Annotated in this window: 58 protein-coding genes (2 of these 58 only partly in view); 31 read left to right on the top strand and 27 right to left on the bottom strand. The window is 69.3% G+C overall.

The genetic code is table 11. The features are described 5' to 3' along the window. A protein-coding gene (gene cobT / locus ABN401_RS12205) for a cobaltochelatase subunit CobT (protein WP_349685130.1) crosses the window boundary here: on the bottom strand, positions 1-729 show its beginning. It extends 1,164 nt beyond the left edge of the window; 729 of the gene's 1,893 nt are visible here — the first part of the coding sequence; it begins with the start codon at positions 727-729; its stop codon lies beyond the left edge, outside the window. Positions 730-870: 141 nt separating this feature from the next. Here cobT and ABN401_RS12210 point away from each other — a divergent pair, with 141 nt between their 5' ends. Further along, a complete protein-coding gene (locus ABN401_RS12210) occupies positions 871-1,020 on the top strand; it encodes a hypothetical protein (protein ID WP_349685131.1) in 150 nt (49 codons plus the stop codon). Between the two features lie 5 nt (positions 1,021-1,025). Here the strand turns inward: ABN401_RS12210 and ABN401_RS12215 are convergent, their stop codons facing one another. Continuing rightward, positions 1,026-1,970 (bottom strand): glycosyltransferase family 9 protein, encoded by a 945-nt coding sequence (locus tag ABN401_RS12215; RefSeq protein ID WP_349685132.1) that lies wholly within the window; start codon positions 1,968-1,970, stop codon positions 1,026-1,028. Between the two features lie 150 nt (positions 1,971-2,120). On the opposite strand from ABN401_RS12215, the gene ABN401_RS12220 reads away from it, so the two are divergent. After that, positions 2,121-2,909 carry an alpha/beta fold hydrolase gene (locus tag ABN401_RS12220; protein ID WP_349685133.1) on the top strand — a complete coding sequence of 263 codons (789 nt, stop codon included), beginning with the start codon at positions 2,121-2,123 and terminating at the stop codon, positions 2,907-2,909. Here the strand turns inward: ABN401_RS12220 and ABN401_RS12225 are convergent. Beyond that, positions 2,906-4,276, bottom strand: a complete 1,371-nt coding sequence (locus tag ABN401_RS12225) for a M23 family metallopeptidase (RefSeq protein ID WP_349685134.1) — start codon at positions 4,274-4,276, stop codon at positions 2,906-2,908. The genes ABN401_RS12220 and ABN401_RS12225 overlap by 4 nt on opposite strands. 388 nt (positions 4,277-4,664) lie before the next feature. On the opposite strand from ABN401_RS12225, the gene ABN401_RS12230 reads away from it, so the two are divergent. The 4 genes from ABN401_RS12230 (at position 4,665) to ABN401_RS12245 (ending at position 8,852) form a co-directional block, all read left to right on the top strand. Further along, on the top strand, positions 4,665-7,814 hold the full coding sequence (locus tag ABN401_RS12230; protein WP_349685135.1) for an intermembrane phospholipid transport protein YdbH family protein: 3,150 nt from the start codon (positions 4,665-4,667) through the stop codon (positions 7,812-7,814). A 103-nt stretch (positions 7,815-7,917) separates the two neighbouring features. Further along, positions 7,918-8,112: a YnbE family lipoprotein gene (locus ABN401_RS12235; RefSeq protein ID WP_349685136.1), complete on the top strand. Its 195-nt coding sequence runs from the start codon at positions 7,918-7,920 to the stop codon at positions 8,110-8,112. Then, a complete protein-coding gene (locus ABN401_RS12240) occupies positions 8,112-8,525 on the top strand; it encodes a YdbL family probable chaperone protein (RefSeq protein WP_349685137.1) in 414 nt (137 codons plus the stop codon). Before ABN401_RS12235 ends, ABN401_RS12240 begins: the two co-directional genes overlap by 1 nt. Before the next feature lie 54 nt (positions 8,526-8,579). Next, positions 8,580-8,852: a hypothetical protein gene (locus tag ABN401_RS12245; RefSeq protein WP_349685138.1), complete on the top strand. Its 273-nt coding sequence runs from the start codon at positions 8,580-8,582 to the stop codon at positions 8,850-8,852. Here the strand turns inward: ABN401_RS12245 and ABN401_RS12250 are convergent. Further along, positions 8,849-9,979 carry a DNA cytosine methyltransferase gene (locus ABN401_RS12250; RefSeq protein ID WP_349685139.1) on the bottom strand — a complete coding sequence of 377 codons (1,131 nt, stop codon included), beginning with the start codon at positions 9,977-9,979 and terminating at the stop codon, positions 8,849-8,851. The genes ABN401_RS12245 and ABN401_RS12250 overlap by 4 nt on opposite strands. Before the next feature lie 97 nt (positions 9,980-10,076). Between ABN401_RS12250 and ABN401_RS12255 the strand changes: the two genes are divergently transcribed. Both ABN401_RS12255 and ABN401_RS12260 read left to right on the top strand, forming a co-directional pair. Next, positions 10,077-10,544 carry a hypothetical protein gene (locus ABN401_RS12255; protein WP_349685140.1) on the top strand — a complete coding sequence of 156 codons (468 nt, stop codon included), beginning with the start codon at positions 10,077-10,079 and terminating at the stop codon, positions 10,542-10,544. After that, positions 10,544-10,981 carry a COG3650 family protein gene (locus tag ABN401_RS12260; RefSeq protein ID WP_349685141.1) on the top strand — a complete coding sequence of 146 codons (438 nt, stop codon included), beginning with the start codon at positions 10,544-10,546 and terminating at the stop codon, positions 10,979-10,981. Before ABN401_RS12255 ends, ABN401_RS12260 begins: the two co-directional genes overlap by 1 nt. A 4-nt stretch (positions 10,982-10,985) precedes the next feature. Here the strand turns inward: ABN401_RS12260 and ABN401_RS12265 are convergent, their stop codons facing one another. Further along, entirely contained in the window at positions 10,986-11,444 is a 459-nt protein-coding gene (locus ABN401_RS12265; RefSeq protein WP_349685142.1) for a hypothetical protein, read from the bottom strand. A gap of 48 nt (positions 11,445-11,492) precedes the next feature. Between ABN401_RS12265 and ABN401_RS12270 the strand changes: the two genes are divergently transcribed. The 3 genes from ABN401_RS12270 (at position 11,493) to ABN401_RS12280 (ending at position 14,191) form a co-directional block, all read left to right on the top strand. Next, complete coding sequence (locus tag ABN401_RS12270) at positions 11,493-12,602, top strand: acyltransferase family protein (protein ID WP_349685143.1); 1,110 nt, start codon at positions 11,493-11,495, stop codon at positions 12,600-12,602. Between the two features lie 71 nt (positions 12,603-12,673). Then, on the top strand, positions 12,674-13,201 hold the full coding sequence (locus tag ABN401_RS12275; RefSeq protein WP_349685144.1) for a CHAP domain-containing protein: 528 nt from the start codon (positions 12,674-12,676) through the stop codon (positions 13,199-13,201). Between the two features lie 24 nt (positions 13,202-13,225). Then, positions 13,226-14,191 carry a magnesium transporter CorA family protein gene (locus ABN401_RS12280; RefSeq protein WP_349685145.1) on the top strand — a complete coding sequence of 322 codons (966 nt, stop codon included), beginning with the start codon at positions 13,226-13,228 and terminating at the stop codon, positions 14,189-14,191. A 9-nt stretch (positions 14,192-14,200) separates the two neighbouring features. Here ABN401_RS12280 and ABN401_RS12285 read toward each other — a convergent pair whose 3' ends face one another. The 6 genes from ABN401_RS12285 to nepR all read right to left on the bottom strand — a co-directional run bounded on the left by ABN401_RS12285 (position 14,201) and on the right by nepR (position 19,130). Beyond that, positions 14,201-15,061 carry a lipid A-modifier LpxR family protein gene (locus ABN401_RS12285; RefSeq protein WP_349685146.1) on the bottom strand — a complete coding sequence of 287 codons (861 nt, stop codon included), beginning with the start codon at positions 15,059-15,061 and terminating at the stop codon, positions 14,201-14,203. A gap of 146 nt (positions 15,062-15,207) precedes the next feature. After that, a complete protein-coding gene (locus tag ABN401_RS12290; RefSeq protein WP_349685147.1) occupies positions 15,208-16,881 on the bottom strand; it encodes an MFS transporter in 1,674 nt (557 codons plus the stop codon). A 124-nt stretch (positions 16,882-17,005) separates the two neighbouring features. Continuing rightward, positions 17,006-17,143 carry an entericidin A/B family lipoprotein gene (locus tag ABN401_RS12295; RefSeq protein WP_349685148.1) on the bottom strand — a complete coding sequence of 46 codons (138 nt, stop codon included), beginning with the start codon at positions 17,141-17,143 and terminating at the stop codon, positions 17,006-17,008. Positions 17,144-17,195: 52 nt separating this feature from the next. Further along, positions 17,196-18,269 (bottom strand): sensor histidine kinase, encoded by a 1,074-nt coding sequence (locus ABN401_RS12300; RefSeq protein ID WP_349685149.1) that lies wholly within the window; start codon positions 18,267-18,269, stop codon positions 17,196-17,198. Positions 18,270-18,327: 58 nt separating this feature from the next. Next, positions 18,328-18,927: a sigma-70 family RNA polymerase sigma factor gene (locus ABN401_RS12305; protein WP_349685150.1), complete on the bottom strand. Its 600-nt coding sequence runs from the start codon at positions 18,925-18,927 to the stop codon at positions 18,328-18,330. Further along, a complete protein-coding gene (nepR, locus tag ABN401_RS12310) occupies positions 18,924-19,130 on the bottom strand; it encodes an anti-sigma T factor NepR (protein ID WP_349685226.1) in 207 nt (68 codons plus the stop codon). Before nepR ends, ABN401_RS12305 begins: the two co-directional genes overlap by 4 nt. Before the next feature lie 237 nt (positions 19,131-19,367). Between nepR and phyR the strand changes: the two genes are divergently transcribed. Then, positions 19,368-20,162, top strand: a complete 795-nt coding sequence (phyR, locus tag ABN401_RS12315; protein ID WP_349685151.1) for an anti-anti sigma factor/receiver protein PhyR — start codon at positions 19,368-19,370, stop codon at positions 20,160-20,162. Positions 20,163-20,238: 76 nt separating this feature from the next. Here the strand turns inward: phyR and ABN401_RS12320 are convergent, their stop codons facing one another. From ABN401_RS12320 to ABN401_RS12335, 4 genes are all read right to left on the bottom strand, one after another. After that, a complete protein-coding gene (locus ABN401_RS12320; protein ID WP_349685152.1) occupies positions 20,239-20,598 on the bottom strand; it encodes a hypothetical protein in 360 nt (119 codons plus the stop codon). 316 nt (positions 20,599-20,914) lie between these two features. Then, complete coding sequence (gene rplT / locus ABN401_RS12325) at positions 20,915-21,268, bottom strand: 50S ribosomal protein L20 (RefSeq protein WP_349685153.1); 354 nt, start codon at positions 21,266-21,268, stop codon at positions 20,915-20,917. 121 nt (positions 21,269-21,389) lie between these two features. Next, positions 21,390-21,587, bottom strand: coding sequence for a 50S ribosomal protein L35 (gene rpmI / locus ABN401_RS12330; protein ID WP_003166435.1), 198 nt, complete (start codon positions 21,585-21,587; stop codon positions 21,390-21,392). A 154-nt stretch (positions 21,588-21,741) separates the two neighbouring features. Beyond that, on the bottom strand, positions 21,742-22,983 hold the full coding sequence (locus tag ABN401_RS12335; protein WP_349685154.1) for an MFS transporter: 1,242 nt from the start codon (positions 22,981-22,983) through the stop codon (positions 21,742-21,744). 166 nt (positions 22,984-23,149) lie between these two features. Between ABN401_RS12335 and ABN401_RS12340 the strand changes: the two genes are divergently transcribed. After that, positions 23,150-24,751: an ATP-binding protein gene (locus ABN401_RS12340; RefSeq protein WP_349685155.1), complete on the top strand. Its 1,602-nt coding sequence runs from the start codon at positions 23,150-23,152 to the stop codon at positions 24,749-24,751. An 89-nt stretch (positions 24,752-24,840) separates the two neighbouring features. On the opposite strand, the gene infC is transcribed toward ABN401_RS12340, so the two are convergent. Continuing rightward, positions 24,841-25,362 carry a translation initiation factor IF-3 gene (gene infC / locus ABN401_RS12345; protein WP_349685156.1) on the bottom strand — a complete coding sequence of 174 codons (522 nt, stop codon included), beginning with the start codon at positions 25,360-25,362 and terminating at the stop codon, positions 24,841-24,843. Positions 25,363-25,476: 114 nt separating this feature from the next. Continuing rightward, entirely contained in the window at positions 25,477-26,679 is a 1,203-nt protein-coding gene (gene dapE, locus ABN401_RS12350; protein ID WP_349685157.1) for a succinyl-diaminopimelate desuccinylase, read from the bottom strand. Positions 26,680-26,768: 89 nt separating this feature from the next. Between dapE and ABN401_RS12355 the strand changes: the two genes are divergently transcribed. Further along, the gene (locus tag ABN401_RS12355; RefSeq protein WP_349685158.1) at positions 26,769-28,058 is read left to right on the top strand and encodes an MFS transporter; all 1,290 of its coding nucleotides are present in this window, start codon (positions 26,769-26,771) and stop codon (positions 28,056-28,058) included. 166 nt (positions 28,059-28,224) lie between these two features. Here ABN401_RS12355 and ABN401_RS12360 read toward each other — a convergent pair whose 3' ends face one another. Then, positions 28,225-29,247 (bottom strand): 2'-deoxycytidine 5'-triphosphate deaminase, encoded by a 1,023-nt coding sequence (locus ABN401_RS12360; RefSeq protein WP_349685159.1) that lies wholly within the window; start codon positions 29,245-29,247, stop codon positions 28,225-28,227. 76 nt (positions 29,248-29,323) lie between these two features. Between ABN401_RS12360 and apaG the strand changes: the two genes are divergently transcribed. Beyond that, on the top strand, positions 29,324-29,728 hold the full coding sequence (gene apaG / locus ABN401_RS12365) for a Co2+/Mg2+ efflux protein ApaG (protein WP_349685160.1): 405 nt from the start codon (positions 29,324-29,326) through the stop codon (positions 29,726-29,728). A 360-nt stretch (positions 29,729-30,088) separates the two neighbouring features. Here the strand turns inward: apaG and gcrA are convergent, their stop codons facing one another. After that, positions 30,089-30,601 carry a cell cycle sigma 70 cofactor GcrA gene (gene gcrA / locus ABN401_RS12370; protein WP_349685161.1) on the bottom strand — a complete coding sequence of 171 codons (513 nt, stop codon included), beginning with the start codon at positions 30,599-30,601 and terminating at the stop codon, positions 30,089-30,091. A gap of 391 nt (positions 30,602-30,992) precedes the next feature. On the opposite strand from gcrA, the gene ABN401_RS12375 reads away from it, so the two are divergent. From ABN401_RS12375 to ABN401_RS12400, 6 genes are all read left to right on the top strand, one after another. Next, complete coding sequence (locus tag ABN401_RS12375; protein ID WP_349685162.1) at positions 30,993-31,814, top strand: ABC transporter permease; 822 nt, start codon at positions 30,993-30,995, stop codon at positions 31,812-31,814. Between the two features lie 291 nt (positions 31,815-32,105). After that, the gene (locus ABN401_RS12380; RefSeq protein WP_432763559.1) at positions 32,106-33,281 is read left to right on the top strand and encodes an aspartate aminotransferase family protein; all 1,176 of its coding nucleotides are present in this window, start codon (positions 32,106-32,108) and stop codon (positions 33,279-33,281) included. A gap of 34 nt (positions 33,282-33,315) precedes the next feature. Continuing rightward, complete coding sequence (locus ABN401_RS12385) at positions 33,316-33,723, top strand: GxxExxY protein (RefSeq protein WP_349685164.1); 408 nt, start codon at positions 33,316-33,318, stop codon at positions 33,721-33,723. Positions 33,724-33,831: 108 nt separating this feature from the next. Next, on the top strand, positions 33,832-34,746 hold the full coding sequence (argF, locus tag ABN401_RS12390) for an ornithine carbamoyltransferase (protein WP_349685165.1): 915 nt from the start codon (positions 33,832-33,834) through the stop codon (positions 34,744-34,746). 39 nt (positions 34,747-34,785) lie between these two features. Then, complete coding sequence (locus ABN401_RS12395) at positions 34,786-35,052, top strand: type II toxin-antitoxin system ParD family antitoxin (RefSeq protein WP_349685166.1); 267 nt, start codon at positions 34,786-34,788, stop codon at positions 35,050-35,052. After that, positions 35,049-35,348 (top strand): type II toxin-antitoxin system RelE/ParE family toxin, encoded by a 300-nt coding sequence (locus ABN401_RS12400; protein WP_349685167.1) that lies wholly within the window; start codon positions 35,049-35,051, stop codon positions 35,346-35,348. Before ABN401_RS12395 ends, ABN401_RS12400 begins: the two co-directional genes overlap by 4 nt. Positions 35,349-35,394: 46 nt before the next feature. Here the strand turns inward: ABN401_RS12400 and ABN401_RS12405 are convergent, their stop codons facing one another. Beyond that, the gene (locus ABN401_RS12405) at positions 35,395-35,901 is read right to left on the bottom strand and encodes a pyridoxamine 5'-phosphate oxidase family protein (RefSeq protein WP_349685168.1); all 507 of its coding nucleotides are present in this window, start codon (positions 35,899-35,901) and stop codon (positions 35,395-35,397) included. A 75-nt stretch (positions 35,902-35,976) separates the two neighbouring features. Next, entirely contained in the window at positions 35,977-36,171 is a 195-nt protein-coding gene (locus tag ABN401_RS12410; protein ID WP_349685169.1) for a hypothetical protein, read from the bottom strand. 222 nt (positions 36,172-36,393) lie between these two features. Between ABN401_RS12410 and ABN401_RS12415 the strand changes: the two genes are divergently transcribed. The 4 genes from ABN401_RS12415 to ABN401_RS12430 all read left to right on the top strand — a co-directional run bounded on the left by ABN401_RS12415 (position 36,394) and on the right by ABN401_RS12430 (position 41,604). Continuing rightward, the gene (locus ABN401_RS12415; RefSeq protein ID WP_349685170.1) at positions 36,394-39,351 is read left to right on the top strand and encodes a hypothetical protein; all 2,958 of its coding nucleotides are present in this window, start codon (positions 36,394-36,396) and stop codon (positions 39,349-39,351) included. Positions 39,352-39,449: 98 nt separating this feature from the next. Beyond that, complete coding sequence (locus tag ABN401_RS12420) at positions 39,450-40,376, top strand: sulfite exporter TauE/SafE family protein (RefSeq protein ID WP_349685171.1); 927 nt, start codon at positions 39,450-39,452, stop codon at positions 40,374-40,376. Then, positions 40,373-41,182, top strand: a complete 810-nt coding sequence (locus ABN401_RS12425; protein ID WP_349685172.1) for a TIGR02186 family protein — start codon at positions 40,373-40,375, stop codon at positions 41,180-41,182. Before ABN401_RS12420 ends, ABN401_RS12425 begins: the two co-directional genes overlap by 4 nt. Further along, complete coding sequence (locus ABN401_RS12430) at positions 41,182-41,604, top strand: DUF3429 domain-containing protein (RefSeq protein ID WP_349685173.1); 423 nt, start codon at positions 41,182-41,184, stop codon at positions 41,602-41,604. Before ABN401_RS12425 ends, ABN401_RS12430 begins: the two co-directional genes overlap by 1 nt. A 294-nt stretch (positions 41,605-41,898) precedes the next feature. Here ABN401_RS12430 and pdeM read toward each other — a convergent pair whose 3' ends face one another. From pdeM to ABN401_RS12455, 5 genes are all read right to left on the bottom strand, one after another. Beyond that, positions 41,899-42,642, bottom strand: coding sequence for a ligase-associated DNA damage response endonuclease PdeM (gene pdeM / locus ABN401_RS12435; RefSeq protein WP_349685174.1), 744 nt, complete (start codon positions 42,640-42,642; stop codon positions 41,899-41,901). Further along, complete coding sequence (locus tag ABN401_RS12440) at positions 42,639-45,218, bottom strand: ligase-associated DNA damage response DEXH box helicase (RefSeq protein ID WP_432763560.1); 2,580 nt, start codon at positions 45,216-45,218, stop codon at positions 42,639-42,641. The genes pdeM and ABN401_RS12440 overlap by 4 nt, the downstream gene beginning before the upstream one ends. A gap of 68 nt (positions 45,219-45,286) precedes the next feature. Continuing rightward, on the bottom strand, positions 45,287-45,418 hold the full coding sequence (locus ABN401_RS12445) for a hypothetical protein (protein ID WP_349685176.1): 132 nt from the start codon (positions 45,416-45,418) through the stop codon (positions 45,287-45,289). 38 nt (positions 45,419-45,456) lie between these two features. Continuing rightward, a complete protein-coding gene (locus ABN401_RS12450; protein WP_349685177.1) occupies positions 45,457-45,876 on the bottom strand; it encodes a type II toxin-antitoxin system VapC family toxin in 420 nt (139 codons plus the stop codon). Then, on the bottom strand, positions 45,876-46,127 hold the full coding sequence (locus ABN401_RS12455; protein WP_349685178.1) for a type II toxin-antitoxin system Phd/YefM family antitoxin: 252 nt from the start codon (positions 46,125-46,127) through the stop codon (positions 45,876-45,878). The genes ABN401_RS12450 and ABN401_RS12455 overlap by 1 nt, the downstream gene beginning before the upstream one ends. Before the next feature lie 107 nt (positions 46,128-46,234). Here ABN401_RS12455 and ABN401_RS12460 point away from each other — a divergent pair, with 107 nt between their 5' ends. The 6 genes from ABN401_RS12460 (at position 46,235) to hisC (ending at position 54,093) form a co-directional block, all read left to right on the top strand. Beyond that, positions 46,235-49,090: an ATP-dependent DNA helicase gene (locus tag ABN401_RS12460; RefSeq protein WP_349685179.1), complete on the top strand. Its 2,856-nt coding sequence runs from the start codon at positions 46,235-46,237 to the stop codon at positions 49,088-49,090. A gap of 244 nt (positions 49,091-49,334) precedes the next feature. After that, on the top strand, positions 49,335-50,231 hold the full coding sequence (locus ABN401_RS12465) for a hypothetical protein (RefSeq protein ID WP_349685180.1): 897 nt from the start codon (positions 49,335-49,337) through the stop codon (positions 50,229-50,231). A gap of 215 nt (positions 50,232-50,446) precedes the next feature. After that, positions 50,447-50,881: a hypothetical protein gene (locus ABN401_RS12470; protein ID WP_349685181.1), complete on the top strand. Its 435-nt coding sequence runs from the start codon at positions 50,447-50,449 to the stop codon at positions 50,879-50,881. A 382-nt stretch (positions 50,882-51,263) separates the two neighbouring features. Further along, positions 51,264-52,310, top strand: a complete 1,047-nt coding sequence (locus tag ABN401_RS12475; RefSeq protein ID WP_349685182.1) for a DUF2125 domain-containing protein — start codon at positions 51,264-51,266, stop codon at positions 52,308-52,310. Beyond that, positions 52,310-52,987, top strand: coding sequence for a hypothetical protein (locus ABN401_RS12480; RefSeq protein WP_349685183.1), 678 nt, complete (start codon positions 52,310-52,312; stop codon positions 52,985-52,987). The genes ABN401_RS12475 and ABN401_RS12480 overlap by 1 nt, the downstream gene beginning before the upstream one ends. 11 nt (positions 52,988-52,998) lie before the next feature. Further along, positions 52,999-54,093, top strand: a complete 1,095-nt coding sequence (gene hisC / locus ABN401_RS12485) for a histidinol-phosphate transaminase (protein WP_349685184.1) — start codon at positions 52,999-53,001, stop codon at positions 54,091-54,093. Here hisC and ABN401_RS12490 read toward each other — a convergent pair. Further along, positions 54,090-54,187, bottom strand: the final stretch of a protein-coding gene (locus ABN401_RS12490) for a lysophospholipid acyltransferase family protein (RefSeq protein ID WP_349685185.1). It continues 622 nt past the right edge of the window; only the last 98 of its 720 coding nucleotides appear in the window; its start codon lies off the right edge, out of view; it ends in the stop codon at positions 54,090-54,092. The two genes, hisC and ABN401_RS12490, sit on opposite strands and share 4 nt — an antisense overlap.

A 54,187-nucleotide genomic window follows, 5' to 3' on the forward strand; every position in this document is an offset into this window, starting at 1 on the left:
GTCGTCCTGTTCGTCCTCCTCGTCCTCGGAGGGTTCGGGGGACTGTGGCTCGGGCTCGTCCTCTCCGGCGTCGTCGGAGGCCTCGTCGCCCCGCCCGTCGCCCGGATCGAGATCCAGCGCGCGCAGCACGTCCTTCAGGGCTGAGCCGAAAGCCGTCTGATCCTCGGCCTTGTCCGCCAGGGCATCCAGCTCAGCGCCGGCCTTGTCTTCCAGCCCCTCGCGCACAAGGTCCAGCATGGTCCCGGCCCCGTCCGGGCTGCGCCGCCCTGTGACGCGTTCTCGCAACAGCAGGGCCACGGCCTCGGCCACCGGCACGCGATCGGCGTCGGCGATGCGAAGCGCCCCGGATTTCTCCAGCCGGGTCAGAAGCGCCGCGTCCATGTTGGCCCGCACCCCCGCCAAAGAGGCCGAGCCGTGCGCCTCGACGCGGGCCTGTTCGACCGCCTCGAACACCTCTGCCGCGCGGCTGTCGGTGGGGCGCAGGCGGGCGTGGACGGTCTCGTCGTGATTGGCCAGGCGCAGGGCCAGCCGGTCTGCCTGCCCCCTCAGGGTCGCGCTTTCGCCGGCGGAGGCCACGCGCGGCGGGTGCGGCAGGGTCAGAACGCCGTTCGACAGACGCGGCCCATCGGAGCCGAACACGACCTCCAGCTCGGCCTGTTCGGCCAGGGCCCGCGCGGCATGGGCCAGCGCGCGCTTGAAGACGTCCTGGGGGCTGTCGGCGGGAGGCATGGCGAAACCCCTAATCGGTCCCGAACCCGGGGGCCAGAGCGTCGGATGGCCGCGAACATGGCGAACGTGCGTTCACCGCGTCTATTCACGCCCGGGCAGGGTCTGGCGTGCATTCTTCCGTGTCACGTTCCGGAGCGCGTCATGAGGGAACTGCCCGTTCGCCTGGCCCAGATGGAGGCCCGCCCCCGTCGCCAGCTGTGGCGTGACGGCCTGTTCTTCGCCGCCTCCTTCGTGGGCACCTTCTACGCCTCGGTCCTGATGCTGGAACACGCCGCCGCCCTGATGGCGTGAGGACTTCACCCGGCGTGGGCGTCGTGCAGCGCCAGAACCGCCTCGAACACCCGGTCCACCGTCAGATCCTCGATCGGGGCGAACCCGCCCCGGACCGGATTCGACGCCGCGATCGCCGTGCGCGGCCCGCGCGGGCCGTACAGCCACCACTCCGTCGGACCGAACAGGCCGAGCGTCGGCCGCCCCAGCGCCGCCGCCACATGCATCAGGCCTGAATCGTTCCCGACGAACAGCGTCGCCCGGTCGATGGCCGCCGCCGAGGCCAGGATGTCGCCCTTGCCGACGAAGTCGATGGCCCGATCCCCCGCCACCGCCAGGGCCGGGGCCGCCGGTGGATGGTCGCCGGGCCCGCCCACCGGCATGAAGCGCCAACCGGCGAAGCGCGGCTCGGCCATCAGACGCCGCACCAGTTCGCCCCATCGATCCGCCGGCCAGCTCTTGCCCGGCTGATGGGCGATGGGAGCCAGGGCCAGGATCGGGCCGGGACCGGCGCCGTCGGCCAACTGCGGATCGATCACGGCGGTGGCCTCGGCCCGGGCGCGGTCGTCGAGGAATATCGCCGGCTCCAGCGGCGCGGACGCCCCCATCATCGCCGTGACCATCTCGACCTTGGGCAGGCCGGTCTCCCACGTCCTCGAATAGACGATCCGCCGGTCCGCCCGGAGCAGCCAGGCCAGGGCCGAGCCGCGAATGTCGACGACGAGGGCCCATCGTTCGCCCGACGCCTGTTTCCAAAGATCCAGCCAGTGTCCGGCGGCCTTCTTCTTGTCCAGCACGATGACCCGTTCGACGCCGGGGGCCGAACGGAAGAAGGGGGCGGGCGGCCGTCCGCAGGCGACGGTGATCCGGGCCCCCGGAACCTGGCGCGCGATCTCGCGGATCACCCCAGAGGAGATGACGCAGTCGCCGATGCGGTTGGAGGAGACGAACAGGACCTGGTTGGAGGACACTCAATCTTTCCTGGCTACCCCTCCCCGTGCACCCCGGCGAAGGCCGGGGTCCAGATAACAGACTGGTGCGGCCGAGCCATCCCCGTGTGCCCGTCCGGGCATCTCATGCGCCTCTGGACCCCGGCCTTCGCCGGGGTGCACGGTAGGTGGATGACCGACCACCACACCCTGACCCGCTCCGACGGCGAGACCCTGGCGTTCAAGCGCGTCGAGGGCACCGGCTACACCGTCCTCTGGATCGGTGGCTTCCGCTCGGACATGGAGGGGACCAAGGCCCTGGCACTGGACGCCGCCGCCCGCGAACGCGGCTGGTCGTTCGTCCGCTACGACCACTTCGCGCACGGCCGGTCCTCGGGCGACTGGCGTCAGGCCACCATCGGGCGCTGGCGCGGGGACGCCATCGGCCTGATCGACAGTCTGGAGGGCCCGATCATTCCGGTCGGCTCATCCATGGGCGGCTGGGTCGCCCTGCTGGCGGCGCTGGCGCGGCCGGAGCGGATGGCGGGCCTCGTTCTGGTCAACCCGGCACAGGACTTCACCGAGCGGCTGATGTGGCCCTCGCTGGACGACCCTGTCCGCCAGGCCATCCTGCGCGACGGCGAGGCGACGATCGTCGAGGAAGGACTGGGCGAGTACGTCCTGACGCGGCGGATGTTCGAGGAGGCGCGGGACTGGCTGCTGCTGGACCGGCCGATCCCGATCGCCGCCTCGATCCATGTGCTGCAGGGTCGGGCGGATGAGACCGTGCCCTGGGCCCACGCGGTGACGCTGGCCGAGCGCCTGACGGGCGGCGACGTCCGGTTGGATCTGATCGAGGACGGGGACCACCGACTGTCGACCCCGCGCGATCTGGAGCGGCTGATCGAGGCGGTCGAGAGGATGCGCTCGCTCAACTCGCGGGCGGCCGGGCCGCGAACGATAGCGGTGGAAAGGGCTTAGGACCGCGTCGCGGCCGGAGCGGCCGGGCGCAGGCCGGGGGCCGAGGCCTGCATCACGACCGGGCGGCGCTGGCCGCCGGCGGCGATGATACGGTCGATCCGGGCCTTTTCGGCGCGGAAGCCGGCCAGATCGGCACCGGTCAGTTCCGTGCCGACGTCGACGCGGATGCTGGTCGGGTTGATCCGCTGGCCGTTGCGCCAGATCTCATAATGCAGGTGCGGACCGGTGGAGGCACCGGTCGAACCGACATAGGCGACGACCTGGCCCTGGCTGACCCGCTGACCGGCGCGAATGCCCGAGCCATAGCGCGACAGGTGGCCATAGCCGCTTTCCAGGCCGTTGGCGTGGCGGATCCGCAGCCAGTTGCCATAGCCGCCCCAGCGCCGGGCCTCGACCACCACGCCGTCGGCGGGGGCCACGATCGGCGTGCCGGTGCCGGCGGCGAAATCGATGCCCTGGTGCATGCGACGGAAACCCGAGATCGGATGGGTCCGCACGCCGAAGGACGACGAGACGCGGAAGCCGCGCACCAGTGGCGTGCGCATCATCGACGACCGCATGTTCTTGCCGCTGGCGTCGAAATACTGCGGCTCGCGCGCGCCGGCGGGCTGGTAGCGATAGAAGGCGATGCCCTTGAGCTCGGCGTACATCAGGTCGCCCGTATCCACGGTGCGGCCGTTCTCGGTGACCGAGCGGTCGAACACCAGGGTGAAGTCGTCGGACGCGCGGATGTCACGGTCCAGGTCGAAGCGATGGGCGAAGATCTGGATCGCCTTGCGTCGGATATTGGCATCGGCACCCATGCGCTGGGCGGTGGCCGACAGGGAGCCGCGAACCTCGGACGTCAGAACGACGGTTTCCTCGGTGACGCGCTCCTCGAGCGCGCGCAGGCGCAGCGCGCCGTCGAAGCTGCGCGAGACGGTCAGCTGGCTGGCCGGGCCGGTGCGCATGGTCAGGCCGATCAGGCGGGCGTCGCCCCGGCCGCCGCGCGGACGGGCGATGGCGGTCTCGAAACGCAGACCGGCCTGCATCTGCGAAACATCATAGGCGTTGGACAGGGTGGCGGCGACGGCCGAGGCCTCGGCGCCGCTGATGCCCGTGCGCTGGACGGCCTGTTCGAAGGTCTCGCCACGGCGGATCTGGACCGGAATGGCTTCGGGGGCGGTCAGGCCGGCGGGCGCGCCGGCGGCGGCGAAGGCGCGGGCTTCCAGGCTGGCGATCTGTTCGGCGGTCAGTTCGGGAACCGGCTCGGCCTGAGCGGGTTGATAGACCCGGCCGGCAAGCGAGGCCACGGTCAGGGCAGCAACGGCGGTCAGGAGATGCGGCGCAAAACGCATCGGCTGACGGCGCGGATCGAACTGAGCCATCGGTCCCCGGCGAACAACGACGCCAGACGGCGCCAAACCCACTCAAAGCAAGGATCGCGCCCAAGTCCCCCCGGATGCGAGGCGAGTCCTATAACCCGCCGACGCCACCATGGGAAGCAGGGTCGTTACAAATGATTAACCGCCACGGGCGCTGACGGTAGAGTTGGGTCGATTTGGGTATTCCGACGGTGTTCGCGACAGTCTATCGCCAAGCTATGGACGCCAATGCTGTCATCGATGAATCGCGTCCGGTCGCCAAACGGTGTCGATCCACTCAAAGTGACCTCGATGCCACTCATTGTGGCAGAGCCGACACGGGCGTGCCGACACGCTACACATCGGCTCTTCTGAATCGGGGCGATGTGCCGCACCGGGACGGGCATCGCGGATGAGCGCGTCGGGTGCCCCACCGAGACGTTCCCGGCGACGGGCGCTCGCGCGACGCGTCGGCGTCGGCGTTCTGATCGTCGTCACACTGGTGACCGTTCTGGCGGCGGTCGCCTGGCTGAACCGGCGGGTCGCCGCGCGCGAGGTGCTGGTCGGCTGGCTGGACCGGCGCGGCATCCCGGCCCAGGTCGAGGTCGAACGGTTGGAGATCGACGGCTTTGTCGGTCGTGTCCGCATTGGCGATTCCGCGAACCCCGATGTGACGGTCGAGCGTGTCGAGGTCGATTACGGCCTGACCCTGCCCTGGTCGCGGACGGGCATGGGCGTCACGCCCACGCGCATCCGGCTGGTCCGGCCCGTGATGCGGGCCACATGGCGCGACGGCCGACTGTCGTTCGGCTCCCTGGACCCGCTGATCGAGGAGTTCACCGGCCGCCCGCCCCGGCCGGACAGTCGCGGTCCGATCGTGGTGGTCGAAACCGGCCGGCTGAGGCTGGACACAGAATATGGTCCCGTTTCCCTGCTGGCCGATGCCCGTCTCGACGACGGCAAGCTGATGCGGCTGTCTGCGCGGATGCCGGCGGCATCGCTTCGCAGCGGCGGTGTCGAGGCCCGGGGCCTCGGTGGATCGCTGGAGTTGACCACCACAGGGGACCGCGTGACGACGCGACTGGTGCTGGACGCCCAGAGATTCACCCTGCCGAGCGCGGCGGGCGAGGACGCGCGTCTGGTCGCGACCGGCGACCTGCCCTATCCGGACATGGAGGCGCGCAGGGGCGACGGGCGGGCGGCGCTGACAGTCCGGCTGACCGGCGATCGCCTGACCGTGGGCGAGGCCTCGGCACAGGGCGCGACCCTGACTCTGGCGGCGGACGGCGAGGCCACGGGCTGGGTCGAGACCCTGGGCTTCGAGGGGACGGCGAACGCGCGTCTGGCGGCCGATCGTCTGACGGCGCCGGGGCTGTCCGCGCGCGGTGCCGACATCGCGGCGACGGACGCTCGCCTCGCCATGCGCCGCCGGTCGGACGCGATCGACTGGAGCCTGCGCGGTCCTGCCCGGATCATGGCCGCCTCGGGTCAGGCCGGAGACCTGACGTTGGCGGGGCTGACGGCGACGTCATCCGCCCTGGCTCTGCGGTCGGACGGCGAAGGCGTCGAGGCCGGCGGGCCAATCACGGCCAGCTTGACCCACGCGGCGCTGGACAGCCTGCGGCTGGAGGCGGTGACCGGCCGTCTCGATCTCGACTACGCCTCGGCCCGGGCGACCGCGCTGTCTCTGACCGGCCGCGTCGCCGCCGGTCGCGGCGGCTGGCCCCTGTTCGGCCCGGCGAGGTCCGACGATGTGCCGGAGTTGGCCGAGCTGAAGCGCGCGCTCGGCGGCTTCTCGCTTTCGGCCCCGGCCCTTCGCCTCACCTCCGGCGAGGCCGGGACGACCGTGACTCTCAGCCAGCCGGCGCGGATCACGCCCGTCAACGGCGGCGTCCTGACCCTCTCACCAGCGGCGACACCCCTGTTTTCGGCCCGGCCCGGCGAGCGCGGGGGCGGGGCCCTGACCCTGACCGCGACTCGGGGGCGGGGCCTGCCGGAGGCCGCCTTCGCGGTCCCGGACTGGCGGCTGACGGCCGGAGGCTTCCAGGCCCGGCTGGACGGTCGCGCCGCCCTCGACTTCGGCCCGGCGCGGGGTCTGACCGTCCAGACGGCGGGTCTTCTGGCCAGCGACCGGGGGCGGGTGACCTATGCGCCCGACGCCTGTGTGGCGATCGCGGTCGAGCGGCTGGATTTCGACGAGAACGACGTCATGGACGTCTCCGGCCGCCTCTGCCCGTCGGGCGGCCCCCTTCTGGTCGCCGAGGGCGGTCGCTGGCGGGTGTCGGGCGCCATGAGAGGCGTGGACGCCCAGGCCCCCTTCCTGGCGCTGGCCGTCTCGGAGGCTGAAGGGCCGGTGGTGGCGACGGGCTCCTCGGCGGGGCTGGGCCTGGACGCCCGGGTGACGACCGCGACCGTCGAGGACGCGACCCGGCCGCTCCGCTTCAACCCCCTGACGGCCAGCGGTCGGGCGCGTCTGGAGGGCGAGCAGTGGTCCGGCGCCTTCGACCTGGCGCGGTCGGGCAATCCGCTGGGACGCCTGACGCTGGCGCATGACGGACCGAGCGGCGTGGGCGGGGTCGGGATCGAGGCCCCGTCGCTGGTGTTCGCCGAGGGTGGCCTGCAACCCGCCGACCTCAGCCCCCTCGCCGCCGATTTCGTCCAGTCGCCCGCCAGCGGCTCGGCGTCCTTCACCGGTCGCATCGCCTGGAGCCCCGACCTGCCCGAGGGCGGCACGAGTTCCGGTCGGCTGGTCATCCCCAGCCTGGACTTCGCCAGCCCCGCCGGCCCGGTGAAGGGGCTGTCTGGCACCATCGACTTCACCAACCTGGCGCCCCTGACCACCGCCCCGAACCAGTCCCTGCGCGTCGCCACCCTGGAGTCGATCGCGCCCCTGACCGACCTCGACCTGCGCTTCCAGCTGGACAAGGCGGCCATCACCGTCGAGGGCGGGGCCATCCAGGCGGCGGGCGGGACCGTGCGGGTCGAGCCCTTCAGCGTGCCCCTGGCGCGCGAGCCCTTCTCGGGCGTAATCGTGCTGGACCGCATCCAGCTGGGAGAGCTGATCGCCGGCGCGGGCTTTGGCGACAAGGTCAGCCTGGACGCCGTGGTCTCGGGCCGCCTGCCCTTCATCTCGGATCCCGACACCGGCGTGCGGGTGACCGGCGGCACCCTGTTCGCGGCCCAGCCCGGTCGCCTGTCGATCGCGCGCGAGGCCCTGACCGGACTGGAGGCCGGAGGCGGCGGGGCGGTGCCGCCCGGCACGGTCGAGGACCTGGCCTATCAGGCCATGGAGAACCTGGCCTTCGACGTCCTGACCGCCGAGGTGAACAGCCTGGATGAGGGCCGCGTCGGGGTCCTGTTCCGCATCGTCGGCCGTCATGACCCGCCCCAGCGTCAGGAGCTGCGCCTGAGCCTGGCCGAGCTGATGAGCCGCGAGTTCCTGAACCGGCCCCTGCCCTTGCCGTCCGAAACCGGCATCGACCTGACGCTGGACACCACGCTGAACCTGAACCAGCTGATCTCCGACCTGCTGGAGGTCAATCGGGCGAGGAACGGCGAATAGTGCGCGCCAGGCCAGGGCCTGGCTTTGCCGTTCAGCGGCCATTCACGCTACAGGGCGCATCCGAAGTGGCAGTGAACGCGTTCCCGACCCGGAGACCTCGCCGATGACCCCGCCCAAGCGCCTGATCCGAACCACCCTGCTCGCCGTCGGCGCGGCCACCCTGCTGGCCGGCTGCACCCCGACGATCCGGTTGCAGGTCGACCCGATCCAGATCTACGCCAAGCTGGACGCCGACGTCCGGGTGCGGCTGGATCAGGAGCTGCGCGACCTGCTGGCCGAAAACCCGAACCTGTTCTGATGACCCTCTCTGTTTCCAAGGAAGCGAACCGTCCCATGACCCTGAACAAGCTCTTCGTGCTCGGCGCCGCCGTTGCCGCGCTGGGCGTCGCCGCCGGCGCGGCCCCCTCGTCAGGTGCCTGGGCTCAGACCTCCGAGCAAAAGGCCCTGATCGACGCGGCCAAGGTCCAGGGCGTCGTCGGCGAACAGGCCGACGGCTATCTGGGCATCCGGACCCCGCCGGCTCCCGCTCCATTGGCTGCCGCCGTCTCGGATACCAACGACGCCCGTCGCGCGGTCTATGGCGACAGCGCCCGCGCCGCCGGCACCACGACCGATGTGGCCGCCGCCCGGATGTTCGAGGCCCAGCTGTTCGCCCGGATCCCGGCCGGCCAATGGTACAGAAACGCCTCGGGCCAGTGGGTTCGGCGCTGATCCGGCGCATCGTGTCGCGGGCGGGCTCGCCCGCGATGTGCTAAGGGCCCGCCCATGCCCACCGGACCGCTCCGTCACGTCCTGACCATCCTGTTCGCCCTGGGCCTGTCGGCCCTGGCGACGGGCGCGATGGGCTGGTTCTGGTTGGCGATCGGGGGCGGGCCGATGTCGATCCACGGCTGGATCGCCATGGGGTTGGGGGTGCTGGGCACGGTCGGCCTGACCTGGCTCCTGATGGCGCTGGCGTTCAAGTCCCATCGCGAAGGCTGGGACGACCAGGTCAACAACACTCTCGATCCCGGCCGCGAGGCCGGACGCGAGGATTAGGCGGCGGCGAGGCGGCCCAGGGCGGCCGGCAGCAACAGTCCCTCCGACAGATGCCGGACCACGGGCACGGCCACGGCATCCCCCATCAGCTTCAGGGCGGCGGTCTCCGATTTCGGCAGGCGGTAGCCGTCGGGCAGGCCCATCAACCGCGCGGCCTCTCGCCCCGTCAAACGCCGGGCCCTCAGCCGCCCCCCGTCGCAGACGATGACATACTGGCGCGACGAGCCCCCGGCCGGCGTCCGCAGGCATCCGGCCAAGCCATCCAGCCTCAGCTCCAGACGCTGGACCTTGGCGCCGTTCTCCGTCCGAACCCGGCGATAGGCGGCGGCGATGCGGCGCTCGCCCGAGGCCCGCGCCGCCTCCAGACGCGCCTGGTGCAGGGGCGCAGCCAGAGCGATCAACGCCTGCGTGTGGTCGTGGTCAAACCACGACACAACCTCGTCGTCCTCAAGCAGGTCGATCAGGTCGGTGTTGCGCCGGGACGGAGCGGGCAGGCTCCACCAGGCCCAGGCGGCGCGGCCGCCTTGCGACAGCCGCTCGAACGCCCCGACGATCCTCGGGGAGTGAAACGGCGCCAAGGGTGCCGCCGCCTCCGGGCCTGCGAGGCCTCGCATCGCGACAATGAACAGCCGAGGCCGCGACTGGGGCAGCCACAGGGCCGCGTCCATCTCCAGCGCGCCCACGCGATATCCGGCCTGGGCCATCGCCTCGCAGATCGCCACGAAGTCGCGGCCGTCGCCCGAGGTCAGCAGACCGACCACATTCTCCACAACGACGATCGGCGGTGCCCGACCCTCCGCGTCGAGAGCCTGCATCAGTCGCCAGAAGCCCCAGAAGGCCCCGGACCGCTGCCCGCCCAGCCCCGCCCGCGCCCCGGCCAGGCTGACGTCCTGACAGGGCGAGGACGCCCAGGCGAGCGTCGGTCGCCCGGGGAGGTCCCTAGCCTCCAGAGCCCAGACATCGCCCTGGCTCAACACCCCGGTGTGGTTGGCGCGCCAGGCGGCGGCCTTCATCGGATCCACATCGTTGGCGAAGGTCGTCCGGAATCCGCTCAGCCCCAGCCCCGCCAGCCCGCCGCCCGCGAAGAACTCCAGGGCTTCGAGAGCCGGCTCCGGGCGAATCGCCATGGGTCCAGCTTAGGCGTCTGGAATCGTCATCGCGAGCAGGGTTGACCCCGGCCCGGCGGACGGCTTGTCTCGCGCAGAACCCCGTTCGGAGACTTTCATGAACCGCCTGATCGCCGTCGTCGCCGTCCTTGCCCTAGGAGCCTGCTCGCCCGAGGCGGAAACCGCCGAGGCTTCGCCGACCGAGGCCCCGGCACAGGCCGCGGCCGCGCCATCCCAACTGGGCGGGATCGATCTGAGCCAGCCGCTCCTGGCCATGGGTTCCGAGCCGTTCTGGTCGGTCGAGATCGTCGATGGCGTGGCCACCTGGAAGGACATCGGCGACTTCTCCGGCGACGTGACGACGCCCCGGACGGGCCCGGCGATCCCGACGGCGGCTGGCGACGGCGTGGCCTATGCCATCACCCTGACGGACGGGACGCTTGTGACCCTGACCCTCACGGCCGGGCCCTGCGCCGATCTCGGCGAGCAGACCCGGGCCCTGAACGCCACCCTGGCGTGGGGTGACTCGACCCAGGCCGGATGCGCCGACGCGCTCAGCGCCTATCCGCCCGCGACCGCCGGCTGATGCTTCGGATCACCGCGCTCGTCGCCGGCCTGGCCCTCGCCGGGTGTTCGGAACCAGCCCCTGAGGTCTCGGCACCGATCCCGGCGCCCGAGCCGACCACCCTGGGCGGCGTCGATCTCGATCAACCCCTGCGCGCCATCGGCACCGAGCCGTTCTGGAGCGTCGACATCACACCGGAGGCCCTGGCCTATTCCGCTGTCGATTCCAGCGGGATGCGGGCCGACAACCCGGGTCCGACGGTCCAGGGAACGACGGCGGTCTATGCGGCGGCGGGCGAGGACGGCACGGCCCTGGTCGTGACCCTGATCGCCACCGAATGTTCGGACGGCATGAGCGACCGGACCTATCCCCTGACGGCGCGGGTCGAGATGGGACCCCAGACGCTGAACGGCTGCGCCGCCTCCGTCGCCTTCCTGAACAGCGAGCCGCGTCCGTAGAGGCCTAGCCGCCGCCCAGCAAGGGGCCGACGCCCGGCACGCTACGCACCGCATCGCCCAGCAGGTCGCGGCCCGTCGCGGCGCGGACGCGGTCGCGCGCGGCGGGCAGCAGTCGCTTCATCTCCGGCTTTCCGATACCCAGCGGCTCCAGCTGTTCCAGCAGGCCCATGGCCTCGGCCACGGCCTTGCCCGACAGACCTCCGGCCCCGGCGATCAGGCCGCCGAACAGACCGCGCCGGGGTCGGGCCGCCGCATCCGACCGGGCGGCGGCCTCCGCGCCGTCGACGGCGTCGAACAGCGCCACCAGGCTTTCGCGCGCCGCGTGCCGGTCCAGCAGGCCCAGCGCAGCCGTCAGGGCCGCGCGGGCCGGTTCCCTCGCCAGCCCCGCATCGTCGGCGGCGGCGTCGGACAGGCTCTCGAACGAGAGGCGCACCGGAGTGTCAGGCGGGGTCGGGTCGGTCATGGGGGCGATTTAACGCTTTTCGTACGCTCGCGGATGCAGACTTCATCCATGACACAGGTGGAAACGCCCCAGGACCTGCGCGCGCTGACCGCGCTCCGCTTCTTCGCCGCCGCCTGGGTGGCGCTCTATGCCTTCTGGCCCAACCTCGACATCGGGGTGACGCCCAATCTGGTGGCCAAGGGCTATCTGGGGGTCGAGCTTTTCTTCGTCCTGTCCGGCTTCATCCTCAGCCACGTCTATCTGAAGGCGTTCGGCGAAGGCGGCTTTCGCTATGGCGGCTTCCTGTGGGCGCGTATCGCCCGGGTCTATCCGCTGCATCTGGCGACGCTTCTGGGCGTCGGAGCCCTGGGTCTGGCGGCGGTCGCGGCCGGCATGGCCATCGACGGCAATGTGCTCAGCTGGGCCTCCCTGCCCGCGCATCTGACGATGCTGCACGCCTGGGGCTTCGCGCCCGAGGCGGGGTGGAACCACTCGTCCTGGTCGATCTCGGCGGAGTGGTTCGCCTATCTGACCTTTCCGGCCTTCGCCTTCGTCGCCTGGCGATTGAGAGAGCGCCCCCTGGTCGCCGTTGCGGGCGCCATCGGGATCGGAGCCGTCCTCTACGCCGGGTTCCAGGCGCTGGCGGGCTTCTCCCTGACCGAGGCGACCTTCCGCTGGGGGGCCCTGCGGATCGTGCCCTGCTTCGCCTATGGCTGCGCCCTGTATCTGCTGCATCGCCGTGGCGGCCTGTGGAGACCGGGATGGCTCGTGGCCGGATCGGTGATCGGCATCGGGCTCGCGGCCTCGCTCCAGGCACCGGACGCCGTGGTCGTGCTGTTCGCCGGTGGCCTGATCCTGGGGCTCGGAGGCCTCTCGAACGCCGCTGCAGGATGGCTGGCGTCGCGCCCGGCCGTCTATCTGGGAGAGATCAGCTACGCCATCTATATGGTGCTGGTGCCCTGGCAGCTGCTGGCGGTGAACCTGGCCGCCCGCGTGACGGGTGCCGAGGACAAGAAGCTTCACCTGTTCGTGTGGCTGGCGGTCGTGCTGGCCCTGCCGGTCGTGGCGGCGATCGCCTATCATCTGGTCGAACACCCCGCCCGGCGGGCGCTCAGGGGCATGGCCGACCGTCGCGCCGCCCATGCCGAGCGGCGACGACAGGCCGCGCAACTCGCCTGAAAAGGGTTCTTCAACCCTCGCAAACTATCGTCTAGGGATAGGTCGGGCGTAACAGTCGGAAACATTCCAGCATGACGAAACGGCTCACCGCCGCTGTGGTTGCAGCGACCCTTGGCCTCTTCGCCCTGTCCCCGGCCCCGGTCCGCGCGGACGATCCCTACTGGCAGTGCGTGACGTTCGCGCGCATGTTCTCCGGCATCAACATCTTCGGCGACGCCTGGACCTGGTGGAATCAGGCCGTGGACCGCTTCCGCACCGGCCGCGCGCCAGAGACCGGCTCCGTCCTGGTCTTCCGCCCCGAGGGCCGGATGAGCCGGGGCCACGTCGCCGTCGTCTCCGACATCCTGACCGACCGCGTCATCCGCGTGACCCACGCCAACTGGGGCGGCAGCCGGGGCCGGGTCGAGGAAAACGTCACCGTCGTCGACGTCTCGGGCCAGAACGACTGGAGCCAGGTCAAGGTCTGGTACAACCCGATCAACGACCTGGGCACGACCGTCTATCCGACCTACGGCTTCATCTACAACAGCGCCCGCGAGGGGCTGGAGGCCGGTCGTCAGGTGGCAAGCAACGCGGGCTCGGCCTCCGGCCAGCCCTGATCCCCACGCCTTGAGCCTCCCCGGATGATCCGTCTCTATCGTTCGGGCTGCACGGCCTGCGAGGGCGCGGAAATCGACGTCGAGGGCTGGACCCTGCCGGCCGACACCCTGTGGGTCGATCTGATCGAGCCGACCCGCGAGGAAGACATGGCCATCGAAAAGGCGCTGGGCCTTTCGATCCCGACCCGCGAGGAGATGAACGAGCTGGAGGCGTCCAGCCGCCTCTACCGCGAGAACGGCGCGACCTATGTCACCGCCGACATCCTGCACAACGCCGAGGCCGAGCTGCCGACGGTGGACCCGGTGACCTTCATCCTGACCCACGGGCCGCTGGTCACGATCCGTTACTTCGACCCCCGTCCTTTCACCATGTTCACCGACAAGCTGGAGCGGGAGCCGTCGCTTTGCGACAGCGGCGCGGACATGTTCCTGAACCTGGTGGAAGCCATCATCGACCGGGCGTCCGACGTCCTGTCCAAGACCGCGCACAAGGTCGACGGGGTGGCCAGCCATGTCTTTTCCGGCACGGAGAAGACCGTCGGCTTCCAGCATCTGATCACCAAGCTGGGTCGCGCCCAGATCGCCAACAGCCGCATCGAGCAGAGCCTGTCGGGCCTCGCGCGCGTGTTCGCCTTCGTCAGCCTGGACGAGCGCCTGGACATGATCGAGGACAAGCGCGAGCACCTGCGGTCCCTCGGGCGCGATGCCGCCAGCCTGCTGACCCACAACCAGGCCGTGGCGGCGGGCATCACCTTCCAGCTCTCGGCGACGCTCGGCCTGATCAACATCCAGCAGTCGTCGATCTTCAAGGTCTTCTCGCTGTTCACCGTGGCCCTGATGCCGCCGACCCTGATCGGCGCGGTCTATGGGATGAACTTCGATCTGATGCCCGAACTGACCTGGACCTGGGGCTATCCGCTGGCGCTGCTGCTCATGGCGGTATCGTCGGCCCTCCCCTTGCTGTGGTTCAAGCGCAAGGGATGGTTCTGAAGCCGATCTCTATTCCGGCTTGATCGACAGCTGGAAGGCGACCAGCCCCTCGGTCACGTCCCGGTCGAAGCCCTCGCCGCCGCGCAGGCCCTCGGCCTCCAGCTCGCGATAAACCAGGCCGAACGAGCCCTGAACGTGCCCCCTGCGCATCGCCACCCCGATCGAGGCGTCGCCCAGGAAGGAGCCCGAGTCGCGGCTGACGCCGGAGCGGGCATAGTCGCCGTCGCGGGTCCTGGCGAAGTTGTAGCCGACCGCCGTGCCGGACCCGGCGGCGTAAAGATACCAGCGGGCACGCTCGCCGAACGCTTCGGCTCCTTCGGGCACCATGTCGTCGACGCCCGAACCGATCGTCAGGGTCGCGCCGGCCTGGGCGCTGCCGCCCCGGTCGCCGACCCCGACCCCGGCGTGCGGGGTCAGCGTCACCTCCAGGCCGGAGGCGGTATAGCCCCGCGCCACGGGCCAGCCGCGGGTATAGGACAGATCATAGCCCTCGGCGTCGAAAGCCGCCTGATCCAGAGGCGTCAAAGGCAGGGGCGAGCCATCGGCCCGGCGCAGTTCTCCGCGCTGGCGCAGGCGCAGCCGGTCGGAGTGCCCCTCGCCCTCGTGCCAGACGTCGTGGGTCGTGGTCGCCGCGAACGGGCTCTGGGCCGCGATCGGCGTATAGTCGGTGGCGAACTCCAGCGCGGGGCCGAACTCGCGCTCGGTGGCGACGTTGAACCCGACCTGCCGGTTCAGCTGGGCGGTGATGGTGGAGGCCGTCCGCTGCTCGCCGTCCGACCAATTCTGATTGACCACAGTCTGCGCGCCCGCGGGGACCGATCCGGCCACCAGCGCCACGACACCGAACACACATCCCGACAGACGGATCAACGGTCCCCTCACAGCCCGTTAGCGAGCACTAATCTGCACCAACTTCAGCGCCGCACCAACCCGATTGTTGCGACACATTGCTGACACCGTCACCGAACGCGACCCGCGTCCACCGGGTTCCCCTGATAGGGGGCACGACCGCGATCTCACTCCCCGATGGTGTTGAGGTCCCGCCCCCTGGTCTCCGGCATGAACACCAGGGTCACGACCACGGCGATGGCGGTGAAGACGACCGCGTACCACAGACCGAAATAGATGTTTCCCGACCACGCCACGAGGGCGAAGCTCGCCGCCGGCAGCAGCCCCCCGACCCAGCCGGTGCCGATGTTGTAGGGCAGGCTCATCGCCGTATAGCGCACGCGCGTGGGGAACAGCTCGACCAGGGCCGCCGCCTGGGGTCCGTACAGGGCCGTGGCCGCCACGATGAAGATCATCAGGATGGCGAAGATCATCGGCAGATCGACCCGCGCCGGATCAGCCCTCTCGGGATAGCCGGCGGCGACCAGGGCCGCCTTGATGCGTCCCTCGACCTCGGCCTTGACGGCGGCCAGTTCGGCGGGCGGCAGGCCCTCGCCCTCGGCCGAGACCACCTCGACCTCGCCGACCCGGACGCGGGCCAGCGATCCTGAGGGCGCGGCGACGTTGACATAGGAGACGCCGGCGTTCGACAGCACGGTCTTGGCCAGATCGCAGGAACTGGCGAAGGCCGCCTTGCCGACCGGATCGAACTGCAGGGCGCAGGTGGCCGGATCGGCGATCACGGTCACCGGCGAGGAGGCCTGCGCCTCGGCCAGCGCGGGATTGGCCGCCCGCGTCAGGGCCTGGAATCCGGGGAAGAAGGCGACCAGCGCCAGGATCATGCCGAACAGCATGACGGGCTTCCGGCCCAGCTTGTCGGACAGCCAGCCGAAGAAGACATAAAGCACCGCCGACACGACGGTCAGCCACAGCATCACCATGTCGACCGTGGCCACCTCGACCTTCAGAATCCGCTCCATGAAGAAGCGCGAATAGAAATAGCCGCAGTACCAGACCGCGCCCTGGGCGATCATGGTGCCGAACAGGGCCAGCAGCACAAACTTCAGGTTCTTCCATTCCAGGAAGGATTCCCGGAACGGCGCCCGGCGCGCCCCGCCCTCGGATTCCATCCGGCGGAAGGTCGGGCTCTCGTTCAGCTTCAGGCGGATCCACAGCGAGATCGTCAACAGCCCGGCCGACAGCAGGAAGGGAATGCGCCAGCCCCATTCGTCGAAGGCCTCGTTGCCGACGATGGCGCGGGTGGCCAGGATCACGGTCAGGGCGCCGATCAGGCCGAGCGCCGCCGTCGTCTGGATCCAGCCGGTCAGGAAGCCGCGCGACTTCGCCGGGGAATGTTCGGCGACATAGATGGCTGCGCCGCCATATTCGCCGCCCAGGGCGAACCCCTGGAGAATGCGCAGGAAGATCAGCAGGGCCGGGGCCCACAGGCCGATCTGGTCATAGTCGGGCAGCAGGCCGATGGCGACGGTGGCCACCCCCATCAGGGTGATGGTGACCAGGAAGGTGGTCTTGCGTCCCGTCCGGTCGCCGAACCAGCCGAACACCAGCGCCCCCAGCGGCCGCACGACGAAGCCGACGCCGAAGGTCAGCAGGGCCAGGATGTATCCGGTCGCCTCGCCCACATCGGCATAGAAATGCCGGGCGATGACGGCTGTCAGCGAGCCGAAGATGAAGAAGTCGTACCACTCGAACGCCGTGCCGGCGGCCGAGGCTCCCACGACAGTGGTTAGCCCGGGCTCGCCAGGCTCAGGCTTGCTCGGCTCGGCGGCGTGATCGGTCATCGTGGCTCCCCCGCGTCCTGTCTCCGACGCTTGCGGCGAACCTAGCGGGGCCGCGCGAACCCGGACAAGAGAAAACCCCGTCGGCGGGGCCGACGGGGTTCAAACGGTCGGACGTGCGCCGGGATCAGTCGGCGGCGTCGTTCGCGGCCTCGGTCACGGCCGATCCCACGGCCTGGGTGTCGCGGCCGGCACCGGCGACGGTGTTGCAGGCGGCGGTGGTCAGGGCGGCGGCGGCGGCGAACAGTACGAAGACCTTGCGCATGGATAACTCCTGGAAACGGGCGACGGTGGGGAGGTCCCGCCGATACCCGTGCTCAACGCGACGCGCGCGACAGGGTTCCCGGCTTGACCACGGCGTCCACCCGATCCAGATCGCGAGGGTCGATGGGCTGGATCGCCTCGGGCGTGGCGAAGGTCATCCGCGCGATCGTGCCGCGTGGAGCGGCCGGCACGATCTCGACCTCGCCCCTCAGCTGTTTGGCGAAGGCCCCCATGAGGGTGCGACCGACGCCGGTCTCCATGTCGCGATCGCTGGGCCCGGGACCGTCGTCCTCGACCTCCAGCACGCTGGTCTCGCCCAGCACCCTGAACCGCACCTGAAGCGCGCCGCCGCGTCCGGCGAAGGCGTGCTTCTGGGCGTTGGTCACCGCCTCGACCAGCCACAGGGCCAGGGGAGCCAGCTTGTCGGGATCGACGATCAGACTGTCGGCCTTGATGTCGCTGGTCACCACCGGCCCGCGCCCGCTGTCGCTGGCCACCAGCTGGCCGACCAGCTCCATCAGGAAGTCGCTGGCGTCGGCATGGCGAATGTCGTCGCTCTGGTAGAGGGTGCGATAGATCAGGGCGAGGGCCGAGATCCTCTGCCGCGTGTCGCCCAGGGCGACCTTGGCGGGCTCGTCCTTCAAGGCCCGCTGCTGCATCGACAACAGCGACGAGATGATCTGCAGATTGTTCTTCACCCTGTGATGGATCTCCCGCAACAGGGCGTCCTTCTCCACCAGGCTCTCGTTCAGCGACCGGTCCCGCGTGGTGATGGCCTCGGCCAGTTCGTCCAGCGTGGCCGCCAGACGCCGCACTTCGGACGGCGCGTGCGAGGCCTGGACCGGGCGGACGGAATAGCGGCCCCGTGCGTAGAGGGCGGCGATCCGCTCCAGATAGTCCAGCCAGCGCACGACGATGCGCTCGGTCACCCACATCACCGTGCCGAAGGCGACGATCCAGGCCACGATCGGCGCGAGAAAAACCCCGATCGGATCCAGGTCCGCCCACGACAGCAGGGCCGGAAGGACCAGGATGGGCAGGAGGGCGACGGCCAGGGCGACGCCCAGCCGGAACCGAATTCCCTCGAACCGCGCCAGCCCCTGCTCCCGGCCGTGAAACCGCGACATGCCGGGCGCGCCCAGGCGCCGCCGACGCGGTCCCTGATCTCCGGCGGGGGCCACGCCCTCAGCCCTGACGGGCCGCGCTCAGGCGATCCGCATCCGCGAGAATCGAGCGCATGGCGTCGCCGGCCGCGCGCCCGTCCCGGCTGTAGCCGCCGCGCTCCAGGGTCGCCTGGAGCGCCTTGCGCGCCCGGCTGACGCGGCTCTTCACCGTGCCGACGGCGCACTGGCAGATCTCGGCGGCTTCCTCGTAGGCGAAGCCTCCCGCGCCGACCAGGATCAGCGCCTCTCGCTGCTCCTCCGGCAGGGTGTTCAGCGCCTGGCGCAACTCATCCAGGGCCACCGGCGCCTCGGGATCGTCGACGGCGACCAGGGTCCGTTCGGCGGCCTCCTGGTCCAGTTGCGACGAGCGCCAGGAGCGACGCTTCTCGGAGTAGAACTGGTTTCTCAGGATCATGAAGGTCCAGGCCTTCATATTGGTGCCCATCTGATAGCTGGCGCGCGCGTCCCAGGCCTTCATCATGGCGTCCTGGGCCAGGTCGTCGGCGGCGGTCGCGTCGCCCGTCAGGGTCCGCGCGAAGGCGCGCAGGTGGGGGATCAGCTGCACCAGTTCGCGCTTGAAGCCTTCGTCGTCGGCCGAGGGAGGTTTGGGGGCCGCGCTCACGCCTTGCCTCCACCCGATCCGCGTTGATCGGCGCGACGCAGGATTTCCAGGAACTCGTCGGGAACCGGCTCGTTCACGACCTCGTCGAACATGTGCCGCAGCTTCACCCCGATGGCCTGCTGTCGCAGACGCGCCTCCTCAAGGCCGGGTTCGCTCGCAGGGGCCGCGGCGGGTTTGCGCCGGGGGTCGGGGGTGTCGATCATGTTGTGGTGTGCCGCCAGCTCGTTGATCTCATTCACGCGGGATGCGCGCCGGCCTTGCACGGCCGACCTATACTTGTGAGGCCGCTAACGTCGCCGCCGCGGGCCGGTTCCGACCCCGAACGCATTTTATGGTCAAGCTGCGATCCGCGACGCGGAACCGTGGCGGGGATGCTACGTTAGACACGCGAGACGCGCCTGAAAGACAGGCGCGCGAACCTACTGTCGGGGACTTCCATAATGAGCCTACTGGCCAGACTCGCGCCGCATCTTCCCTATGTCCGTCGCTATGCCCGCGCCCTCACGGGCGACCAGGCCACCGGCGACAACTATGTCCGCGTCGCCCTGGAGGCCCTCGCCGCCGGCGAGCGGCAACTGCCTCCCGACATGACGCCCCGCGTCGCCCTCTACCACGTCTTTCACACCATCTGGTCGTCGACGGGCGCCCAGCTCGAGGACGCGAGCGGTCTGGAGACGCACGGCGACGCCGCCAGCCGCCTGATGCGGATCGCGCCGCGCTCTCGCCAGGCGTTCCTGCTGACCGCGCTCGAGGGCTTCACCCCGTCCGAGGCCGCCCAGATCCTGTCGTCCGACGCCCATGCGGTCGAGCGGCTGATCGGCGAGGCGCAGGCCGAGATCGACGCCGAACTGGCCACCGACGTGCTGATCATCGAGGACGAGGCCATCATCTCGGCCGACATCGAGAGCCTGGTGCGCGAGCTGGGCCACACCGTCACCGCCACCGCCACGACCCATGACGAGGCCGTCGATGCCGTCGCCCGTCACCGCCCGGGTCTGGTCCTGGCCGATATCCAGCTGGCCGACGGCTCGTCTGGCATCGACGCCGTCAAGGATATCCTCAAGCGGTTCGACGTGCCGGTGATTTTCATCACCGCCTTCCCGGAACGGCTTCTGACCGGAGAGCGACCCGAGCCGACCTTCCTGATCACCAAGCCGTTCCAGCCCGAGACGGTGAAGGCGGCGATCAGCCAGGCGCTGTTCTTCCACCCGACGCGCCAGAAGGAAGCCGCCTGACCCCAGGCGCGCGTTAGACAAGCCAAAGGCCCCGCCGGTCGCGCCGGCGGGGCCTTTCTTCATCCCGAAGCGGCGGTCACTCGGCCGAGGACGGGGCCGCCTGGACCGTGGGGGCGTTGACGTTGGGGGCCTCGCCCGTCGGCGGAGCCGTGGGTTCGCCGGTCGAGGTCGTCGGCGCGTCCGCGGCGGGCATGCCATCGCCCTGGAAGGCGGCGGAATCGACGCCCTGCTGGCCGGTGTTCGGATCGCCGGCCGAAAAGCCCGGGCTGAAGAACAGATAGAGAATGAAGAAGCCGAGCGCGGTCAGTCCGATGCCCAGGGCCAGGACGACGCTGATCCTTCGTCCGCCCCGCCCCTGCTTGGTGAACTGCTCCTCGACCGGCCGACCCTCGTGCACGGCGTCCGCGGCTCGCGAGTGGGGATCATCATGGGTCATGCGGTGCGCTCCGGTGCAGGGGATTGAGCGGTCGAAACGCATCGGCGAGCGTCACCGTTCCGCTTCGTCTATCGCGCGAAAAAACTTCCGGCCTCAGGGAACGCGGTCGGGCATCCGCCGTTATCGGACTGCGGAGGCGACGACGCCCCCCGACTTGGACCCGCCACAGCAGGTCCCGCCGCCTCCGCGCCTCATTCTCGATGATGCCACCTCAAGGCGATCCGCAAGGGTCGCCTTTTTCTTGTCTGCTCCGGGCAAGCGAAAGGGCCGCCCGGTCGCCCGGACGGCCCTGTTCTCGATCGCCTTTGATCCCCGATCAGGCGAGCGCGGCGCGCACCTTGTCGGCGATGGCCTTGAAACCGGTCTCGTCGGCGGCGATGGCGGCCATCACCTTGCGGTCCAGCTCGATCCCGGCCTTCGACAGGCCGTGGATGAACTGCGAGTAGGTGAAGCCCTCCTGGCGGGCGGCGGCGTTGATGCGCTGGATCCACAGGGCGCGGAAGTTGCGCTTCTTGGTGCGGCGGTCGCGATAGGCATACTGCCCGGCGCGGTCCACGGCGGCCTTGGCCGTGCGGATGGTGTTCTTGCGGCGACCGGAGAAGCCCTTGGCCTGCTCCAGAACCTTCTTGTGCCGGGCGTGCGAAACGACGCCCCTCTTCACGCGTGCCATTCTGTTTTTCCTTCGGAAGGGTCCCTAACGCGCGCGACGCGGTCGCTTGCTGCTTGAGGGACGCCTGATTTCAAATTCGATGCGATTGCGGTGGGAAGTCCGGGTCCTGGTGCCGCGCCGATCAGGCGTACGGCATGTAGGACTTGATCTTCTTGGCGTCGGCGTCGGCCATCACCGAGGTGCCGCGGTTCTGGCGGATGTATTTGGAGTTGTGGCTGATCAAGCGGTGACGCTTGCCCGCAACCCCGGCCTTCACCTTGCCGGTCGCAGTGAACTTGAAGCGCTTCTTGGCGCCCGACTTCGTCTTCAGTTTCGGCATTTTCCATTCCTTTTTGGGCTACCGCCCTTCGGGCTACTTGAGCCCGAAAGGTTGATCGGAAGCTGGTTTCAAGGACCGCCCAGGCATGCCTGTTCGCCCGGCGGTCCGTACGCGAAGGCGCGGCTTCTAGGCGAAGCGACGCCGAAAGGCAAGCTTACTCGGCCGCGATCGGCACCGGGGCCATGCGCGTCGAGGCTCGCCCCGCGTTGAGCGCCATGATCGCTGCCGGGATCATCAGAACCGCTCCGACCGCCAGCGGCCAGTCATGCCCCAGGCCCGAGAACATCGCGCCCGCCACGATCGGTCCCACGATCCGGCCTGACGAGCTCGCCGCCATGTTCAGGCCCAGCATGGCTCCCTGCCGGTCCGGCGGGCTGGCACGGGAGATCATGGCCGAGATGTTGGGCATGGTCATCGCCATGCCGAAGCCTCCGACGATCATCGCAACCGTCACGAACCACGCCCCCGGCGAGAACATCTGGCCCAGCAGGCCCAGCCCGAACATCAGGCAGCCCCCGGCCAGAACCCGGCTCTCGCCGAACCTCCGCGCCAGCCGGCCGGTGACCGCCGTCTGGGACAGCACCGAGACGATCCCCACGGCCATGAAGGCGAAGGCCACCTCGCGCGCGCCCCAGTCGTAGCGGGCCCCGGTCCACAGGCCGAAAGTCGATTCCATGCCCGAGAACCCGGCCATGAAGATCAGGGTCACCAGGATCACGCGCGAAATCACCGGATTGGCGGCGGCGTCACGCACCCCGCTCAGGAACGGCGTCCGCTCCGGCGGGGTCGCGGATCGCTGCAGGCTCTCCTTCAGAAAGAAGACGACGCCCAGGGCCGCCAGTACCGCCAGTCCGCAGGCCGCGAAGATCGGCAATTGATAGCCCAGCCGCCCCATGTCCTCCTGCACGAGGATGCCGGACAGGCCGGGCCCGGCGATGAAGCCCGCCCCGAACGCCGCCCCGATCAGCCCCATCCGCCCCGCGCGCTTTTCCGGCGGGGTGACGTCGGCGACATAGCCCTGGACCGTCGAGACGTTTCCCGCACCCAGGCCTGTGAACAGCCGAACCGCGATGGCCAGCCAGATGTTGGGCACGAAGGCCAGCATCAGATAACCGACGGCGTTGGCGCAGACGGTGATCAGCAGAACCGGCTTTCTGCCGATCCGGTCCGACAGCCGCCCCCAGAAGGGCTCGGCGAAGAACTGCCCCACCGAATAGGCCGAGAACATCAGCGCGACCTGCCAGGCCTCGGCGTTCAGGCTGTCGCCGAAGAAGGGCAGCAGCGGCACCACCAGGCCGAACCCCACCAGGTTGATGAAGACGATGGCGAACAGCACCGCCAGCGCCCGCCGGTCACGACGATCGGGCGGGGCGGGAACGGTCAGGCTGTCAGGCATGCCGCCTTCTAGCCGAGCGCGGCGGCCCATGCGAGAGCCCCGGCGTCGCGCCCCATTACTGCTCCGCTTACGGACATATCGCGATGAAATCGCTGCAAAAGTTTCAAGAACGGCAAAGCCCGCATTAAGGCACCGGGCCTATGTCTGTCGACCGACAGGAGGCCCGATGGCTCGGATCGGCGATTTCATTGACGCGGTGGAACCGGTGTCGCCCGACACCCTGGGGGCGGTCGTGTTCGACCGCTTCCAGGCCGAGCCCAACACCCTGGCCATCGCCGTGATCGACGCCGACCGGCGTCCCCTCGGCCTGATCGAACGCAACGCCTTCATCCTGAAGATGGCCGCCGAGTTCGGCCGGGCGCTGTACGCCCGCAGGCCCGCGTCGGTGCTGATGGACGCCCACCCCCCGACGGCCGAGGCGTCCGCCTCGGCCGAGACCTTCTTCGCCAATGTCGACGCCGCCGAGCTGAACATGCTGCTGCGGGGCTTCATCGTCGTCGAGAACGGCCGCTACCTCGGCGTCGGGGCGGGCGTTCAGATCCTCCAGGCCGGCTCGGCCCTCTACCGCGCCCGCGCCGAGGAGATGACCGCCCTGGCCCGAAACCTGGCCGAGGCCGAGGCCGAGGCCCGTGCCTCCAGCCGCGCCAAGTCCGAGTTCCTCGCGGTCATGAGCCATGAGATCCGCACGCCGCTGAACGGCGTGCTGGGGGTCGCCGGCCTGCTCGACAGAAAGCTTCAGCAGCAGGAACTGCGCCCCTACGTCCAGACCATCCTCGATTCGGGTCAGAGCCTGCTGCGGCTGCTGACCGACGCCCTCGACATGTCGCGCGCCTCGGCCGGCATTCTGACGCTGGAACCGGCGCCGCTGCACGTCGACGCCCTGGCCGCCGACCTCGACGCCCTGTGGCGCCCACGCGCCGAGGAGAAGGGGCTGGCGCTGACCGTCGTCTGCGACACGACCGGGCACGACTGGGTCATGGGCGACGCCATGCGGGTCAAGCAACTGCTCAATAATCTGATCGGCAACGCGCTGAAGTTCACCGTCGCCGGCTCGGTGGCCGTCGCCCTGTCCACGCGATGGGAGGACGGCGCGGTGCGGCTGGACGCTGTCGTCGACGACAGCGGCCCCGGCATTCCGGACACGGCCGCCGCGACCATCTTCGAGCCGTTCAACACGGGCGAGGCAGGACGAGAGGGCGCCGGCGCGGGTCTGGGCCTGGCCATCTGCCGTCAGATCATCGAACGGATGGGCGGAACCATCGGCCTGTCCCGGTCGCCCCAGGGCGGAGCGCGGTTCCAGTTCACCCTGCACCTGCCCTGCTGCGGACCCGAGATGCGGACCGGGCGCGACGCCATGGCCAAGCCGACGCCGCACGAGACGCTGCATGTGCTGGTCGCCGACGACAATCCGACCAACCGCTTCGTCGCCACGCGCCTGCTGGAGATGTTCGGTTGCACCCACGAGACCGTCGCCGACGGGGCCCAGGCGGTCGACGCCGCACGGTCGCGCCCGTTCGACCTGATCCTGATGGACATCAAGATGCCGGTGATGGACGGGGTCGCCGCGACGCGCGCCATCCGCGCCCTGCCGGGTCCCGCCGGTCGGGTGCCGATCCTCGCCCTGACCGCCAACGCCGACCCGCGCGACGAGGCGGACTACGTCGCCGCCGGCATGAACGGCGTGGCCTCCAAGCCGATCCAGCCGGACGCGCTTCTGAACGCGATCCGGCGGGCGCTGGGCTCGGGGGTCATGGAAGAAGCAGCGTAGCAACCAGCGTCAAATGCAACGGTTAAAGCGCGGGCTGTGATGCGGTCCAACCGCAATCACCCTACTGCCTGCTGCCTACTGCCTAAGCCCTACTTCGGCGCCAGGATCATGATCATCTGGCGGCCCTCCATGCGGGGGGAGTATTCCACCTTGGCGATCTCGTCGAAATCGGCCTGGACCTTGTTCAACAGCTTCATGCCCAGTTCCGGGTGGGCCATCTCGCGGCCGCGGAAGCGCAGCGTCACCTTGACCTTGTCGCCCTCGTCAAAGAAGCGGTGCATGGCCTTGGCCTTCACCTCATAGTCGTGGACGTCGATGTTGGGGCGCAGCTTGATTTCCTTGAGCTCGACGACCTTCTGGCGCTTGCGCGCCTCGGCCTTCTTCTTCTGCTCCTGGAAGCGGAACTTGCCGTAGTCGAGGATCTTGGCCACCGGCGGCTCGGACGTCGACACGATCTGAACCAGGTCCAGCCCCGCCTCCTCGGCGGCCTCCAGCGCGGCGGAGGTCGGCATCACACCCTGCTTTTCCCCGTGCTGGTCGATCAGCAGGACGCGGGGGGCGCGGATGTCTTGGTTCATGGGCGGCCCGTCTTTGGTGGGCGGCTGGTTCATCGGACGGCGAATGGGCGTCGGTTCCTTATGGTTTCACGGTTTCCAACGAGAAGCGCGCGGCAAGCGGCCGCGTTCCCCGTGGGTTCCCCTATATGACCGCGAAACGCCCGCGCTTCAAGGCAAAGCGGGCGCCGCCCGCGCGAAGACCGTCTGGATCACGCGGGCGTAGGCCCCGGTCAGGGCCTCGATCTCCGCGACCGGCACCCGCTCGTCGATCTGATGCATGGTCTGACCGACCAGACCCAGTTCCAGAACCGGACACAGGGCGCGGATGAAGCGGGCGTCCGACGTCCCGCCGGTCGTGGAGGCCTCCGGCCGAATGCCCAGCTCGGCCTCGACCGCGTCCTGCACGGCCCCGGTGAACCAGCCCTCGGGCGTCAGGAAGGCCTCGCCCGAGCACATGTGCTCCAGCGTGATCTGCAACCCCGTCTCGGCCTGGACCAGCCCTGCCTCGCGGTTCAGCCAGTCGATCAGGCCATCGCCGGTCTGGGCCGGATTAAATCGGATGTTCAGCCGCGCCTTCGCCTCGGCCGGAATGACGTTCGTCGCCGGATTGCCGACATCGACCGTGGTCAGCTCCAGGTTCGACGGCTGGAACGCCTCATAGCCCTGATCGAGCACATGGGCGTCCAACCGGGCCAGCAGCCGCACCAGCACCGGTACGGGGTTCGCCGCCCGGTCCGGATAGGCGACGTGCCCCTGCTTGCCGTGGACGGTGATCCAGCTGTTCAGCGACCCGCGACGCCCGATCTTGATGGTGTCGCCCAGCCTCTGCAGCGACGACGGCTCCCCCACCACGCAGGCGTCGATCACCTCGCCTTCGGCGGCCAGGGCCTCGACCACCCGCTTGGTCCCGTGAAGCGCCGGGCCTTCCTCGTCGCCGGTGATCAGGAAGGACAGGGAGCCCTTCGGCGTCCCTTCGGCCAGCACCCGTGACACCGCAGCCACCCAGGCCGCGATCCCGCCCTTCATGTCGACCGCGCCCCGGCCGAACAGCAGGCCGTCCCTGACCTGCGCCTCGAACGGCCCCGACGACCAGGCGGCGCCATCCCCGGTCGGCACCACGTCGGTGTGCCCGGCGAAACAGAGATTGGGCGAGGACGTGCCCAGCCGCGCATAGAGGTTCTCGATCCGCGCATGGACGCCTTCGCCGCCCGGCCCCTCGAAGGCCATCCGCCGACAGGTGAAGCCGAGGCCCGTCAGCACCCGCTCCAGCATGTCCATCGCCCCCTCGTCGGCGGGGGTCACGGACGGTCGCCGGATGAGGTCCTGGGTCAGCCCGACAGGATCGATCACAGGAGTTGATGCGCCGCTCATGCGGTCATGCTTTAGGGGGTCCAGCCGAACGCTGGAAGGGGAGCCGCCCGGACCGCGACAACGACGAACCCGGAACGCCTGCCCCAAGCATGACCGACGCACCCGAGGCCCCTCCGCCGATCACGCCCGCGGACGTAGAAGCCGCCAAAACGGCCACCAACCCCTGGGTCTTCCGCGACTTCCGCCTGATCTGGCTGGGGCGGCTGTCGGCGGTACTGGCGATCCAGATCCAGTCCTCGGCGCTGCTTTGGCAGGTCTATGAGATCGCGCGCCGCGACCATCCGATCGAACAGGCCAGCCTCTATCTCGGCCTCGTCGGCCTGGCCCAGTTCATCCCGCTCCTGGCCCTGACGCTCCCGGCCGGAGAGATGGCGGATCGCCGCAACCGCCGCACCACCGTCATGCTGGCCATCGTCGCCGAGGCCAGCTGCGCCCTCGCCTATCTGGCCATGGCGATCCACGGCAATCCGCCGCTGTGGGGCCTGCTCAGCGTCGCCGTCGCCTTCGGGGCCTCGCGGGCGTTCCTCGCTCCGGCCAGCCAGGCCTTCCTGCCCATGGTGGTCGGTCGCGCCGCCCTGCCCCGCGCCATCGCCGCCCAGTCCATCGCCTTCCAGACCGGGGCCATCGCCGGCCCGGCGCTGGGCGGCGTCATCGTCGGGATCGCGACGCCCCTGGCCTATGGCGTGTCGCTGGTCCTGTTCGCGGTGGGCTTCCTGTCATTTTTGCTGATGCGCACCAGCGGCCAGCCGCAGCGCGTCGAAGGCGGCCCCGGCCGCTGGCAGTCGGTCAAGGAAGGCCTCGCCTATGTCTGGAACACCAAGATCGTGCTGGGCGCGATCTCCCTGGATCTGATCGTGGTCCTGTTCGCCGGGGTCGCCCTGCTGACTCCCATCTTCGCCCGCGACATCCTCCAGGTCGGACCCGAGGGCTTCGGCCTGCTCCGCGCCGCCTTCGGCCTCGGGGCCTTCTCCACCGCCCTGTGGCTGGCCCGCTATCCGATCCCGGGCAAGGGGGGCGTCTGGATGTTCGCCTCCGTCGCGGTGTTCGGCCTGGCCACCCTGACGTTCGGCCTAAGCAAGGTCGTCTGGCTGTCGGCGGCGGCCCTGTTCATCGGCGGGGCGGCCGACATGATCAGCGTCAACATCCGCCAGACCCTGATCCAGCTCTCGACTCCCGACCACATGCGCGGCCGGGTGTCGTCGGTGTCGATGCTGTTTATCGGCGCCTCCAACGAACTCGGCGAGGCCTACTCCGGCGTCATGGTCCGCTTCCTCGGCCCCATCGGCGCGGCTGTGTTCGGCGGCATCGGGGCGCTCGGGGCGACGGGGGTTTGGGCCAAGCTGTTCCCGGATCTCAGAAAGGCGGATCGGCTGGTTTAGCATTGGCCTTCTCCCTCCCCCTCGGGGGAGGGTGGTCGAAGCGCAGCGAAGACCGGGTGGGGGCGGCCAGGTGGGGCAGACTCAGATCGCCTTCGCATGGCCTTGCAGCCCCCACCCCGGCGCTGCGCGCCTGCCCTCCCCCGAGGGGGAGGGAGAGAACCGGGGCCTACCCCCACGCCCGGAAATGCTTCGACAGCTTCAGCCCCTGCCGCTGGTAGTGGCTGCCGCCCTCGCCATACAGCCGCGTCGGCCGCTCCGTCAGCGGCTCATAGACCAGCCGCGCGACGATCTGGCCGTGTTCCAGCAGGAACGGCGTGTCGTGGGTCCGCACCTCCAGCACCCCCTTGGATCCCGCCCCGTGCGCCTCGTCGGTGCCGAAGCCGGGGTCGAAGAAGCCGGCGTAATGCACCCGGAACTCGCCCACGCTGGGGTCGATCGGCGTCATCTCGGCGGCCTGCATGACCGGGATCTCGACCGCCTCGTTGGACGCCAGGATGTAGAACTCGCCCGGGTCCAGCAGCAGCTCGCCCCGCCTCAGCGTCAGCGGCTCCCAGAAGTCCTTGGGGTCATGCCCGTCGATCCGGTCCAGATCGACCACGCCCGCGTGCCGGCGCCCCCGGAAGCCGACGATGTCGCCGCCCTGCAGATCGACGCCGACCGACCTCGTCTCCAGCTTGGGCGGCTCACCGGCCTTGAGCCGCAGCTGGTTCAGCCGCGTGCCCGGCCGCACCAGGATGGAAAACGTCTGGGGCGCGATCTCCAGATACAGCGGCCCCTCGTATCCCGCCTCCACGTCGTCGAACGACCCACCCCGGTCGGTCAGCAGGCGCACGAAGACATCGACCCGCCCGGTCGAGCTCTTGGGGTTCGCCCGCGCGATCAGGCCAGGCGGCAGGCTCAGCCGCTCCTGCAGCTCGGCGATGTAGACGCAGCCCTTCTCCAGCACGACGCCCTTGGACAGGTCGATCGGATGCATCTCCACGTCGGCGATCCGCTCCGACACCAGCCGACGCCCTGGCAAGAAGGACGCCCGCACCCGCCAGGCGCGGTCGGACAGACGCAGGTCCAGCGACGCCGGCTGCACCTGATCGGTGTCGAACGGCGTGGCGGACGTGATCGCGCCTGTGGCGATCAGGGCCTCGATGGACTGACAGGGCAGGATGCCGGGCACGGAAGATTCGAAGGTCATGCCAAACGCCATACACGGCGTTCCCGGCACGCGCGACCACGCTTGAAACGGTCACACGGGCGCGCGACGATGGCCCATGCACGACAGCCACCCTTACGAAGCCGAGACCGAGGGCGTGGTCGTCCGCGTCCGCCCCGCCTATCTGGCCGGCCAGTCCGATCCGGACGAGGGCCGCTGGGTCTGGGCCTATCAGGTCGAGATCGAGAACCGGGGCGACACCGCCGTCCAGCTGATGGCGCGCCGCTGGATCATCACCGACGCCACCGGCCATGTGGAGACGGTGCGCGGCCCGGGCGTCGTCGGCGAACAGCCCCTGATCGCCCCGGGCGACAGCTATTCCTACGCCTCGGGCTGCCCCCTGCCGACGCCGTCCGGCACCATGGAGGGGGCCTATACGATGACCGACGCCACAGGCCGCGCGTTCGAGGCGGCCATCCCCGCCTTCAGCCTGGACGTCCCGGGTGGGCGGGTTCTGAACTGACGCGGAGGGCGGGGAACCGCGCTCAAGCAGCGAGCGACCGCGTCGCGAGCGATAGCGCACCAGGGATGCCGGGTCGGGGGCTGCGTCAACCCGGATAACCGCAGCCCCGCCCCCGGTGTCTCATCCGGCGGACCGGACGAGGCGGATGCGGCCCTCTAGGGGGCGTTCGTGACCAACGCGCGACACGTCGGCGAAGGTTGCTCGTCGCTCCCATCCCCTCCGCTCATCCCCGCGAAAGCGGGGACCCAGTGCTTTGGGCGACGATTGGCGAAGATCGGATCTGGTTGTGGTCCCTGAAACTCAGCCTCGCTCAAGGACTGGGTCCCCGCTTTCGCGGGGATGAGCGGAAAGGTAAGGGCGTCAGATATACCGACGCAGCGACCGCGCCAGCTCGTCCTTGCCGTTCCGCTTCAGGGCGGGCTGGAAGGCGACGCGAGCGTGCTCGACGCAATAGACGCCTTCCGAGGCGCGGCGGCCGCAGAAGCTGAACTCCGGCGACGACGGATCGCCGATCGGCCATTTGCACATATGCGCGCCGAGCGTCATCACCGTGGCCGTGCCGGGCAGTTCCTGCACGCTGGGCAGGGACGGCGTCGGGGCGACCGGACGCGGCTGCGCGGCCTCGATCCGGCGCGGCGCCGACGGCTGCACCGGCGGGGTGGTGCGGACCCGCGCGGGGCGGAAGGTCGTGGCGGCCCGCGCCGGCTGCGACGGCGTGGCCCGGCCCGACAGGCCCAGGCGGTGAACCTTGCCGATCACGGCGTTCCTGGTGACGCCACCGCCCAGCTGCTTGGCGATCTGCGAGGCCGACTGGCCTTCCAGCCACAGCTTCTTCAGCGCGCCGACGCGGTCTTCGGTCCAGCCTGCGGTCATGTCGCCCTCCGGGTACATTTGATTCAAGATGTGGCACCCGGAGCCTCCTCCCGGCCCCCTGACCCACAACTAATCGTAAACGACCCGTTAATGGACGCAAGATGTGCGAATCACTCCGTCCACAGGAACCACATCTTGAATCGATGTTCTTTGACGTCTCCTCCCCGTTCGCCGCTTGGCGGATGGGGAGGGGGACCGCCCGCCGCTTGGCGGGTGGTGGAAGGGGCAAGGCGCTGGAACAGATGACGGCTGCCAGCCCGCACGCCGGCGGCCGGTGTGGCCCCCTCCGTCAGCTCGCGAAGGGCTCGCTGCCACCTCCCCATCGCCCAAGCGGGCGACAGGGAGGAGACGCGGACTTGCGCCACACACTGATCCGCCGCACATCCCGCCCATGACCGACCTCGCTTCCACCCGCCCGTCCGGCCTGCCCACCCCGCGCCACTACGCCGGGATCAACTGGATCGGGGTTCAGACGCTGTACCTGCGCGAGGTCCGCCGCTTCTGGAAGGTCGGGGCCCAGACGGTCGCCGCGCCGGTCGTGACGACCCTGCTCTACATGCTGGTCTTCGTCGTCGCCCTTCAGGGGGCCCGCCCGCCGCTGCACGGCACGCCCTTCGCCGAGTTCGTGGCACCGGGCCTGATCATGATGGCCATGCTGAACAACGCCTTCGCCAACGCCTCGTCCAGCCTGATCCAGGCCAAGATCATGGGCACCTCGACCGACTTCCTGACCCCGCCGCTCAGCCCCCTCGAGCTGACCATCGGCTTTTCGCTGGGCGCCGCCACGCGCGGCCTGGCGGTCGGGCTGGTCACGGCGGTCTGCGTCCTGCCCTTCGCCAAGCTGGGGATCGCCAACCTCTTCGCCATCATCGGCTTCGGCGCGGCCGCCTGCCTGTTCATGGGCATGACCGGCGTGCTGGCGGGCCTGTGGTCGGAGAAGTTCGATCACCTCTCGGCGGTCCAGAACTTCGTGGTCATGCCCATGACCTTCCTGTCGGGCACCTTCTATCTGGTCGAGAACCTGCCCGAACCCTTCGCCACCATCAGCCACTGGAACCCGTTCTTCTATCTGATCGACGGCTTCCGCTACGGCTTCATCGGCCAGGCCGAAGGCAGTCTGATGATCGGCGTCGTCATGAGCCTGACCCTCACGCTCGTGATGGCCGTGGCCTGCTGGCTGGTGTTCAAGTCGGGCTGGCGGCTAAAAAGTTGACCCCCTCCCAGCGGGAGAGGGCTTGAGGCTCCCAGAGCGGAGCGATGGGACAAGCCGAAAGGGTGAGGGGTTTTCCTCTCACCGGCTCGCACCGTAACCCCTCACCCTTTCGCGCGAAGACCAATCGCCTGATGGCTCTCGGGCGCTCAAGCCCTCTCCCGCTGGGAGAGGGGAGACAGTGAGTTGACTCCCCCCCCCCCTCATCCGACAACGGTCGCGTCTGAATAAGTCCCGTCGCGCCCGCGCCGGGGCTTCGTTTCTTTTGGAGGTATGTCCGTGTCCGGTCACTTGATGGGTGTCTACAATCGCGCTCCCCTGGAAGTGGATCGCGGGCGAGGCGCTCGCCTTTGGGCCAGGGACGGGACCGAGTATCTGGACTGCGTCCAGGGCATCTCGACCAACGGCCTGGGCCACGCCCACCCCGTGCTGGTCGAGGCGGTCAAGGCCCAGGCCGAGCAGCTGTGGCATGTCTCGAACATCTTCAAGATCCCCGGCCAGGAAGAGCTGGCCGACCGCCTGACCGAGACCAGCTTCGCCGACGTCGTCTTCTTCACCAACTCGGGCACCGAGGCCGTCGAGTGCGCGCTGAAGACCGCGCGCAAATATCACGCCGCCAACGGCCAGCCGGACCGCATCGACATCTACGGCTTCGACGGGGCCTTCCACGGCCGGACCTATGGCGCGATCAACGCGGCAGCCAACCCCAACTACACCGAGGGCTTCGGGCCCAGGATGCAGGGCTTTCACCAGCTGAAGTGGGGCGACCACGAGGCGCTGAAAGAGGCGATCGCCCAGCCGAACACCGCCGCCATCATCGTCGAGCCGGTCCAGGGCGAGGGCGGCTGCCGGGCCATGCCCGACGTCTGCCTGCGGGGCCTGCGCGAGCTGTGCGATGAACACGGCGTCCTGATCATCTTCGATGAGGTGCAGTGCGGCATGGGCCGCTCGGGCAAGCTGTGGGCCCATGAGTGGGCCGGCATCGCGCCCGACATCATGGCGATCGCCAAGGCTCTGGGCGGCGGCTTTCCCATCGGGGCGTGCCTGGCCACCACCGAGGCGGCCAAGGGCATGACGGTCGGTGCCCACGGCTCGACCTTCGGCGGCAACCCGCTGGCCATGGCGGTCGGCCTCGCGGCCTTCGACACCATCAACACGCCTGAGATCCTCGGCAATGTCGCCGAGATCTCCGGCTATCTGAAGCAACAATTGCACGGTCTGAAGGAACGCTTCCCCGACGTGATCGAGGACGTGCGCGGCAAGGGCCTGCTGATCGGGCTGAAGCTGATCCCGAACAATCGCGAGTTCATGGGCATGGCCCGTGAGGGGCAGCACCTTCTGATCGCCGGCGGCGGCGACAACTGCGTGCGCCTGCTCCCGCCGCTGAACCTGACGATCGACGAAGCCCGCGAGGCCGTCGAAAAGCTGGAACGCACCTGCGAGGCGGCCCGGGGCAAGATGGCGGCGTAGGCGGGGAAGGGGTTCATCACGGCGGACACGGCGAATGCACGGCGATCACGGCGAGACGGAGCGCGTTCCAACGGCGGTGAACGACGTCGGCACCGCCGTCATGGATGCCGCTTTCGCGGTTCATCGTGAACTCGGTCCTGGTTTACTGGAGTCGGTCTACGAGCACTGCTTAGCCCAGGACCTGATCCGCTCCGGACTTTCCGTGGAACGCCAGATCGGCGTGCCTGTGAGCTATCAAGGCGAGCGCCTTGATGTCGGCTTCCGGCTCGATCTTCTGGTAGACCGGAAAGTGGTGGTCGAGATTAAGGCGATCGACGCCCTGGCGTCGATCCATACGGCCCAAGTGCTGACATATCTTCGCTTTTCACAAGTGCGGCTAGGTTTCCTGATCAACTTCAATACGCTCAGACTGCAGGACGGCTTTCGCCGTCTTGTCCTTTGACCATGTTCGCATCTCTTCGTTCGCGCTCGGTCCCGTCGTGTTCGTTGTGGCCTTCGTTGTGATCGTTGTGATGAACCCCTGTTCGGCCCCACACCAAGATTGTCAGCCATGACCCGCCATTTCCTCGATATCCACCGGCTGGAGGCCGCCGACCTCCGCGCCATCCTGGACGATGCGCACGCCCGGAAGGCCGCCCGCAAGGGCTGGCCCCAGGGCCGCCCCGACGCCGACGCCCCGGCGACAGATCGCGTGCTCGCCATGATCTTCGAGAAGAACTCGACCCGCACCCGCTTCAGCTTCGACGCCGCGATCCGCCAGCTGGGCGGGGCCGCCATCATCGCCAACGCCGGCGACATGCAACTGGGTCGCGGCGAGCCGGTGGAAGACACCGCGCGGGTCCTGTCGCGCATGGTCGATGCGGTGATGATCCGGGCCAACAATCACGAGGACGTCGAACGCTTCGCCCGGGTCGCGACCGTGCCCGTGATCAACGGCCTGACCGACCGCTCGCACCCGTGCCAGATCCTGGCCGACCTCCAGACCATCGAGGAGCACAGGGGCCCGATCGCCGGCAAGACGATCGCCTGGGTCGGCGACGGCAACAACGTCTGCCACAGCTTCATGCACGCGGCACCCAAGTTCGACTTCCACCTGACCGTCGCCTGCCCAGCGGAGTATCATCCCAACCTGCACGACCTGGCCAAGGGCGGCGTCCACGTCACCCTGACCAGCGATCCCCGGGACGCCGTGCGCGGGGCCGACGTGGTCGTCACCGACACCTGGGTCTCGATGGGCGACGGCGACTACGAGGCGCGGCTGGAGGCGTTCGATGGCTACACCGTCGACGACGCCCTGATGGACCTCGCCCATCCCGAGGCGGTCTTCCTGCACTGCCTGCCCGCCCACAGGGGCGAGGAGGTGACGGACGCGGTCATCGACGGCCCCCGCTCCCTCGTCTGGGACGAGGCCGAGAACCGCATCCACGCGCAGAAGGCGGTACTGGCCTGGTGCCTCGCGGACTGATATCTATTATCGCCTGGCCGGATGATGTCGGAGGGACAGGTGGCGAGCAGCGTTGATCTTGGCACCAAGCTCGAAAGCGTCGTCAGCCGGCTCGTGGCGAACGGGCGTTATAATTCGCGCAGCGAAGTCATGCGCGAAGGGGTCCGTTTGATTCACGAACGGGAGACTCGGTTGGCGGCGCTGGACGCTTCGATCCATCGCGGGCTCGCGGACGCGGCGGCTGGGCGCATCGTCGATCTCGACGAGGCCGCGCGAACGCTCGATGACCGCTACTCTGGACGGTCAGACAGCGACGACGCGGTTTGAAGGTCGTTCTGACGGAAGCCGCGCTCGCCGATCTCAGGGCCATCGGCGACGACATTGCCACTGACCGCCCGGGACGCGCGCGGACCTTCGTCAGGGAGCTGCTCGGCAAGGCCCGCGATATCGGCAAAGGCCCCTCGCGTTTTCCTCTGATCGTCCGCTACGAGAGGCTGGGCATTCGCCGACGGGTTCACGGCTCTTATCTCATCTTTTTTCGCGTCGATCCGGACGCTGTCGTGATCCTGCACATCCTGCACGGAGCCTACGACTACGAAACCCTCCTCTTCCCGGAGGGCTAGCTGGCCGCAGGGCGAGGCTCGATGACGCCCCGCGGCCAGGCGAGACTTACCGGAGATTGACGTCCGCCACCCCGCCCGCGTCCGGCACGGTCTTGGTGATGTTGGCCTTGACGATCTCGAAGGCGAACTTGACCAGACCGCCGCTGACCCAGACCCGGCCGTCATCGGCGTCGAACCGCAGGATCGTCAGGTGGCGGTCTTCCTTGCCGTCCGGGTACCAGGCGGCCAGCACCGGGTTCCAGTAGCGGTCGACCAGCGCCCGGTCGTGTCCGTGGACCGACAGCTCGCCGTGGATGCAGGCCCAGACCTTCTGGTCCTTGGAGCCATAGTGGAACATGGCGCTCTGGCCGCCCCCGATCGCGGCGTCCCTGGCCAGGTCGGTGTCGTCGCGGGTGAAGAACCAGATCGTGCCGGTCTCTTCCTCGCGGAAGGCGGTCATCGGCTGGGCGTGATAGCCCGGCTGATCCAACCCCAGCATCCCGGTGTTGGAGTCCTTCAGATGCTTCCAGAACTCTTTTTCGGCGTCGGCGGCGGTCAGGGCGTGATCGGCCATGGGGAGGCTCCTGTCATGGGGTTCGGCCGAGATAACCGCCCAGCCGCGACCCCGTTCCGTCCTTGCGACCTTGCGTCAGGTCCGGGGCGCGAAGCCCAGCAGCGCGCCCAGATGGATCAACAGAAGAAAGACCAGCGCCCCCGCCAGCAGCATGATGAACCGCCAGGGCACCATCCGCGGCTTGAAGAAGTCGCTGGGCTGGGCCCCGCGCCAGCCGGCGAACCCCCCGACGACGAGGCTGGCGGCCAGCAGCGAAAGCGTCAGGGTCATCGACATCGTCGCGATGTGGCGGCGGCCCCCCGAGCGCGCAACCCCGACCCTTTCCGACAGGTTAATCTTCACCCCTCGTTAACCACGAACCGGCCATGCAGGGCGGGCGGAATGCGCTGTCCACAGGAAGTTGGGCCGCCGTCTAGATGTTGGGGTTAACGCGTCGTTTACACCCCGGATATGGGCGACTAGCGTTCACCGCATGGGTCGGGAGCCGAATCAGTGAGCGCAGCCGCCGCAGCGCCGTGGAGCGTGAAGGGCATCGACCCGAAGGCGCGCGAAGTCGCCAAGGATCTGGCGCGCCGGTCGGGCATGACGCTGGGCGAATGGCTCAACACCATGATCATGGAAGACGGGGACGAGGACGATGGCGTCCAGCCCCTGCCCCGCCGCCCCCACGCCTCCGAAGCCTTCGAACGGCGCGGCCGCTCGCGCCGGCTCGACGACGCCTATGCGATGGAGGAGCGCGCCTACCGACCCGCCTCCTCGTCCGACGACACCCTGCACCGCGTCGCGGCATCGGTGGACGCCATCGCCGCCCGGCTGGAGGCCGCCGAGCGCCGCTCGACCATCGCCATCCAGGGCGTCGATCAGGCCGTCTCCGGTCTCGTCCGTCGGCTGGAGGCCCAGGACCAGCAGGCCGGCGTCCACGCCCGCCGCATCGACGACATCTCCGACGAACTGAAGGAGGGCCACCGCCGTCTGCGCGCCTTCGAGCGCGAGGTCGGACCGAAATCCGCCGAGACTTTGTCCAAGGTCGAGCAGGCGCTCGGCACCCTGGCGGGTCGCCTCTACGATATGGAGGAGCGGCAACGCTCGGGCTTCAACGAGACGCGCCAGCGCCTGGATGCGACCGAGAAGACCGACACCGCCGTCGCCGCCCTGACCAGCCGCCTCTACGACATCGAGGAACGCCAGCGCGCCGGGGCCCAGACCCTGATGTCGCGCATCGAGGCGGTGGAGAAGGCCGCCGGCTCGGGCGTCGGCACCGACCTCCTGGCCCAGGTCGGCCAGCGGCTGGATGCCGCCCAGGGCCAGACGACCCAGGCGCTCAAGAGCCTGGAACGCGCCTTCGCCGAACTGGACCAACGCCTGCGCGCCGCCGAAAGCCGGGTCGAGCCCGAAGGCGTGCGCGAGGCCGCCCGCTTCGAGAAGCTGGCCGAGACCCTGTCGCGCCAGGTCGAGACCAATCGCGTCGAGATGATGCGCCGGCTCGAGACCGCCGAGAGCGAAGGCCGGATGACCCGCATCGAGGCGGCGGTCCAGTCGCTGGGCGAACAGGCCCGCGCCTCCGAGCAGCGCTCGGCCCAGGGCATCGAGGCCATGGGCCGTGAGGTCCTGCGCATCGCCCAGAACCTGGACGGCCGCGTCGACCGGATCGAGACGGCCGGCGACGCCCGGCTGGAGAAGTTCGAGGCGGCCCTGACCAAGTCGGTGTCCGAAAAGATCGAACACGACATGGGCCGCTACGGCCAGGCGATCGAGCACCGCCTGACCCGCGCCGAAGACCAGAACGCCATCGCCCTGGAGAAGCTGGGCACCGAGATCACCCGCATCTCGGACCGCCTGGCCGACCGCATCGCCCAGTCGGAACGCAAGTCCGCCCAGGCCCTGGAAGACATCGGCCGTCGCCTGGGCGAAAGTTCGGAGCGGATCGAGCAACGCTACGACCGGGCCTCGGGCGAACTGGCCGAGCGCATGCGCCTGTCGGAAGAACGCACCGCCGCCCTGCTGGCCGAGGCGCGCGAGACCCTGGACCAGCGCCAGTCCCAGCCGGTCGTCCCGACGCCCGAGCCCGTTCCGGCACCCCGCCCGGCCGACTTCGCCCAGCCGGACTGGCGCGCCGCCGCCTTCCCCGGCGAGGCCGACTTCGCGGCGGAAGACGCTCCGATGGACGGTTGGTCGATCGACCCCCTCTCGGCGGAGCTTGAACCCTTCCCGGCCGCGCCGTCCCGGAGCGACGAGACCTCGCCGCCCTCCGACAGCTTCGACGCCCTGCCGCGTCGGATCGAGCCGGCCGCCGAGCCGACGCCCTTCGGCGGCGCGGCCGCGGCCTTCGGCAGCTTCGGCGGGGCCGATGTCTCCGACGCCCTGGATGCGATCGCCGAGATCGAACCGGCCCCGGAGCCCCAGGCCGCTCCGACCTATGCCACCATGGCCGCGGCGCCCGATCGTCTGGTCGACGAGGCCGACGACTATGCCGCCGAAACCGAGTTCGTGGATCCGCGCCGTCTGCGTGCGTCCATGAGCGCCGGCGCCGCCGCCGGTCGCGCGGCCTCGACCCGCGACACCATCCAGGCGGCCCGCGCCGCCATGAACACGCCCGAGGCCGCCGCTCCGGCCGCTCCTCGCGTCTCCTTCGGCCTCGGCCTCAAGAAAGGCGGCAAGTCCCGTCTGCAGGAGCGTCTGGACAAACAGGCCCAGCGCGACAGCACGGTCAAGAAGGCCTTCGTTGCCTCCATCACCGGCATGGCCGTCGTCGGCGGCCTCTACGCCACAGGCCGCCTGACCGGCTACGACATCGCCGACGTCGGCCAGGCCCTCGGCGGCGCCGCGACCAATGCGGCCGAGGCCACGCCCCTGGCAGCCCTGGTGCTGAGCCCGTCGGTCGATGCGCCGATCGATGCCGCCCCCGCCGACCTGACCGAGGCCCAGACCCTCTATGCCCAGGCCATAGAACAGCTGGACCGCGACGATCCCGCCGGGGTCGAGACCCTGACCCGCGCCGCCAACCTGGGCGAACCGGGCGCGCAGCTGAAGCTGGCGGCCCTCTATCAGACCGGCGAGGCGGGGCTGGAGGTCGACGAGGCCGAGAGCCGGCTGTGGGCCCGTCGCGCCGCCGAGACCGGCGATGCGCGCGGCCAGCACGCCTACGGCATGTATCTGTTCGACGGCGTCGGCGGAGCCCGCGACCGCGCCGAGGCGCTGGACTGGCTCAAGCAGGCGGCCGACCAGGGTCTGGTCGACAGCCAGTACAATGTGGCCCGCATCTACGAGAACGGCGACGAGGGCATCGCCCCCGACCCGACCCAGGCCTATCGCTGGTACCTGATCGCGGCCCGCGCCGGCGACCCCCAGGCCCAGGCCGCCGTCGATCGGCTCAGCCCCACCATCCCCGCGGCGGCCCGTCAGACCGCCCGCGCCCAGGCGGAGGCCTTCGCCCTGGAACCGCTCGCCTAGAACTTGATCGGGGTGGCCGCGCGGCCCCACGCTCGTTAAGACACCCGCGCTCGCCTCCCGGCGTCTAGCGTACTCGTTCCAGCCGAAGGCCCGCCCCTTTGGAGATCTATCTGCCGATCGCCGAGATTTCGGTGAACTGGCCGCTCCTGATCCTGTTGGGGGCGGTGGTCGGCTTCGTCTCGGGCCTGTTCGGTATCGGCGGCGGCTTCCTGATGGCACCCGTGCTGGTCTTCATGGGCATCCCGCCGACCGTGGCCGTGGCCAGCCAGGCCAGCCACGTCGTCGCCTCCTCGACCTCCGGCGTCATCCGCTACTCGGGCCAGGGCGGCGTCGACTTCCGCATGGGCGGCGTCATGGCTCTGGGCGGGGCTCTCGGCGCCATCGGCGGGGTGGAGCTGTTCCGCTACCTGCGGCTGCTGGGCCAGGCGGACCTGGTGGTCTCGGTCTCCTACCTCGTCTTCCTCGGGGCCATCGGCCTGTTGATGCTCTACGAGAGCCTGACCACCATCCTGCGTCGAGTCCGGGGCGAGATCGCGCCGCGCACCGAGCGCCGTCGCCCGCTGTGGCTGTACGGCCTGCCGTGGAAGATGCGCTTCCCGAAGTCCGGCCTCTACATCTCCGCAATCCCGCCGCTGGGTCTGGGGGTCTTCGCCGGCATTCTGTCGGCCATCATGGGGGTGGGCGGCGGCTTCATCCTGGTTCCCGCCATGCTCTACGCCCTGCGCATGAAGGCCAGCGTGGTGGTGGGGACCAGCCTGTTCCAGATCATCATCACCACCGCCATCACCACCGTGCTCCAGGCGGGTCGCAACCAGACCGTCGACGTCGTGCTGTCGACCCTGCTGCTGCTGGGCGGGGTCGTGGGGGCCCAGCTCGGGGTCCGCTACGCCGGCCGGTTCAAGGCCGATGTCCTGCGCGCCGCGCTCGGCCTGATCGTTCTGCTGGTTGGCATCCAGATGGGGCTTGAGCTGTTCGTCCGACCGTCCGACATCTTCCTGATCGCCCCCGGGGTGGCCGACGGATGATCCAGGCCCCGCCCCCTCCCCCACCCGCCTTCGAGGCCCCCGCCCCCGAGCGGTCGGTCGACACGGTCCAGGACCTGCGCGTCGCCGCCGCCCTGACCAATGCCCAGGTCCAGGTCGACTCCCGCTTCCGGGGCGCCTCGATCGTCCTGTACGGCGCGGTGTTCAACCCGACCGACGATCCGACCGACGTCGTCGTGGTCGTGCGAGGTCCGGACGAGCCGGTCCGCCTGGTCAAGAAGACCCGCAACCTCGGCGTCTGGCTGAACAGCCGCCCGGTCCTGTTCGAGGGGGCGCCCGGTTTCTACATGACCGCCTCGACCCGGCCCCTGTCGGACATCGCCGGCTTCGGCCAGCTGCGCCGGCTGGGCGTCGGCGTCGATCACCTGCGCATCGACGCGCCCGAGGAAAGCCGCACCGTCACCCGCTACGGCGTGCGCGATGTGGTCATCAGTCGGCTGGGCGAGGACTATCTGGACTGGCGGCGCGCCGTGATCCGGCTGCGCGAGGCCGCGGCCCTCTACAACACCGATCCCGACGGCGTGACCTTCGTCGACCGGGGCCTGTTCCGCGCCGAGGTCGAACTGCCCGCCATCGCCCCGACGGGCGAATACCACGCCGAGGTCTGGCTGTTCCGCGACGGCGAACCGGCGGGCGTGTCGAACCTGACCCTCACCGTCGCCAAGGTCGGCTTCGAGCGCGACGTCTATGAGTTCGCCCACCGCCGCCCCTGGACCTATGGCGTCCTGTGCGTGTTGCTGGCGGCGGGCATCGGCTATGCGGCCAGCCGCGTCCTGGGGAGACGATGATGGATCGCGGCAAGACCACCGCCTGGGGCCTGGCGCTGGCCGGACTGATCCCGTTCGGGGGCTGCGCGGCCGTGGTCGCGGCGGGCGGCCCGAATGCGGACGCCTGGCTGAGCGCCCTGATCGCCTACGGCGCGGTGATCCTGTCCTTTCTCGGTGGCACGCGCTGGGGGGCCGCGCTGTCGTCCGGTGCTCCTGATCCGACGACGCTGATCCTCAGCAATCTGCCCGCCCTTGCCGCCTGGGCGGCGCTGTTGCCGGTCGATCTGCCCCATCCCGTCCGATTGACGCTTCTGGCGATCGGACTGAGCCTCATGTGGCTGTGGGATCGCCGCCGCCCGCCCGCCTGGTATCCCGCCCTGCGCACCACCGCCACGGTCGGTGCCGTTCTCTCACTGATCCTCGCGGTCGTCATGCAGGGCTAAGGCGTCGGTCCGCTCCGCCGGTATCCGGTCCAGGAAGGGTTAAACACACCGATCACAACGAAGGCACAAAGGACACGACGAGACCGAGCGCGCGGAACGGTCAACGATCGGTCCTTTTGGGACCAGTGGGTCTTGGCAAGGATAATCGGCGGCGAAGCCGCCCTTCCCCTGACATCCGCTCCACCAGCTGAGTGATTGGCGACCGAAGCGACCCCTCGGTCTCGTCGTGTCCTTTGTGCCTTCGTTGTGATCGGTGTGATGAACCTCCTATCAAGAGCTCCCGCACCTTAGACTTTAGACCAGGCTGCCCCACGCAAGGGCATGGACCCGGTCCCGTCCCAGCGCCCCCACCATCGGCGGCGTTTCGAACAGCTCGGCGACCTCCGGATCCAGCACGGTCAGCCCCCCGGTGAAGGCCCCGAAGGCGGGCAGGATCAGCCGACGCCCATCGGTCACAAAACAGGCCCGCCGCACCATCCGGGCATGGGCCATCACCCGCGCGCAGGGATGCAGATGCCCCGCAACCTCGCCCGGCCTCGGCTTGGCTTCCGGCTCGTGGGTCAGGAACAGCGCGCCCAGCGTCACCTCCCCCACCACTCGGCCGGGCAGCCGCGACACGGCGTCCGCATCGGCCTGCTTCAGGGCCTCGCGGTCGTGGTTGCCCTCCAGCCAGACCCAGTCGCGCCCCTGCGCCAGCCGGTCCAGCCGCGCCCGATCCTCCGCCGCCATCCGCCCGATCGCGCGGCTGTCGTGAAAGCTGTCGCCCAGCAGCACGACCCGCGCCGGAGCCAGCTCGGCAATCTCCGCCTCCAGCCGGTCCAGCGTCGCCCGGCTGTCGTAGGGCGGCAACATCTGGCCCCGCGCCGCGAAGGCGGAGCCCTTCTCCAGGTGCAGGTCGCCCGCCACCAGCGTCCCATGCGCCGGCAGCCACAGCGCCCCCGAACACCGCAGCACGCACAGCTCGCCCATCACCCGCACCGACAGCGATCCGCAGGGCCGCCGCGCCGGCGTCAAGGTCTCACGCAGGGCCGCGTTCATACGGCCCCCATCAGTTCGGCCCCGTCTTGCCTAGGATGGGCGTCTTCCATCACTTCGTCGATCAGCTCCTGGGCCGAGGCCTCCAGAATCATGTCGGCCGCGTCCCCGCCGACCCGCTCGCGCCCGATCATCACCAGCACCGGGACGCTGAACGGCGAGGCCCGCTCCAGCGGCGCATGGCGGATATGTCCCGCGATCCGCGCCAGCAGCTGGCCCAGTCGCGCAACGTCCAGCAGGCCCGAGGCGGCGTCGGCGCGGGCGGTTCGCAGCAGCAGGTGATCGGGCTGGTGGCGGCGAAGCACGTCGTAGATCAGGTCGGTGGAAAAGGTTACCTGGCGGCCCGTCTTTTCGGCCCCCGGCTGGCGTCGCTCGATCAAGCCGGAAACGAGGGCGCAATTGCGGAAGGTGCGCTTCATCATGAAGCTCTCCTCCAGCCAGGCCTCCAGATCGTCGCCCAGCATGTCGGGCTGGAACAGGGCGTCCCAGTCCAGATGATCCATCGGCCGGATCGACCAGATGGCCAGCGAATAGTCCGTCACCACGAACCCCAGCGGCCCGACACCCAGCCTGTCCAGCCGGCGCGTCAGCAGCATGCACAGGGTCGAATGCGCGATCCGGCCTTCGAACGGATAGGCGATCAGGAAGTGGCGGCTGCCTCTGGGAAAGGTCTCGACCAGCAGGCTGTCGGCGTCGGGGATCAGGCTGCGTTTGTCCTGCAGCTCCAGCCATTCCTGCACGTCAGGCGGCAGGACGCGCCAGTGATCGCGGTCCTGAACCATGGCCCGCACCCGCACCGCCAGCGACGTCCCGAGCGGAAACTGCGCCCCGCCCCAGGACGGGATCTTCGGGTCCTGGCCCGTCGCGTGGGTCACCAGGGCGTCCATCCCGACGATGCCCTGAAACGCCCAGACCTGTCCCGCGAAGATGAAGGTGTCGCCCGGGCTCAGCTGCTCGAAATACCACTCCTCGGCCTCGCCGACCTTGCGACCCCCGATGAGCTGTTTCGACGCCCCGCCCCGCCGCGAGGCCACCTTCACGTTCAGCGTCCCGGCGGCGACGATGGCCCCGACGTTCATCCGGTGCCGCTGGGCGATCTGCTGGTTCCGCACCGTCCACCGGCCGTCGGCGTTCCGCACGATCCGCGCGAAACGGTCGTAGGTCCGCAGAGCGTATCCCCCGGTCGCGACGAAATCGACCACCTCCTCGAACGCCTCGTACGTCAGGGCGCGATAGGGGGCGCAGCCGGTGACCTCCGCATACAGATCGTCCATGTCGAACGGCTCGGAACAGGCCACCCCCATGACGTGCTGGGCCAGAGTGTCCAGCGTGCCGATGTGATGCGGCTCCCAGTCGAAGGCATTGTCGGCCACGGCCTCCTTGGCCGCCTGGCATTCCAGCAGTTCGAACCGGCTGGCCGGCACCATCAGCGCGCGGCTGGGTTCATCCAGCCGGTGATTGGCCCGACCGATCCGCTGCACCAGCCGGCTCGATCCCTTCGGCGCCGCCATCTGGATCACCAGGTCGACGTCCCCCCAGTCGATGCCCAGGTCCAGCGTGGAGGTGCAGACCACGGCCCTGAGGTCGCCCCGCGCCATCGCCGCCTCGACCTTGCGCCGCTGCTCGGTGGCGAGGGAGCCGTGGTGCAGGCCGATCGGCAGGTTGTCGTCGTTGATCGCCCACAGCTGCTGGAACACGAACTCCGACTGCCAGCGCGTGTTGACGAAGATCAGCGCCAGGTTCGCCCGCTGGATCGCCGCATAGACCTCCGGGATCGCATGCTGCCCCGTATGCCCCGCCCACGGCACGCGGCCTTCGGAGACCAGCACGTCGATCACCGGAGGGGCACCCGGGTCGCCCCTGACGATGACCACCCCTTCTCCCCTTGCGGGAGAAGGCGGCTCGCGAAGCGAGACGGATGAGGGGTCAGACTCTGCTTCGGGAGCGGGGGCTGGCGGACGCGGGGGATGCGTATCCTCGTACCCCTCATCCGGCCCTGACGGGCCACCTTCTCCCGCAAGGGGAGAAGGGAAACGAGGCGCCAACCACTCCGCGATCAGCTTCGGGTCATCGATCGTCGCCGACAGGGCCACCCGCCTCAGCCCCGGCGAAAAGCTCTGCAGCCGCCCCAGCGCCAGGTTCAGCAGGTCTCCCCGCTTGCCCGACCAGATCGCGTGGACCTCGTCCAGCACGATGCATTTCAGATCGGCGAACCAGGCCCGCGCCCCGCCCCAGGCGCAGAACAGCGCCAGCTGCTCCGGCGTGGTCAGCAGGATGTCCGGCGGATTGTCCCTCTGCCGCTGCTTCTTGGACTGCTTCGTATCGCCGGTGCGGCTCTCGACGTGGATGTTCAGCCCGATCTCGCGGATCGGCGTCATCAGGTTGCGCTCGACATCCGTCGTCAGCGCCTTCAGCGGTGAAACGTACAGCGTATGGATGCCCGACCCCGGCCCGAACGCCGGCCGGGGCCCCCTCTCGGCCAGATCGATCAAGGACGGCAGAAACCCCGCCAGCGTCTTGCCACCCCCCGTCGGCGCGACCAGCAGGGCGTGCGATCCGGCATCCGCCGCCGCGATCATGTCCAGCTGATGCCGACGCGGTGCCCAGCCCCGAGAGGCGAACCAGTCGGCGAACAGAGGCGGCAGGCTCACCGTGTCAGCGCCTCGAACTCACAGGTCTTGTCGTCACTCCATCGACCCCCGGAATCGAGGCAGCTGTCGATGTCCATGAACTCGCTGTTGAAGAACCACACCAAACCGATGCCCAGAACCAGAAGCACCGCCAGTCCGGCCCAAAGACAGCCCTTTCGTTTCGCAGTCACAGCGCTGACCAAGGTGAGAGCACTCGACAGCCGGAGTGCTCGAAATGGCGGACGTTGCGGGTCACGACTGTCAGGCCGTGGACGTGCGCAGTCGCTGCGATCAGTTCGTCCGTCATTTCCGAGGCGCGTCCGGCCGCCCGGTTGACCTCGGCCAGTGACGCCCATCTCTCCGTGACCGCGAGATCGACCGGCAGGATGCGCTGGTCGTAGCGGAAGATCATCTCCTCGAGCCAGAAATCGAGGTCGTCGCGCCTGCGACCCGTTTCCAGTCGCACGATGCCGCGCCGAAGCTCGCCCACGGTGATCACGCTCAGGTGCAAGTCCGACAGCAGTTGATCGGACAGCCAACGGACCACATTCGGATCGGGCCGCGCACGCTTGGGCTCGCTGATCGCGTTCGTATCCAGCAGATACATCAGAAAGGATCGATGTCACGCGCCGGTCGTCGATCCCGCTCAAGATCGATGCCTTCCAGCGAAGGGCCGTTCAAAAGCCAGTCCTTGAAGTCGCGGGTGGCGCGAGGGTCCTTCAGTCGTTGAAAGTCCTCGGCGGACACGACGACAGCGGTCGCCTCGCCGTGCGAGGAGATTTCCTGAGGCCCCTCGGTCTTCGACCGACGGATCACCTCGGACAGATTGTCCTTCGCCTTGGCGACGCTCCAGCTCATGGCGATCTCCCGGTATGGCTATACGTTATGGCCATACCGGAACGGCCGACAGTAGTCAATCCAATGTTCCCGTTCCGTTTCGCTCAAGCAACAGCTATCTCTCCTTGGTGCCCAACGAATCCGTCCTCTCCAACAGCCGCCTGACCGGGGCCGAGCCCTGGCTGGCCCTGCCGGCCGCCCTCGCCGTGCCCCCGGGCGCCGGGGCGATCTGCGACGACGAGGGCGCGCGAAAGATCGGCCGTGGCAAGGCCGAGGGGGTCTTCACGGGCGGCCCCGTGCTGGTGGCCCACGCCAGCCTGACCGCGCGGCGGCTCGGCCTGTCGCCGCCGCCTCGGTCGTCGGATTTGCTGGATGTGCTGGAACTGTGGGCCTTCGTCCGCCCCGCCACCTTCTGCGCCCCGTCCCCCAGCGGCCTGGCCCTTGCGCTCGGGATGGCCGAACCGAAGGGGGCCGAGGCCCAGGCCGCCGCTCTTCGCGACGCCGCCGCGACCCTGCTGAGCGAACTCGCCGACCCCGCCTGTCCCCACCGCGAGGACGCCTTCACCCTGGCCGAGACCCTCGGGCGCGCCGGGTGGTCCTGGGCCTGGCGGGTCTCCGGCGCGCTCCAGGCCGGACCGCTCCGTCAGCGCCAACATCGCGGCTCCGGCCTCGACGCCTGGTCCCGCCTGCCCGAGTGGGAGGACGAGGCGCCGCGCGGCGAGGCCGGCTCGGCCCCGGTCGATTCCGAATCCGCCCGCATCCGGCTGGAGAAACTGCTTCAGGCCTCGGGCCTGGACGAGACCCGCCCGACCCAGTCCGACTATGCCGCCGAGGCCGCCTATGCCTTCTCGCCCCGGAACGAAGAGGGCCGCCCCCGCATGCTGCTGGCGGAGGCCGGCACCGGCACCGGCAAGACGCTGGGCTATCTCGCCGCCGCGTCCCTGTGGGCCGAGCGCAATCAGGGGGCGGCCTGGGTCTCGACCTACACCCGCGCCCTGCAACGCCAGATCGACCGCGAGAGCGCCGCCCTGTGGCCCGACCCGGCCGAACGGCGCCGCAAGACCGTCGTCCGCAAGGGCCGCGAGAACTACCTCTGCCTGCTGAATCTCCAGGACATGGTGCAGGCGGCCCAGCTGGGCAACGGCGACCTGATCGGTCTGGCGCTGGCCAGCCGCTGGGCCCTGCACACCCGCGACGGCGACATGACCGGCGGCGACTTCCCCGGCTGGCTGCCGGGCCTGTTCGCCACCGCCCCGTCGCACCAGGCCGGCGCCGCCAACCTGGTCGACCGGCGCGGCGAATGCGTCCACGCGGCCTGCTCACACTACCGCACCTGTTTCGTGGAAAAGACCATCCGCGCCAGCCGCCGGGCCGATCTGGTCGTCGCCAACCACGCCCTGGTCATGACCCAGGCCGCCTTCGACGGCGCCCGCACTGCGCGCGGCCTGAAGCAGGACAACGAGACCGCCGCCCTGAAGCGCATCGTCTTCGACGAGGGCCACCACCTGTTCGACGCCGCCGACTCAGCCTTCTCCGCCTGCCTCTCGGGTCAGGAGGCAGCCGAGCTGCGACGCTGGATCCGGGGACCCGAGGGACGCGGCCGTCGCGGGCGGGGCCTGGAACAGCGGCTGGGTGACCTCTGCGCCGACAACGAGGCGGCATCGAAGGCTTTGCAGGACGCCATCCGCGCCGCCGCCGCCCTGCCCGGTGAAGGCATCTCCGGCCGCATCGCGCCGCCGTCGGGCGAGGTGAACCCCGTCGGCCCGATTGAGCAGTTCCTGATGGCGGCCCTCGAACAGATCCGCGCGCGCACCTCCGAGGCCGCCTCGTCCGCCAGTTCGGAGTTCGGCACCGAATGTTCGGTCCGCCCCGCGACCGAGCCCCTGCTGGAGACCGCCCGGGGCGCGGCCCAGGCCCTCGCCGCCGTCGAGGCCCCACTGCTGGCGCTCGCCCGCCACCTCGAAGACATCCTCGACGACGAGGCGTCCGAGTTGGACGGCTCGGCCCGCGCCCGGATCGAGGGGGCGTTGCGGGGCCTCGACCGACGCGCCCGCATGACGCTTCCCGGGTGGCGCTCCATGCTGGCGGCGCTTCAGGACGGGGGCGACGAACCGGACCCGGACTTCGTCGACTGGCTGTCGGTCGAGACCGCCTTCGGCCGTATCCACGACGTGGCGCTGCGCCGCCACTGGATCGACCCGACCGTTCCCCTGGAGGCCGCCGTCATCCTGCCCGCCCATGGCGTCCTGGTGACCAGCGCCACCCTGTCCGACCCGATCGCCGAGGCCTCCGGCGGCGACCTGTTCGGCATGGCCCGGATGCGCACAGGCGCCGCCCGCCTGATCGAGCCGGCCCGGACGCTGAAGGTCGAAAGCCCGTTCGACTATGCCTCGAACAGCCGGGTCATCGTCGTCAACGACGTGGCCAAGGACGACCCGCGCCAGACGGCGGCGGCCATGCGCGAACTGTTTCTGGCGGCCGGCGGCGGAGGCCTCGGCCTGTTCACCGCCATCCGCCGCTTGAAGGCGGTCTACGAACGCCTGGGCCCCGATCTGGCGAAGGCCCAGATTCCCCTCTACGCCCAGCACGTCGATCCGCTGGAGGTCGGGGCCCTGGTCGACATCTTCCGCGCCGAACAGGACAGCTGCCTGCTCGGCACCGATGCGGTGCGCGACGGCGTCGACGTGCCCGGCCGGTCGCTTCGGCTGCTCGCCTTCGACCGCGTCCCCTGGCCTCGACCGGACCTGTTGCACAAGGCGCGCCGCGAGAAGTTCGGGGCCAAGGGCTACGACGACGCCCTCGCCCGCGCCCGCATCGCCCAGGCCTTCGGCCGCCTGATCCGCCGCGCCGACGACCGGGGCGTCTTCGTCATGCTGGACGCCGCCACCCCGACCCGCCTCTTCGCCGCTCTGCCGCCGGGGACGGAGGTCCAGCGCATGAGCCTGGTCGAGGCCATCGAGGTGACGCGGGACTTCCTCACCTAGACAGGGCTGCGCCGAGCGGCAGGTTGGTTACGAAGGTCTGCTTCCCGCGACACTCTCAACGACCCTTCTCGACCCATCTCGGACCTTCAATAGGTCTGCTCATTGGCCCATGGCCGTTTCGTCCGCATCTCGACCTCGGACGGCGACCTTTGTCGGTGGTTGGCATCACGTTGTCAGCGGTCAACGTCGAGAGAGGGAGAGGGCCGCTTAAATAATGCAGGATAAGCGGATGAATCGATCGCCCATGCTGACGCCACCCCCCTTCACGATCATCTTGGATTTAGCCCTCGATCCTGTCTGGCCACCCCAGCAACCGGTAACGCTTCTCGACCAACGGGAGCAGAATATAGCGATCCGTCTGGAAGCTCTGCCAACCGGCCAATGGATTTTAACCTTTGCAGAGGCGGGGAAGGGCGAGCTCAGTTGGCATCTACCGGTGATAGAACTACACGCGACAAACGTAAAAGCGGCTTTCGCCCTGCGCGCAGATTACACTTTGTCTTTTGTTGTTGGCGGTGTGATCGTCATCAGCAATGAGGTGCAACACCCTGTCTACCAACGTGTAAGCATACCAAGGGCGCCAAGCGATCAGCCGCTTTTATGGGCAATCTCCATCGACCGAGATGATCGACGACACGTAGATATAGATGAAGCTCTACTGAAAGCCGACGATGCGCTCGAGCGCCTGAGAGGGCAGTTCACGTTCGAGGAGGTGGTCAGCCACTGGACCGACTTCCTCGTTAGTTGGCGACGCTGCATCAACAAATGTGATCGGATCGGCACACAGGCCGATCGGTCCTCTTGGAGAAAGTGCGCGCTCGACATTGATGCGGATGAGACGCTGACGTTCGTCAGCGAAGCCCGGAACGCCCTCGAACATGGCGTAGTCCAAAGTTTCAGGCTTACTCCTGCCGAAAGCGGCGAAAACGAGCCACTAATCGGCGGATCGTTTGTAGCACCAGCAGTCCTCACGCCGATCGAGATCAATGATCGCCAGAAAACGATCCGAGTTCCAACGAGTGGTCTTGGGATCACGCTGCCCGAGCCAAATCCATTTCAGTTGGCACAGATTGCATTGGCCTACGCGTGGCGGCGACGGAACGAGGCAATCGATCTAGCGGGCGAAAAGCATCACTATTGATGCCTGTTGCTTGTGTCAGCCTGCACGCCACCGTGACTTCCGCTTTCCACCCCAATCAGGCCCTCGGGATGTCTGCTTGTGGATCGGCCATCAGCTTCCTCGCCGTTGAGGGCCGTCGCCTTGGCACCCTCGCCGAGAACCTGTCAGCGATTTCAGAGGCAATGCCGCCTGTCCCACGCGATACTGCACACAGTCCATTGTGGAGTTCCGACAGGATGACGCCCCGCACCTTCCGCTCGGCTGTGCTGACCCTCGCTCTCGCGGCGTCCGGCCCGGCCCTCGTCCAATCTCCCGCCCCGCTCACTCCGACCGAGGTCGTCGGCGATTGGACTCTCGTCGTTACCCCCGTCGATCGCGAGGATCTGGACATCCGCTTCGAAATGCCGGGCGGCGGTCCGATGATACTGCCGCTGACGGTTCGGGCCAGCGCCCGTGACCGGCTGACCTGTACCCTGGACGGCGAGCCTGCCGACTGCCGCCTCACGCGCGGACGGTTCGAGGCGCTCCTGCCCAACAGCTCGGGCGCGGCCCGGATGACCTTCACGCTCGCCCGGCGCAGCGGGGCGGGGTTCACGGGCGCGGCGGCCGTCCGCATCCGCCTTTTGCCCATCGGCGGCCAGATCGGCACCGTGGCGATGACCCGCCGCTAGGTGTTCGATAGCGTCGGCATAAGGTTCATCACAACGAACACAGCGAGGTCACAACGGACACCACGGGATCGAGCGGATCGCCGAGATGGGCGTCCCACTAATGAGATCGTCGGCGGCGACGCCGCCCTTACTCTTGAGCGTGATTTCGAAGGGCCTGCGGTCGGCGACCTCCTCATCCACTCGGTCTCGTCGTGTCCGTCGTGCCTTCCGTTGTGTCCGTTGTGATGAACCCCCTTCCCCCATACGCCCTTGCCCTCGCCGCCTTTTCTCCCCACATCCTGCCGCCCGGTTCACCGCCCTAGACGCCCCGATTTCAGACGTTTCAGACGCTTCGCACCCTGTTTTTCGCCGCGGCCCGGTTGCCGCCAACGCCAAGGCCGGAATGACCGATACGCCGCCCCGTCACAAGCGCTCCGGCCTGTTCGCCCCCATCGGCCTGTTCCTGATCGCCGTGGTCGCCTGGTCGGTCTGGTGGTTCGTGCTGGCCGGTCAGGTCCGCGATCGGCTGGACAGCCGGATCGAGGCCCTGCGCGGCGCGGGCTGGGACGTCGCCTATAGCGGCATGACGACCTCGGGCTGGCCCTTCCGGGTGCGGATCGGAGCTGAGAACGTCAGCGTCACCGCCCCGTCCGGCCATGCGCTCGCCGCCCCCGATCTGGCGGCCGAGGCCAATGCCTGGAACCCCGACAAATGGGTGCTGGTCGCCGATGACGGCCTGGTCCTGACGCGGGCGGGCAAGGGCGACGTGGCTATCGGCGGGCCGGTGATCCGCGCCAGCGTCAGCGGCCTGACCCAGCGCTGGCCCAACGTCGCCGTCGAGCTGGCCGACGCCACCTTCACCTCCCATCGCGACGCGGAGGTCTTCCCCATCTCGCGCGCCGCCCGGATCGAGGCCTATCTGCGCCCCCACCTGGCTCCGGCCGGAACGGAAGGCACCGAGAACAGCGTCGATCTTCTGTTCCGCCTGATCGACGCCGAGGGCCGCCCCGGCGGTCCGGTCGAAGGCATGGCCCGAAACGGCAAGCTGACCCTGCAGATCGAGACGGTCGTCGAGGACGCCGATCGCCTCCAGGGCGCCGACGCCGCCGGCGTCTTCTCGGCATGGACGCGGGCGGGCGGGCGCTTCACCGCCGTGCGCGGTGAAATCTCGGCCGGCGACAGCCGCGCGACGCTGGCCAGCGACGTCCTGGCGGCCACGCCGGACGGGCGTCTGGCAGGCACCGTCTCGCTCCAGGCCCAGCGCCCCATGGCCGCCATCGCCGGTCTGGCCGGATCGCGGGGCGGCGCGGTCAATCAGGCGGGCGCGGCCGGAGCGGCGGCCGCCGGTGCCGTCCAGGGCGGCGAGGACGTCGATCTCAGCATCGTCTTCCGCGACGGCCGGTCCTATCTGGGCCCCTTCCCCCTGGCCCCCGCGCCCAAGCTGTTCTGATGCTGGACGAGCCGGAACTGGACGCCGAACGACTGGCGCTCGACCGGTCCCTGGCCGAGGCCCTCGCCGCCCGGATCGCGGCCGGCCCCCACGCCCGCGCGGACGCCCGCGCCCTGGCCCTGCGCGAAGGTCTGAGAAACGCCGGCCCGGTCGAAGCCGCCGTCCTGCACGCCGTCCACGGGCGAATGGAGGCCGCGGGCGGTCGCCGCTTCGTCGCATCGGGCCCGCTCTCGGCCGTGCTCGCCGCCGATCGCTGGGGCCAGGTCACGCCCGTCGCCGACGCCGAGACGGCCCTCGGCCGGGTCGATCCTTCCGTGTCCGCCCTCATCGACCTGGGCGAGCGGCCCTGGTGGGGGCGGCTGCTGGCCCGGCCCGACCTTCGCGTCGTCGAGGCCCTGCCGGACGACCGGGCGGGCACGCCCCGGGCCCTGCTGATCTCGTGCGAGCCGTCCGGTCCCACCGGCGACGATCGCACCTTCTGGGTCACCGACAGCCCCCTGAGCGACGTCCGCATTCGCGCCGACCTGGCCGAACGCGGTCTCGCCGCGACCCCGATGACGCAGGCCGGCGGGTTGAAGCTCTACGCCATCGCGGGCTATGTGCAGCCTGAGGACGGGCGGCTGCATCAGGCGCCCGGCGCGCTGTCCGGTGTCATCGGCTCAGCCCCCATCTACTGAGAAAGCCCTCCATGACCCAGGCCGCCCCCCAGCCGAAGCCCGGCATCCTCGACATCGCCCCCTACGTCGGAGGCAAGTCGTCTCTCGCCGGAATCGCCGATCCGATGAAGCTGTCGTCCAACGAGAACATGCTGGGTGCGGGCGAGAAGGCCCGCGCGGCCTATGAGTCGGCCATCAAGGCCATCCACATCTATCCCGACGGCCGGGCGGCCAAGCTGCGCGCCGCCGTCGCCGAGCATCACGGGCTGGAGCCCGACCGCCTGATCTTCGGCAATGGCTCGGACGAGGTCTTCGCCCTGCTGAACCAGACCTATCTGACGGCGGGCGACAACATCGTCACCGGCCAGTACGGCTTCCTGGCCTATCGTATCTCGGCGCTCGGCTGCGAGGCCCAGGTCAAGCTGGCGCCCGAGCCCGGCTACAAGGCCGAGGTCGACGCCCTCCTCGCCCAGGTCGATGAACGGACCAGGATCGTCTACGTCTCCAATCCGTCCAACCCGACCGGCAGCTGGAACTCCGGCGACGAAATCCGCCGCCTGCACGAGGCCCTGCCCGCGAACGTCCTGCTGGTCATCGACGAGGCCTATGCCGAATACGTCACCGAGCCCGACTGGGAGACGGCCCTGCCTCTGGCGCGCGAGGCGACCAACGTCGTCGTCACTCGCACCTTCTCCAAGATTCACGGCCTGGGCGGCCTGCGTATCGGCTTCGGCTATGCGCCCCTGCATGTGTCAGAGGCCGTCGACCGCATCCGCCTGCCCTTCAACGTCTCGGTCCCCGGCATCGAGGCGGCCACCGCCGCTTTGGCCGACGAGGCGCACCAGCAAGCATCCCGCCAGTTGATCCAGACCTGGCGACCGCGCCTGACCCAGGCCATCCGCGGCTTCGGCTTCACCGTCCTGCCCTCGGCGGGCAACTTCATCCTTGTGCTGTTCCCGGACGAGAAGCGGGGCGCCGCCGCCGCCAACGATTATCTGAACTCCAAGGGCATCATCGTCCGCGCCGTCGGCGGCTACGGCATCCACGACGGCCTGCGCATCACCGTCGGCACCGAGGATCAGAACCGCGCCGTCATCGACGCGCTCAGCGAGTTCGCAGCCTCCTAGACAGGCTGCGGCCGAGCAGCCAGGGTATCCGACGCCGTTTCGATCCGCCGCTCCAGCTCTTCCATGAAGGGCCCGCGCTTCAGATCGGCCTCGA

This window comes from Brevundimonas aurifodinae, assembly GCF_040195595.1.
Lineage (GTDB): Bacteria > Pseudomonadota > Alphaproteobacteria > Caulobacterales > Caulobacteraceae > Brevundimonas > Brevundimonas aurifodinae.

Bases quoted from the DNA above. Each gene is read 5' to 3' on its own strand.
- ABN401_RS12210 (WP_349685131.1), top strand. From the start codon at position 871: ATGAGGGAACTGCCCGTTCGCCTGGCCCAGATGGAGGCCCGCCCCCGT.
- ABN401_RS12220 (WP_349685133.1), top strand. From the start codon at position 2,121: ATGACCGACCACCACACCCTGACCCGCTCCGACGGCGAGACCCTGGCG.
- ABN401_RS12225 (WP_349685134.1), bottom strand. From the start codon at position 4,276: ATGGCTCAGTTCGATCCGCGCCGTCAGCCGATGCGTTTTGCGCCGCAT.
- ABN401_RS12230 (WP_349685135.1), top strand. From the start codon at position 4,665: ATGAGCGCGTCGGGTGCCCCACCGAGACGTTCCCGGCGACGGGCGCTC.
- ABN401_RS12235 (WP_349685136.1), top strand. From the start codon at position 7,918: ATGACCCCGCCCAAGCGCCTGATCCGAACCACCCTGCTCGCCGTCGGC.
- ABN401_RS12240 (WP_349685137.1), top strand. From the start codon at position 8,112: ATGACCCTCTCTGTTTCCAAGGAAGCGAACCGTCCCATGACCCTGAAC.
- ABN401_RS12245 (WP_349685138.1), top strand. From the start codon at position 8,580: ATGCCCACCGGACCGCTCCGTCACGTCCTGACCATCCTGTTCGCCCTG.
- ABN401_RS12250 (WP_349685139.1), bottom strand. From the start codon at position 9,979: ATGGCGATTCGCCCGGAGCCGGCTCTCGAAGCCCTGGAGTTCTTCGCG.
- ABN401_RS12255 (WP_349685140.1), top strand. From the start codon at position 10,077: ATGAACCGCCTGATCGCCGTCGTCGCCGTCCTTGCCCTAGGAGCCTGC.
- ABN401_RS12260 (WP_349685141.1), top strand. From the start codon at position 10,544: ATGCTTCGGATCACCGCGCTCGTCGCCGGCCTGGCCCTCGCCGGGTGT.
- ABN401_RS12265 (WP_349685142.1), bottom strand. From the start codon at position 11,444: ATGACCGACCCGACCCCGCCTGACACTCCGGTGCGCCTCTCGTTCGAG.
- ABN401_RS12270 (WP_349685143.1), top strand. From the start codon at position 11,493: ATGACACAGGTGGAAACGCCCCAGGACCTGCGCGCGCTGACCGCGCTC.
- ABN401_RS12275 (WP_349685144.1), top strand. From the start codon at position 12,674: ATGACGAAACGGCTCACCGCCGCTGTGGTTGCAGCGACCCTTGGCCTC.
- ABN401_RS12280 (WP_349685145.1), top strand. From the start codon at position 13,226: ATGATCCGTCTCTATCGTTCGGGCTGCACGGCCTGCGAGGGCGCGGAA.
- ABN401_RS12290 (WP_349685147.1), bottom strand. From the start codon at position 16,881: ATGACCGATCACGCCGCCGAGCCGAGCAAGCCTGAGCCTGGCGAGCCC.
- ABN401_RS12295 (WP_349685148.1), bottom strand. From the start codon at position 17,143: ATGCGCAAGGTCTTCGTACTGTTCGCCGCCGCCGCCGCCCTGACCACC.
- ABN401_RS12300 (WP_349685149.1), bottom strand. From the start codon at position 18,269: ATGTCGCGGTTTCACGGCCGGGAGCAGGGGCTGGCGCGGTTCGAGGGA.
- nepR (WP_349685226.1), bottom strand. From the start codon at position 19,130: ATGATCGACACCCCCGACCCCCGGCGCAAACCCGCCGCGGCCCCTGCG.
- phyR (WP_349685151.1), top strand. From the start codon at position 19,368: ATGAGCCTACTGGCCAGACTCGCGCCGCATCTTCCCTATGTCCGTCGC.
- ABN401_RS12320 (WP_349685152.1), bottom strand. From the start codon at position 20,598: ATGACCCATGATGATCCCCACTCGCGAGCCGCGGACGCCGTGCACGAG.
- rplT (WP_349685153.1), bottom strand. From the start codon at position 21,268: ATGGCACGCGTGAAGAGGGGCGTCGTTTCGCACGCCCGGCACAAGAAG.
- rpmI (WP_003166435.1), bottom strand. From the start codon at position 21,587: ATGCCGAAACTGAAGACGAAGTCGGGCGCCAAGAAGCGCTTCAAGTTC.
- ABN401_RS12335 (WP_349685154.1), bottom strand. From the start codon at position 22,983: ATGCCTGACAGCCTGACCGTTCCCGCCCCGCCCGATCGTCGTGACCGG.
- ABN401_RS12340 (WP_349685155.1), top strand. From the start codon at position 23,150: ATGGCTCGGATCGGCGATTTCATTGACGCGGTGGAACCGGTGTCGCCC.
- infC (WP_349685156.1), bottom strand. From the start codon at position 25,362: ATGAACCAGCCGCCCACCAAAGACGGGCCGCCCATGAACCAAGACATC.
- dapE (WP_349685157.1), bottom strand. From the start codon at position 26,679: ATGAGCGGCGCATCAACTCCTGTGATCGATCCTGTCGGGCTGACCCAG.
- ABN401_RS12355 (WP_349685158.1), top strand. From the start codon at position 26,769: ATGACCGACGCACCCGAGGCCCCTCCGCCGATCACGCCCGCGGACGTA.
- ABN401_RS12360 (WP_349685159.1), bottom strand. From the start codon at position 29,247: ATGACCTTCGAATCTTCCGTGCCCGGCATCCTGCCCTGTCAGTCCATC.
- apaG (WP_349685160.1), top strand. From the start codon at position 29,324: ATGCACGACAGCCACCCTTACGAAGCCGAGACCGAGGGCGTGGTCGTC.
- gcrA (WP_349685161.1), bottom strand. From the start codon at position 30,601: ATGACCGCAGGCTGGACCGAAGACCGCGTCGGCGCGCTGAAGAAGCTG.
- ABN401_RS12375 (WP_349685162.1), top strand. From the start codon at position 30,993: ATGACCGACCTCGCTTCCACCCGCCCGTCCGGCCTGCCCACCCCGCGC.
- ABN401_RS12380 (WP_432763559.1), top strand. From the start codon at position 32,106: ATGGGTGTCTACAATCGCGCTCCCCTGGAAGTGGATCGCGGGCGAGGC.
- ABN401_RS12385 (WP_349685164.1), top strand. From the start codon at position 33,316: ATGCACGGCGATCACGGCGAGACGGAGCGCGTTCCAACGGCGGTGAAC.
- argF (WP_349685165.1), top strand. From the start codon at position 33,832: ATGACCCGCCATTTCCTCGATATCCACCGGCTGGAGGCCGCCGACCTC.
- ABN401_RS12405 (WP_349685168.1), bottom strand. From the start codon at position 35,901: ATGGCCGATCACGCCCTGACCGCCGCCGACGCCGAAAAAGAGTTCTGG.
- ABN401_RS12410 (WP_349685169.1), bottom strand. From the start codon at position 36,171: ATGACCCTGACGCTTTCGCTGCTGGCCGCCAGCCTCGTCGTCGGGGGG.
- ABN401_RS12425 (WP_349685172.1), top strand. From the start codon at position 40,373: ATGATCCAGGCCCCGCCCCCTCCCCCACCCGCCTTCGAGGCCCCCGCC.
- ABN401_RS12430 (WP_349685173.1), top strand. From the start codon at position 41,182: ATGGATCGCGGCAAGACCACCGCCTGGGGCCTGGCGCTGGCCGGACTG.
- pdeM (WP_349685174.1), bottom strand. From the start codon at position 42,642: ATGAACGCGGCCCTGCGTGAGACCTTGACGCCGGCGCGGCGGCCCTGC.
- ABN401_RS12440 (WP_432763560.1), bottom strand. From the start codon at position 45,218: ATGATCGCGGCGGCGGATGCCGGATCGCACGCCCTGCTGGTCGCGCCG.
- ABN401_RS12450 (WP_349685177.1), bottom strand. From the start codon at position 45,876: ATGTATCTGCTGGATACGAACGCGATCAGCGAGCCCAAGCGTGCGCGG.
- ABN401_RS12455 (WP_349685178.1), bottom strand. From the start codon at position 46,127: ATGAGCTGGAGCGTCGCCAAGGCGAAGGACAATCTGTCCGAGGTGATC.
- ABN401_RS12465 (WP_349685180.1), top strand. From the start codon at position 49,335: ATGCTGACGCCACCCCCCTTCACGATCATCTTGGATTTAGCCCTCGAT.
- ABN401_RS12470 (WP_349685181.1), top strand. From the start codon at position 50,447: ATGACGCCCCGCACCTTCCGCTCGGCTGTGCTGACCCTCGCTCTCGCG.
- ABN401_RS12475 (WP_349685182.1), top strand. From the start codon at position 51,264: ATGACCGATACGCCGCCCCGTCACAAGCGCTCCGGCCTGTTCGCCCCC.
- ABN401_RS12480 (WP_349685183.1), top strand. From the start codon at position 52,310: ATGCTGGACGAGCCGGAACTGGACGCCGAACGACTGGCGCTCGACCGG.
- hisC (WP_349685184.1), top strand. From the start codon at position 52,999: ATGACCCAGGCCGCCCCCCAGCCGAAGCCCGGCATCCTCGACATCGCC.